Genomic DNA, 56,729 nt, shown 5'->3' with positions numbered 1-56,729 from the left:
GGCTCGTTCTCCCGGCCCTCCTTGACGGTGAGCACATTGGCGTAGGCGGTGCCCGCCTCGCCGTCGGCAGCCTCAACGGCCAGGGCGTCGGACACCTTCAGCCCGGCGTCGATGGCGTAGTTGCCGTTGATGACGGCCATATCCACGTCCGCCAGACGCACAGGCAGCTGGCTGGCCTCCAGCTCCACGATGTCCAGGTTCTTGGGGTTCTCGGCGATATCCGCCTTGGTGGCGGTAAGGCCGGCGCCCTCCTTGAGGGTGATCAGCCCCTCCTGCTGCAGCAGGAGCAGGGCACGGGCCTCATTGGTGGTATCGTTGGGCACGGCGATCTGGGCGCCGTCCGCCAGCGCGTCCAGGCTGTCGGTCTTTCCGGCATACAGGCCGAAGGGCTCGTAGTGGATGGCGGCGGCGCTGACCAGGTGGGTGCCGTTGCTGGCGTTGAACTCGTCCATGTAGGTGATATGCTGGAAGTAGTTGGCGTCCAGGTCGCCGTTCTCCACCGCGGTGTTGGGCTGAATGTAGTCGTTGAAGACGGTGATCTCCAGGGTGATGCCCTGCTCGGCCAGCAGCTGCTTGACCACCTCCAGGATCTCGGCGTGGGGCGCGGGCGTGGCTCCTACCTTAAGAACGGTACCTTCCAGGCTGCCGGTCTCGGGCGTGCCGGTCTCAGGCGCGGCCGTCTCAGGGGCGGGGGAAGCGGCGGTGCCGCTGTTGCCGCAGCCGGCCAGCAGGCCGAACGCCAGCACGCCGGTGAGGAGCAGAGAGACAAATTTTTTCATGTTGCATTCTCCTTTTTCAAAAAATGTTATACCACGGAAGCGGCAGGGCCATCGCCGGCCGGGGACAATCTCCGATAAAAAAACGCCCTCGATGCCATGCATCAAGGACGAGAGCATTCCGCTTCGTGGTACCACCTTGCTTCGCCCACACCTCGCGGCGGGGGCCTTTGCGCGTACGGGACGGACCGATACGCCTGCGCTATGACGGGCGCCCCCGTCGCAGCCTAATGCGTCATGCACTCGGTGCGCGGCTCCAAGACCATGTTCCCCGCGCCCTTCCGTGCCCGTTCCCACCTGTCCGGGCTCTCTGCGACGTATCTGCGCGCGTACTCTTCTTTTCATTGCCTTTGTCGGCGATATTCCATTGTCTCCGGGTTGCACTTAGTTTAACCTGACAAAGCCCATCTGTCAACCGGGCATTTTTCACAAAAACAGGGGCGGACAGAATCCGCTTTCTGCCCGCCCCGCCGATTTTTACTGGAGACCGGCCTTTTCCGCTTTGCGTTTCCGGGCGGCCTTCCTCCGGGCCTTGTCGCCCACGCGGCGGTCCAGGCGCACGGCCGCGCGGGTCCCGGCGGACTGGAAAATCTGCACCAGGATAACCAGCACCACCACAGACACCCAGAGGATGATCTTCATCTGGCGCTGATAGCCCAGGTTCAGCGCCATGGAGCCCAAACCGCCGCCGCCGATGGCGCCCGCCATGGCGCCGTAGCTGAGGATGGTGATAAAGGCGGTGGTGAAGCCGGAGATCAGAGAAGGACGGGATTCCGGCAGCATGACCTTCCAGATGATCTGGAAGGGAGAGCAGCCCATGGACTGGGCCGCTTCGATGACGCCCTTGTCCACCTCGCGGATGGATGCCTCCACCAGCCGGGCCACGAAGGGAAACGCCGCCACGATCAGGGGGATGATGGTGGCCACGGTCCCAATACTGGTACCGATGATGAGCCGGGACAGCGGGATAACGATGACCATCAGGATCAGGAAGGGTACCGAGCGCAGGATATTGATGACAAAGTTGATCACGGCCATGACGGGCCGGGGTAGGGGCAGCACGCCGCCCTCCTCTCCCGCCACCGCCAGCACGCCCAGGGGCAGGCCGATGACATAGGCGAACAGCGTGGCGACCACGGTGACATAAAGCGTCTCCCAGACGGCGAAGAGCAGGCCGTTCTTGGACAGCTCCAGCAGCCGCAGGATCTCCGGATTGTTCAGCAGCTCAGGCATGGTAGTTTTCCACCTCCTCCACCGTCACGTCCCGTTGGGCGCTGAGGTAGGCCATGGCGCGTCCGGCCTCGTCCGCGTCGTCGGGCAGGCCCAGCAGGATATACCCATAGGCCCGGCCATCCACATTGCGGGTCTCCGCCCCCAGGATATTGGCCTTGACGCCGCAGTCGATGGCAAGGCAGGCGATGAGGGGCTGATAGGCCGTGCCGCCGTTGAAGACCAGCCGCACGATGTGGCTGCCCGGCAGCTGACGGGTGACCTGCACCCCCTCCGGGTAGACCAGCCTGCGCCCCGCCTCGGTCTTGGGGTTTGCGAAGACCTCCTCTACCGTTCCGGTCTCCACCATATGGCCGTGATCCAGGATCGCCACATGGGTGCAGATCTCCTCCACAACCGTCATCTCATGGGTGATAACGATGACGGTGATGCCCAGGCGCTTGTTGATGTCCTGGATCAGCCGCAGGATGGAGCGGGTGGTGGTGGGGTCCAGCGCGCTGGTGGCCTCGTCGCACAAAAGCACCTTGGGATCGGAGGCCAGGGCCCGGGCGATGGCGATGCGCTGCTTCTGGCCGCCGGAGAGCTGGGCCGGATAGGCATCGGCCTTGTCGGGCAGCCCCACGATCTCCAGCAGCTCCAGGGCCCTGCGTTTGGCCTGGGCCGCGCCAGCTCCGGCGATCTCCAGGGGGAAGCAGATATTTTTCAGGCAGGTGCGCTGCATCAGCAGATTAAACTGCTGGAAGATCATGCTGATACAGCGGCGCTTCTGCCGCAGCTGTCCGGCGCTGAGGGCGGTCATATCCGCCCCGTCGATGATCACCTGCCCGGCGCTGGGCCGTTCCAGCAGGTTGATGCACCGCACCAGCGTGGACTTGCCCGCGCCGGACATACCCACCACGCCGAAAATGTCTCCGTCCGAAATGGTCAGGTTGATGTCCTCCAAGGCGGTAAACGTTCCGTCCGCCGTGGGGAAGGTCTTTGACACATGCTTCAGTTCAATCACGGACCCGTACTCCTCTTAACGACAAAATTCCGTTCCAACGCCCCGTTTTCTCCAAAAGCGGGGATATTTCCGTATCACGTATAGGCTATTCTATGCCAACCACGCCCCCCTGTCAAGCCAAAAAGCCCCGGAACCAGCCGGGTTCCGGGGCTTGGGACGGTGCGCCGTTTCTCAGCGGCAGGCGCAGCAGCTGTGCTCGTCGCCGTCGCAGGGGAGCTTCAGCTCCTCGGGTACCGCGTTCCCCTGCCGGCGGTAATAGTCGGCCAAGGCGGCCTTGATGGCCTCCTCCGCCAGAACGGAACAGTGCATCTTATAGCCGGGCAGCCCGTCCAGCGCCTCCGCCACGGCGGCGTTGGTCAGTCCCATGGCCTCGTCGATGGTCTTTCCGCGGATCATCTCCGTGGCCATGGAGGAGGTGGCGATGGCGGAGCCGCAGCCGAAGGTCTTGAACTTTACGTCGGTGATCACGCCCTTATCGTCGATCTTGAGGTACATTTTCATAATATCGCCGCACTTGGGGTTGCCGACCTGGCCCACCCCGTCGGCATCCGCAATCTCGCCCACATTCCGTGGATGCTCAAAATGGTCCATGACCTTATCAGAATACAGCATGGAATATCTCCTTTCAATATTACGGCATTACAGTTCCCAGGTGGGCTTCCCCGCCGCTTTGTCCCACACAGGGGACATCTCCCGCAGATACTGGACCACCCGGGGCACTTCCTGCAGCAGATACGCTACGTCCTCCTCGGTGTTCTCCGCTCCCAAAGTAAGGCGCAGGGAGCCGTGGGCGATCGCATGGGGCAGGCCGATGGCCAGCAGCACGTGGGACGGGTCCAGGGAGGCCGAGGAACAGGCGGAGCCGGAAGAGGCGCAGATCCCTCGGGCGTCCAGCAGCAGCAGCAGGGCCTCGCCCTCCACGCCCTCGAAGACGAAGGACGCGGTTCCCGGCAGACGGTTGACCGGATCGCCCGTCAGGCGGGAATAGGGGATACGCCCCAGTCCGGCGGCGAGCTTATCCCGCAGGGCGGACAGACGGGCGGACTCGGCGGCCAGACCATCCGTCGCCTCCCGCAGCGCGGCGGCCAGGCCCACAGCCCCGGCCACATTCTCGGTGCCCGCCCGGCGGCCTTTCTCCTGACCGCCGCCGAACATCAGCGGCGGCAGGCGCACCCCCTTGCGGACATAGAGCGCCCCCATCCCCCGGGGGCCCCGGAACTTGTGCCCGGACAGAGACAGCAGATCCACCTTCCATGCCTGAACATCCACCGGGATATGGCCCACAGCCTGTACCGCATCGGTGTGGAAGAGTACGCCCGCTTCCCGGGCGATCGCCCCGATCTCCGCGATTGGCTCGATGGTGCCGATCTCGTTGTTGGCGGTCATAATGGAGATGAGGATCGTATCCGGGCGGAGGGCCGCCTTCACGGCGGCGGGGTCCACCCGTCCCTGGCCGTCCACCGGCAGATAGGTGACCTCAAAGCCCTGCTTCTCCAGATACCGGGCGGTATGGAGGATCGCGTGGTGCTCGATGGCGGAGGTAATGATGTGCCTCCCCTTGTCCTTCTTCTGCTCAGCCACGCCCCGCAGCGCCCAGTTGTCGGACTCGCTGCCGCAGGAGGTGAAATAAATCTCCTCCGGTTGGGCGTTCAGGCAGGCGGCCACCTGGGCCCGGGCCGCCTCCAGGTCGGATTTGGCCTGCTGGGCAAACGAATAGAGACTGGAGGGGTTTCCATAGCTCTGGTTAAAATAAGGGAGCATGGCCTTCAGGGCCGTATCGGACAGGGCCGTGGTGGCCGCATGGTCGGCATAAACAATTCGCGACATGGCGATGTCTCCTTTCCTGGATCGTCTTGCTTAAAATACATAATTCCTATATGTTTACTATGATTATACGAGTCTTATCGCGTTTTGTCAAGCAAATTTTAGAAATTGCCGCCAACCATTAATCTTTCCTTAAAAATCTGTTCCTTCGATTGACGGCACCGGCCTGCCGATGCTATAGTGTGCTCAGGCGTTTCAAGAATTATATTAAGGAGGAGCCATGGATAGAAAGCTCTTCAAAAGCATTCTGCTGATCATCACCTATGCGGTGGTGCTGGTCATGGCGCTGGCCCGTCTGGACGTGGTGAGCGGCGGCCTCTGGCGCCTGCTGGGACTGTTCAAGCCTCTTTTCATCGGCTTTGGCATTGCTTTTGTGCTCAACCGGCCCTGTCACTTTTTCTGCCGCCTGTATGGCCGCGGCCTCGGCAGGACCCGGGCGTCCGGATGGGCGCGCCCCCTGGCGGTGGTCACCTCCTATCTGGTGCTGGTGATCGTCATCAGCGCCATCTTCTCTTTCGTGGTGCCCAAGCTGGCACAGAGCATCCAGATCTTCGTGGGCAGCTTGAGCGGGTACCTCAACAATCTGCAAACCTGGACCAACGAGCTTTTGGCCTACCTCAAGCTGGACACCCTGGACCTGTCCAGTCTGAAGGCCCCCCTCCAGAACCTGTTCGACCAGGTGCTGGCCTTCCTCTCCGACCTGGGCCCCCACCTGCTGGAGTTTACCAGCGGACTGGTGTCCATGGTAGTCACCGGAGTGCTGGCTCTGGTGTTCTCGATCTACATGCTCTCCGGCAAGGAACGCCTGCTCTCCCAGTGCCGCCGGCTGCTCCGGGCCTACGTCCCTCCAAAATTTGCCGACCCAATCCTGGACGTGGTACACCTCACAGGGGATACCTTCACCCACTTCGTCACCGGCCAGCTTATCGAGGCCTGCATTCTGGGCGGATTGTGCTCCATCGGCATGCTCTTCATTCAGCCGGACTATGCCCCTCTCATCGGGGTCATCATCGGCTCCTCCGCGCTCATCCCCGTGGCCGGGGCCTACATCGGGGCGATTCTTTCCGCTCTGCTGCTGTTGATGGTCTCCCCGCTCAAGGCGGTCACCTTCCTGATCTTCCTGGTGATCCTCCAGCAGATCGAAGGCAATGTGATCTATCCCAAGGTGGTGGGCACCTCCATCGGCCTGCCGGGCATTTGGGTACTGGCCGCCGTCACAGTCGGCGGCGGGCTGATGGGTCTGGTAGGCGTCCTGCTCAGCGTCCCCATTGCGTCGGTCCTCTATACCCTGCTCCGGCGGGATGTACACTGGCGCCTGGACCGGGCCTCCTGATCTGCCCTGCACATCCAAACAGCCTGACGGCGCCTCGGTCCCTGACCGAAGCGCCGTTTTTAATGGAAGATCACACGCACGGCCCAGGCGGCGGCCATGAAGCCTGCCAGGTCGGCGCAAAGGGCGGCAGGGACGGCATAACGGGTCTTTACGATCCCCGCCGCGCCGAAATAGACCGCGATGGTATAAAACGTAGTCTCCGTGGAGCCCAGCATCACCGCCGCCGTGCGCCCGATCTGCGAGTCCGGCCCATAGGTGGAGATCAGCTCCGCTCCGACGCCCAGCGCCGCGCTGCCGCTGACCGGCCGCACCAGCATCAGCGCCACCGTCTCCGGCGGGATGCCCAGCCGGGTGAGCACCGGCGCAAGGGCCTGGGCCGCCAGCTCCAGCGCGCCGGATGCGCGCAGCATATACACCGCCGTCAGCAGCCCCACCAGCGGCGGCACGATCTTGATGAGCACTCCCAGGCCCTCGCCGGCCCCCTGGACGACCGCGTCGTACACGTCCACCCGCCGCGCCATTCCATACAGGGCCACGGCGGCGATGATCAGGGGCACCAGCATGGTAAAAAACAGTTCCATCCCTACTTCCTCCACAGCCTTGCAAACACCTTCGCCGCCAGGATGCCCACGCACACTGAGATGGCCGAGGCCAGCCAGACGGCGGGCAGGATGTCAAACGGCGCGGCACTTCCGGCAGCCAGGCGGACGCTGGCCACGGTGGTGGGGATGAGCTGGATGGAGGCGGTGTTGCACACCACCAGCATGCATAACGGATCGGAGGCCACCCCCGGCGTCTTCCGGCTCATCTGCCGGGCGGCCTGGATCCCCAGCGGCGTAGCGGCGTTGCCCAACCCCAGCAGGTTGGCGGAAACATTGGCCGAGATACTGTCCATGACGTCCCGATCCCGCGCAAATTCCGGGTAGAGCCGCCGCAGGATGGGCCGCAGCAGCCGGGACAGGCCGTCGGACAGGCCGGAGCGGCGCATCACCTCCATAACGCCCATCCACAGGCAGAGGATACCGGCCATGGACAGGCACAGCTCCACGGCGGCCGCCGCGCCTTCCATTGCCGCCGCCGCAACGGCCGGTCCGTTTCCCGTGGCCAGGCCGCACAGAACGGCCGCTACCACCATCCCCGTCCAGATCACCGCCATCGCCATCGCCACACGCCTCCTTTTCCCTCCCCCTATCTATATGGCCCGTCCCACGGTTCCATTCCTGTTTTTCCAACTTTGCCCTTTTGCAGAGCGCGCCTCCTTATTTTCCATTTTTAGATAGAAACATACATATATAGTCAAAATTTTTCCAAATTTGAATTGACATTGAAATACCATGTGTTATAATGAAATATATCAGCTTCTTCTTGACGGGAAGCTAGGGCAGTTCATGGGGAAAGGAAGTAGTAATCTATGAAATCCACCGGTATTGTGCGGAAGGTCGATGAACTTGGGCGCATCGTTCTTCCGATCGAACTGAGGCGCACCCTGGATATTGCGGAGAAGGACTCTCTTGAAATCTATGTGGACGGTACCTCCATCGTCTTGAAGAAGTACCAGCCCGCTTGCATTTTCTGTGACGACGCAAAGGGTGTCATCAATTTTAAGGGCAAGAACGTCTGCCCCAACTGCATCAAGGAACTTCAGGCGAAGTAAGCCCTTTTACCGGGACGCCGCGCCCCCTGCCCAACCTGGGCAGGGGGCGTTTCCATGCATTTCCACCTCGTTTACAAAACTTTAAATTATACTCATCGTAATATTTTTAGCTGTGAAATATATCCAAAACAGGAAGCCGCACCATAGGTGGGCATCCATAAGAAAGTATTGCGCCAAAATTGAAGAAGCGGCACGAAACCGTATGGAGTTGATCGTGCCGGATCTCGCGAAGCGAAACGGCGTGACCGAACAACTCAAAGCCGTTAATCAAATAGAATGGGTACGGCAGATGAACGCTTGCAAGGTACAGGCAGAAACGATTGTAAAGTTTGAGCTGATTTATGATTGATACCGAGGATGCCCGGACGAAAAATATTCGGGCGTTTCTTGTGCATATAATCGAATTTTTTACATCTTTCTGATATACTTTATTCAGCGAAAGAGCGAGATGAATTCTGGTTTGTGAGGATGAAAGTATGCTGAGACTGGAGAAAGTTAATGGGAAAAATGTGTGGGACATTCTTAAGTTGAGAGTAGCCAAAGAGCAAGAAAATTTTGTTGCGCATAATGATATAAGTATTATTGAAGCATATACAGCAATAACAGGAAATGGTTATGCCTTCCCTTTCGGAATATATGAGAACGATACGCCGATAGGTTTTTTGATGATTGGATTTGACACAGACGATTATTGGGACGATGCCCCACCAGTGGCCATAGGCAATTACAATCTCTGGCGATTGATGATAGATAGAAAGTATCAAAATAAAGGATATGGAAAGGAAGCACTTGGTCTAGCATTAGATTTCATAAAATCATTACCATGTGGTAAAGCAGAGTACTGTTGGCTATCATATGAACCAGAGAATGATATTGCCCGTTACCTGTACCGCTCATTTGGGTTTGTTGAGACAGGGGAAATGGACGGGGAGGAATTGATTGCTACGCTGAAGTTATAAACGTCAAATTCCAATTTGTTGAACTGTTGAAAAATCCCTTTAGGAACTAAAGAGCGCACTTCTATACTCTCCTATCGGGAGTATCGTGCGTTCTGCGGAGCTTCATTCTCTGTCAGCAGAAAGAAACTGCTTGACCGAGAATGTTGCGTTACTTCGTTCCGTCAAGGTGGCTACACCCCCTTGCGCCGCTAAAGCGGCTATCCCCTGTAGACTTGCCGTCCGCAAACGGGTTTGACAAACCGTTCGCCGCCAGCAAGTTTGAAGAATAGAAATAATAGGAACCCCCCGGCATAGCCGGGGGTTCTCCATATGCGGGCAAAGCCCTATGTTACTAGCAGCGCCTGCTGGCGCTTGTTACGGTCTGCCAGCTGCGAGGGGCTTGTTACTTGCTACCCTTAAAAGGGTCTACAAATTCTTTCATCGTAATTTGATCCTGTATCTTGTCTTCGTCCAACTGGTGCTTGATATACTCTGCTATTGCTTTTGCGTTCTTTCCGGCTGTATCCACATAATATCCTCTGCACCAAAATTGTCGATTCCCGTATTTATATTTCAGATTTGCATGTCTCTCATAAATAAGCAGCATACTTTTCCCTTTTAGAAATCCTACAAATCCAGATACGCTAATCTTTGGCGGTATACTTACCAACATATGAATATGGTCTGGGCATACTTCTGCTTCTATAATCTCAACTTGTTTCCACTCACATAATCTCCTAAGTATTTCTCCTATTTCTTGCTTCTTCTCCTGATAAAATAGCTTCCTCCGGTACTTTGGGGCAAACACTATGTGATATTTACAGTTCCATCTTGTATGTGATAAACTATTTGCGTCATTCATTTGGATGACCTCCCTTTGCTTCCTTTTGTGCAGTTACCAGACCGCACATCAAGTATAGCAAAGGGAGTTTTTATTGCCTACTCTCCGCTAAAGCTTTTACGGAACTCCCCGGCACAGCCGGGGGTTTTCAGACTACAAAAATAATCCTCCGTATGATCTCAATCATACGGAGGATTAACTGCTTTATGAACACCCGCCTATTCCGTGCGGCTTCCTGTTTTGCTCTTTTGGATGCTGTACGCGGCTATGTTCCGATCGCACGCTCATAAAGTTCGTTCTTGGGCAGCCCCGTCTGCTGCGCCGCCTGCCGTACCGCGTCCCGCAGGGAAAGCCCGGAGGCGCGCAGGGCGCACACCAGGGCAACGCCCTGCTCCATGGGCACCTCAACCGCCCGGCAGGGCTGCGCCCCCTCCAGCACCAGCACGAATTCTCCCCGGGGCGGGTTGGTTTCGTAGAATTCCGCCGCCGCGCCCAGGGTGGTGCGGCGCACCTCCTCATGGAGCTTGGTCAGCTCCCGGCACAGGGTGAGGCGCCGCTCCGGCCCGAACTGCTCCAGCAGGTCGGCCAGGGTGGCACGGAGCTTATGGGGCGCCTCGTAGAAGATCATGGTGCGCTCCTCGTCCCGCAGGGCGGCCAGATGGGCGCGGCGGTTCTTTTTGTTCATGGCCAGAAACCCCTCAAAGGTAAAGCGTCCGGTGGGCAAACCGGACACTGCCAGGGCCGTGATGAGCGCGCAGGGACCCGGAAGGGCCACCACCTCCACCCCTGCCCGGGCGCAGAGGGCCACCAGCTCCTCTCCGGGATCGGATACCGCGGGGGTGCCCGCGTCGGTCACCAGAGCGCAGCTCTCCCCCGCCAGCAGCCGCTCCAGCACGGCCTGTCCCCCCGCCTGCGTATTGTGGCGGTAATAGGATACCATAGGCTTTTTGAGCCCCAGGTGGTTGAGCAGCTTCCGGCTCACCCGGGTATCCTCGGCGGCGATAAAGTCGGCCTGGGCCAGGGTCTCGGCGCAGCGGGGCGAAATATCCCCCAGGTTGCCGATGGGCGTTGGGACCAGATAAAGCATTCCGGCCATAGGGCTCACCTCTCGTTCAAAATCAGCGTGGGCAGCACGGACAGGCCCGGCCTGCCCTGGCGCACCGCCTCCACCAGCACAGCGGCGGGCGGCTTGTCCCGGTCATGCTGGACCATCTGCAGGCGCTTTGGTTCCAGGCCGCTCTGCCCCAGGGCCTCCATCAACCCAGCCAGGCGCTCCGGCCGATGGACCAGGGCAAACCGCCCGCCGTTTTTCAGCAGGAAGGCCGCGGCGGCGCACACCTGCGTCAGGGTACAGCACAGCTCCATCCGGGCGCTGCCGCCGCTTTCTCCGCTGCCTGCGGGGAAGTAGGGCGGATTGGAGACCACCAGATCGAAGCACCCCGCCGGAAACTGCTCCCGGACCCGGCGCAAATCGCCGGTCCGGATGACGCCGGACAGGCCGTTTTCCGCCAGATTGCGCCGGGCCAGCGCGGCGGCTTCCCCGTCCAGCTCCACGCCGGACAGGTCCAGGGAGCTCTCCCGCGCCAGCAGCAGCAGGGGCAGCGCCCCCGCGCCGCAGCCCAGGTCGCACACCCGCCCGCCCCGCCGGAGGGTGGCGAAGCGCCCCAGCAGCAGGGTATCCTGCCCCAGCGGAAAGCCTCCCTGCCGATACGTAAAGGGCCCCAGGCGCTCCATGCCGCTCACGTGCGCTCCATTCCTTCCAGCAGCCCCCGGACGATGCGCCCGGTCATACCCCAGATGGCCCGCCCCTGCCACAGATAGATGGGCACATCCATACGTCCCCGGTGCCAGCCGTAGCGCTTCTGCGCCCCCACCAGCGCATAGGGGAAGTCGTCGCCCACCTGGGGCACCAGTTCATAGGAATACACCCGGGGCGGGTGGTCCCGAAAAAAATCCACAGGCACCAGAAAGGTCTCCTTCACCTCCGCGGGGCTGGGACGCATGGCGTCTACGGCGGCTGGGTCCACCCGGCCCAGCAGGGGGTAGAGCACAAAGCTGCCCTGTCCCGTCTGGTAATCCAGGGGGGCGATCAGTTGCACCGCACTCCGGGGGATCCCCAGCTCCTCCTCCGTCTCCCGCAGGGCACAGCCGGCCGGCTCCTCCTCCGGCTCCATATGTCCTCCCGGGAAGCACACCTCCCCCGGCTGCCGCCCCAGAGTCTCGGCGCGCACCTCAAAGAGCAGACAGGCCTCTCCCGCCCGCTCCACCAGCGGCACCAGCACCGCGTATTTCTTCCGTACCCCCTGGGGACGCGGGGCATGTCCCCGCCAGCGTTCCTCAAACTCCCGAATGGTCATGGCTTCCCTCCCGGCCCGGCAAGCCGTCTGCGTCCGCGGCAGCGCCAGCGGCCGGTGCCCTCCGCATAGCCGCAGATCCGTGGATCGGCCGGCGCTGCATTCCGAAAGCGCGGCGGCCGGGGCGGCCCAAACACCCCCCGTCATTTCCACCGGCGCTTTTCCCGTTTTCCGGCACAGCGCCTTCCGGGGCTGCGCCGGGCCGGGTAAAATAACTTCCATATCTGTCTTCCCTCTTGGCCCTCAACCGTAATTTGTACACGGCTCCAGGGGAAGGGGCGGACGCCTTCGCCGCCGGGCGCTTAGGATTCCGGTACGGTAAAGTGAGACAGCGTGTCCCGCCGCGTCCACGCGACTGCCCGGCCTGCGGCGCGGCTTTTGGGCACGTCGATCAGCCGCTGGTTGCGGCTGCCCCGAAACAGCGCGTCATAGGACTTCTCCGCCAGCCAAAACGGCCCGTCTACCAGCACGTCGGTGGCCGCCAGCAGCTCCAGCCTGGCCGGGTCTCCTTCCGCCAGAAGCTTTTCATAAGTATAACCCGTATAGGTCCATACATTCAAGCCCTTTTCCCGGGCAATTCGGGCCAATGCGGCGCACTCCGCCGCCTGAAGAAAGGGTTCTCCCCCGGAAAGCGTCACCCCGTCGGTCAGGGGATTCGCCAGCATCCGTTCGGCCAGCTCCTCCAGGGAAGCCTCCCGCCCGCCCGCAGGGTCGTGGGTCTCCGGATTGTGGCAGCCGGGACAGCCGTGGGGACAGCCCTGCGTAAAGACGGTAAAACGCAGGCCGGGCCCGTCCACGATGGAGTCGGATACCGTATTGGCAATGCGCATGCACTCACCTCCGCATTGGTTTGGGGCGGGCCCTTCGGCCCGCCCCCCGTTCTTTATACGCTGTGCTTGACCCGGTCGTGTTCCTCGGCCCGCTTGGCGTTGTTGAAGCGGTCCAGGGTGCCTACCAGATAACCGGTGATGCGCCGGATGCGCTCGAAGGGCACGCCGTCGGCCTCCGTGCGGCCGCAGCCGGGGCACTGATCCCCAATGATACCGGAAAATCCGCATACCGGGTCCCGGTCCACCGGGTGATTGACGCTTCCGTAACCGATGCCGTTTTCCTTCATGCAGCGGATGACCTTCTCAAAGGCCTCCAGGTTTTCCGTGGGATCGCCGTCCATCTCGATATAGCTGATGTGCCCGGCGTTGGTAAGCGCGTGATAGGGCGCCTCGATCCGGATCTTATCGTAGGCGGAGATAGGGAAATACACCGGCACATGGAAGGAGTTGGTGTAATAGTCCCGGTCGGTGACGCCCGGGATCGTTCCGAAGCGGGCCTTGTCCAGTTTGACGAAGCGGCCGGAGAGGCCCTCCGCCGGGGTTGCCAGCAGGGAAAAGTTGAGCCCCCGCTCCGCGCTCTCTTCATCCATCCGGGAGCGCATATGGGAGATGATCTCCAAGCCCAATACCCGGGCCTTCTCGCTCTGGCCATGGTGCTCGCCGGTCAGGCTCTTAAGGGTCTCGGCCAGGCCGATGAAGCCCACGGACAGCGTGCCGTGCCTGAGCACCTGGCGCACCTCGTCGTCCCAGTCCAGCTGGTCGGAATCCAGCCAAACGCCCTGCCCCATGAGGAAGGGGTAGTTGCGCACGTGCTTGCGGCACTGGATCTCAAAACGCTCCAGCAGCTGAGCCACACACAGGTCCAGCATCCGGTCCAGCCCCTCGAAGAACAGGGAAAGATCCCCCTTGGCCTTGATGGCCAGACGCGGCAGGTTGATGGTGGTGAAGCTCAGGTTGCCCCGGCCGTTGCAGATCTCCCGGCTGGGATCGTACACGTTGCCGATGACCCGGGTACGGCAGCCCATGTAGGCGATCTCCGTCTCCGGGCGGCCGGGCTTATAATACTGCAGGTTGAAGGGGGCGTCCAGGAAGGAGAAGTTTGGAAACAGGCGCCTGGCGGAGCAGCGGATGGCCAGCTGGAACAGGTCGTAGTTGGGCTCGCCGGGGTTGTAATTGACCCCTTCCTTCACCCGGAAGATCTGAATGGGGAAAATGGGGGTCTCCCCGCCGCCCAGCCCGGCCTCGGTGGCCAGCATGATATTTTTCATCACCATGCGCCCCTCCGGGGAGGTATCCATGCCGTAATTGATGGAAGAGAAGGGGGTCTGGGCCCCGGCCCGGGAGTGCATGGTGTTCAGGTTGTGGATCAGGGCCTCCATGGCCTGATAGGTGGCCCGGTCGGTCTCCTTCACCGCCCGGTAGTGGGCAAACTCCTGGGCCTTTTGGATCTCCGCTTCCTCCCCGAACCGGGGCGCCAGCGCCAGACGCTCGGCCGCAAAATAGTCCCCGCAGCCCTCCAGCGTGGGCTGGAGGTCCTGCTTTTCCCCGATGCCCGCGATCACGCCCTTGAGTTCGCTCTCCGGATCCTCCAGCCCGGAGAGCAGCATCAGCGCCCGGGCCAGGTTCTGCCGGTAAAGGCGCACGAAGGTCTTTTTCACCCCGTCGGCCATGCCGTAATCGAAGTTGACCACGCTCTGTCCGCCGTGCTGGTCGTTCTGGTTGGACTGGATGGCGATGCAGCATAGGGCGGCATAGGAGGAGATGTCGTTGGGCTCCCGCAGGGTGCCGTGGCCGGTGGAAAAGCCGCCTTTGAACAGCTTCCGGATGTCGATCTGGCAGCAGGTGGTGGTCAGGGTAAGGAAGTCCAGGTCGTGGATATGGATGTCTCCCTCCCGGTGCGCCCGGGCATGATCCGGGTTGAGCACGAACATATCGTAGAACTGCTTGGCTCCTTCCGAGCCGAACTTGAGCATGCTGCCCATGGCGGTATCCCCGTCGATGTTGGCGTTCTCCCGCTTCAGGTCGGATTCCCTTGCGGCGGAGAACGTGATGTCCTCATAGGTCTTCATCAGGCGGGTGTTCATCTCCCGGGCCCGGCTGCGCTGGTCCCGATACAGGATGTAGGCTTTGGCGGTCTGTACGTAGCCGTTGTCCATCAGCACCCGCTCCACCAGATCCTGGATGTGCTCCACGTCGGGCTGCTGGCACCCCTCCACATCCAGGATGGAGAGCACCTCTTCCGCCAGGCGCTGGGCAGTCTCCTCCTGTCCCGGCTTGTAGGTGGCGTTGAAGGCCTTGGTGATGGCCTGGGCGATCTTTCCCTCATTAAAGTCGGCCAGCCGCCCGTCCCGCTTCCGGATCTTTGTCACTGTCATTTGCAAGCGCATCCTTTCTCCAAGCGTAAAAAACGCCCTTTTTCAGAGCGAAAAGTCCCTTTTCTGCGCAGCACTATATCTTGTGGTCTTTTTTCGATAAGCCGTTTTTATAATACCTTATCTTGCATGTTCCGTCAAGGCAGAAAACAAAAAGCACGTTCCAAAAACCGAACGTGCTTTTTGTTGGTTTCACCCATTTCGGCGTCTGTTCCAATCCCCGCGAAAGGACGAACGGGCGGCGTTTGCGCCGTTTTCAGACCGGGCACTAAAGCAGGACCAATCCATACCGGACGCGCATCTCCTCCAGAAACGCCTCGTCCAGATCACCGGTCCCGTCCCAGAAGGCCCGGCCCTGGTAGAGCCGCAGCGCCTTCTCCAGCAGCTCCGGCACGTCGGAGAACAGGCACAGGGCATCCTTGACCGCATACTGGTTCTCTGCAAAGATATCCAGGTCGTCCTCCTCCAGGATGGCGATCTTCAGCGCTCCCTGCGGGGCCTCCTCCTCCGCCTCCAGGATGTCCTCCATCAGGTCGCTGGTGCATGCGATCGTCTCCCCCACGTCCACATCGGGGGTAATGAAGCGCGCCTCCTTCTCGCTGGCGCAGGGGATCACGTCGGGGTCGTGCCCGACTGCGGGAAACGCTGCAAAATCGATCTCCGCCAGCGCCTCCCGCAAAGCGGCGATGTGTGCGGGCGTGGTGCCGCAGCAGCCGCCGAAGATGCGCACCCCCGCCGCTGCAAACGCGCGGGCATAGGCAGCAAATTCCTCCGGCGGACAGTGGTAGACGACGCCCCCATCCACCCTCTCGGGCAGGCCCGCGTTGGGCTTTGCGATCAGAGGCACTGCGGCGTATGGGGTCAGCCGGCGGATCTGCTCCAGCATCCCCTCCGGCCCGGAGGAGCAGTTGAGGCCGAAGGCGGCCGCCCCCATGCCCTGCAGGATGATCAAAGCCGCCAGCACATCGCTGCCCGAGAGGGTACGCCCGTTCTCATCGCAGGTGAAGGTGACCCACACCGGCTTGTCCGACACGCTTTTACAGGCCAGCACCGCCGCCCGCGCCTCCGGCACGGTCATAGTGGTCTCGATCAGGAACAGATCCACCCCGGCCGCCGCCAGAGCGCGGGCCTGCTGGGCATAGACGTCCACCAGCTCTTCAAAGCTGCTCGCTCCGAACGGCGCCAGCAGCAGGCCCGTCGGAGCCAGATCGCCCGCCACCAGGACGCGGCCGTCCGCGGCCGTCCGGGTCAGTTCCACCAGGCGGCGGTTGTACTCCTCTACCCGGTCCTGGGCGCCGTGCCGCGCCAGGCTCACCCGATTCGCCCCGAAGGTGGGGGCGATCAGCACTTGGCTGCCCGCCTCCACATAGGCCCGCTGGATCTCCAAAAGGGCCTGGGGGTGCTCCAGCACCCACTGCTCCGTACAGACGCCGTTGGGCATGCCGCGCCGGTAAAGCTCGGTACCCGTGGCGCCGTCCATCAGGACCGGCAGGGATAAGGGGATGGTGTCCATAATGATCGCGTTCCTCCATCGTTTCACAAACTGTCCGCCCCAGGCAGGCCTGAGTCAGCTGCAGGAGGCCGGTGCGCGCAGCCTCCCGCTCCGTTTTCCTACATCTTCTCCGGCGCGGCCACGCCAAGCAGCTCCAGGCAGTTGGCAATGACGCTGCGCACGGTATCCGCCAGCTTCAGCCGGGCGCGGAGCACCGCGGGGGCCTCTCCTTTGATATAGCAGGCATTGTAGAAGCGGTGGAACTCCCCCGCCAGCGTAATGAGATAGCGGTTGACATGCACGGGATCATAGTCCCGTGCGGCGAGCCGGATGGTCTCCGGCAGCTGGGAGAGGGTCTTGATGAGCGCGCGCTCCTCCGCTGTGGCAAAGACTGCCGGGTCCACATCGGCCGCGTCGGGCACCGCCGCGCCCTCCTCCTCCAGCCGGGCGATCAGGGAGCAGATACGGGCGTGGGCGTACTGTACGTAGTACACCGGGTTCTCGCTGTCTTCCCGCACCGCCAGGTCCAGGTCAAAGTCCAGGGCGCTGGAGGAGGAGCGGGAGCTGAAGAAAAACCGGGCGGCATCCACGCTGACCTCGTCCAACAGGTCCCGCAGGGCGATGGCCTTGCCGGAGCGCTTGGACATGCGGACAGGCTGGCCGTCCTGGAGCAGATTGACCAGCTGCATCAGCACCACCACCAGCCGGTGCGAACCGTCCAGTCCCAGGCCGTCCAGCGCGGCCTGCAGGCGGGCAACATGGCCGTGGTGATCCGCGCCCCAGATGTTGATGGCCTTGGAGAAGCCGCGCTGCTCCAGCTTATTGCGGTGATAGGCGATGTCGGCGGCGAAATAGGTATAGAAGCCGTTGGCCCGGCGCAGCACGTCGTCCTTCAGGTCCAGCTTGTCCACCTGCTCCCGGCTCTTCCCCTCGGCCAGGTACTTCTGCCTGAGCAGGCCGCTGGTGTCCAGCCAGAGGGCCCCGTCCTTCTCGTAGGTCCAGCCCTTGTCCCGCAGCAGGCCCACCGTCTCCTCCACATAGCCGCTGTTGTGGAGGCTGGACTCCAGGAACCACTCGTCGTACTCGATGTGATAGCGGCGCAGATCCTCCTGCATGCGGGGGATGTTGACAGACAGGCCGTATTCGGCCATGGCCGCCTGGCGCTCCTCCTCGCTCTTGTCCTTCCAGTCCGCACCGTGGGCGTCATAAAAGGCCTGGGCCAGCTCCTTGATATCCTCGCCGCGGTAGCCGTCCTCCGGGAAGGGCACGTTCTCCTCCCCCTGGATCCGCTGCAGATAGCGTGCGTCGATGGACAGGGCGAACTTGTGGATCTGGTTGCCCGCGTCGTTCACGTAAAACTCCCGCCACACGTCGTAGCCCGCCCGCTCCAGCACACTGGCCAGCGCGTCGCCCAGCACGCCGCCCCGGGCGTTGCCGATGTGCATGGGGCCCGTGGGGTTGGCGGAGACGAACTCCACCATGACCGTTTCGCCCTTCCCCTCGTCGATGGCGCCGTACCGCTTTCCCTCCGCCTGAATGTCGCAGAGCACGTCCGCATACCACTTGCTGCCCAGGGTAAAGTTCAGGAAGCCCGGTCCCGCGATCTCCACCTTGTCAAAATAACTGCCGGCCAGATCCAGATGCTCCACGATGGCCTGGGCGATCTGCCGGGGCGCCCTGTGCAGCGCCTTGGCCCCCGCCATGGCAAAGGAGGAGGCGTAATCCCCGTTTTTCACGTCCTTGGGGATCTCGATGGTAGCCTTCACCTGCGCGCCTGCGGGCAGGACGCCCGCCGCCGCCGCTTTTTCGTAGGCGCTCTGGGTCAGGGCATGCACCTGTTCCCGCGCCGCCTGGATCATGTTTGACATCGTCTTCACCTTTTCTTTTATAATACGGCCCGTATCGGGAAACCGGCCCCGGCGCTTGCGCTGCACGCGGCAACTGAATGGCCGCGGCAGCAACGGTTTTGCCCTGCAAAACCGTTGGTTCGAGACCGCCCACGCAAAAATCACTGCTGCAAAATCGGCCGTTTCTCCCTTACGTTGATCTGGAATAAGTTCTGCCCCGCCACCGCGTGGTCGATCTCGATGGCGTAATCGATCTCGATGCTGCCGCCGGACAGGCCGAGCTCCGCATGCATCTTCCGGGTGCTCACCCCCACGGACAGGGACCCGTAGGGCGTGTCGTACAGGGACAGGTGACGCCGTCCCTGCTCAAAGACCATCTGAGAGTTGACCTCCCCGATGCGCAGCAGGGTGATCCGCTCGGGCTCGATCTGGAAGGTGGTCAGGGTACCCTCCAGCCCGGTGAGTTCGCTCTCCTGATAGCTCAGGGTATAGCCCTCCGTTCCATCCGGATCCAGCCGCCCCTCGGTGACCAGCTCGATGGTCTCGTCCTCCATATCCTCATAGGATTGCTTGCCCTTAATGGAAATAATCACGTTGTTTTCCATACGCCGGAGTACCTCAAATCCTCTGGATTGCAAATTGCAAATTATTATACACAAATCCTTTGAAAATGTAAAGAGACGCCCCTCAATCGGCTGGTCAAAAAAGCGGCAAAGCGGCTTTGGGGGCCGTCTCCTCAATAGCGGCCGATCTCCACCTGACCGACGGAATCAGCCACATCCCAGCCCAGGAAGATGGAGGCCAGGCGGGAAAAATCCTCCACCCGGTCGCTGACAAAGTAACGGCAGGCGCCCCTGCCGCGCCCCCCGGCCAGGGCGGAGCGCTCCCGCAGGGTCTCCGCCACGGCCCGCGCCCCCTCGGCCCCTGCGCTGACCAGCGTTACGCCGGGTCCCATATAGTTGCCGATGACGCTCTCCAGAAGCGGGTAATGGGTGCACCCCAAAACCAGCGTATCCACGCCCGCCTGCTTCAGGGGCGCCAAGTACTCCGCGGCCACCGTTTCGATGACGACGTCCCCAGGGGCGAAGCGGCCGTTCTCCACCAGCGGCACAAACAAAGGGCAGGGCTGCGGCAGCACCTGCGTGCCCGGCCGGGCCTGTTCGATGCAGCGCTCATAGGCCCCGCTGCGGATGGACGCCTGGGTGCCGATGAGTCCGATCCTTCCATTTCGTGTGGCCCGGGCCGCCGCCTGGGCGGCCGGAGCCACCACCCCCAGCACCGGCAGCTCATTTTCCGCCGCGAGCACGTCCAGGGCGGTGGTGGATACGGTGCCGCAGGCAATGACGACGGCTTTCAGATCAAACGTGCGCAGAAAGGCCACGTCCTGCCGGGCATATTTGATAATGGTCTCCCGGGACCGGCTGCCGTAGGGCACCCGCCCGGTATCCCCGAAGTACACGATATCTTCCTCCGGCAGCAGGCGGCACAGCTCCCGCACGGTGGTGAGCCCCCCCAGACCGGAATCAAAAACGCCGATTGGCCGTTCGTCCAAGGCGCTCCCTCCCATTCTATGTATCATAAGCAGACACTATCATATGCGAAAACGCGCCGGAAGACAAGGGGCATTTTCACAGTTTCCCAGCCGCTCCTGTTTGACATTTCCCCCAGCGTGATTATAATATAAATTAGGGATGGCCCGCTTCCATCCGCAAGCGCGCTTTGCGCGAAATGTTGCGCCAGGATCAGGCATGGTTTTTCAGGAAAACCGGATGCATTCCAAAAAAGCGCGTCAAACGGATGGCGCCTGCTTTCCGCAAAGCGCCGCAGGCGCATGGAATCAGCGTTTCCCCAGGGCAACCCCATACCGTCATTGCAGCGAGGAGGTTACGTGCATCATGAAGCTGGAACTGACGACCAAGCAATTCCGCCGCCTGCTGGATATGGTCTATATCGGCAACTGGATCTTAAACTCCACCCGCGGTGAGGACCGCTTTCAGGATTACGACAAAGTGGAAAGCCTGCTCTTTTCCAAAGCCCGCGCGGAGGGCATGGGTGCGCTGGCCGAGGTCTGGAACGGCGAGGTGATCCCCTCCCGCGCCTTTGCCGAGGGCGGCATCCATGAGGCCATCATGGAATATGAAAACAATGTGTTCTTCGACATCCTGGCGGAGGACCTGGCCCGCCGGGATATGGACGACGCCCCCATCGACGAGAGCAATTACGACGAGCTCAACCGCCGTATCGACGCCTATATCGCGGAATTTGAGGAACACGGCACCGATAATATCCTGGTGGACAGCGACAGCCTGTAAACGCGCCGCGCCCCCGGGGGCCGCTTTGCGGTCCCCGGGGGCGCGGTCCTTTCCCGGCGGCTTATGCCTGCTCCACCAGTTCTTCCCGCCGGCGTTCCAGCTCCTGTACCTGCCGCTCCAGGTCGCCGCGCAGCTGCCGCAGGCCGTCCAGCGCCTGCTCCACCCGGTCTGCGGCGTCTTCCACGTTGGCCTGGGCGTCGTGGATGCCGGACTGCACCGCCCAGTCGGCAAACAGGCCGTCGAAGAAATAGTCGGCGAAGGTGGCGAATTCCCCGATCTGTATCTGGGGCACATCTTCCACGCGCACGTCGGCCAGCTCCGCGCGGAACCGGCACAGCGCCTGCTGCGCCTGGTCGATCCCGGCGCGGGCCTCGTCGATATGCTCATGCTTGGCCATGGTCACAAACAATCCTCCGCCCAGCATATCCCAGGTGCCCAGGCCCTCGGCATCGTCCAGCTCCGCGCGCACGAAGGACAGGGCGCTGCCTGCCTGCTGCCCTGCGGAAAGGGCCTCGTCCACCTCCCGCAGCCGGCGGAGCAGGGGCGCAAGCTGCCCGTCCAGTCCGGACAGCTGTGCGCCCACAGCGCCTCCCATACCGCGCAGCAGGGCCTCCTTCTCCTTACGCAGCCGCTCCAGCTCCCCCGCCGGGTCCTCCAGCGTCTCCCGCTGCCCCAGCAGGGCGCGGAGCTGATCGTCGATGTACTCCAGATCCCGGCGGGCCTGGTCATAGCGCACAGCGGCCTCCAGCTCCTCCCGCCGCTCCCGGGAGAGCCGCTCCTCCTTCTCCCCGGAGAGGGCTGCCAAAAAGGATTTAAGCCCGCGTTTTTCCAGCGCCTCCACGTCGGCGCGCTCCTTTGCCAGGATGCCGGCGCACTCCTGCTCCTTCTCCTTGCGCTCCCGGCGCTGGGCGCGCAGATCGTCGATCCGGCGGTCCAGCCGCTCCCGGCGCTCCCGCGCCTCCTCCAGACGCTTCCACTCCTCGTTGATCTGCTGTAAACGCGCTTGCATACTCATTTCTCCTTTCGCCATCGGTTGACGATCTCTATTTTACAGGCCGGCCGGCAAATGTGCAACGGATTTACTGGACTTCGCCGCCGGTTTATCGTAAAATATGGATTACGATCAAGCAAAAGGAGCATCCCAATGGAAACTATCGTATCGATTCTGGCCCGGGAACTGGGCCGGAGCGAGACGCACGTGCAAAACGTCGTCGCCCTCATCGACGAGGGCAATACCATCCCCTTTATCGCCCGCTACCGCAAGGAACTTCACGGCGCCATGGACGACACCGCCCTGCGCGCCCTGGCCGACCGGCTGCATTATCTGCGCAATCTGGACGCACGGCGCAGCGAGGTCAAAAACGCCATTGAGGGGCAGGGCAGGCTGACCGCGGAGCTGTCCGCCGCCATCGACGCCGCCGCCACCCTGGCGGAGGTGGAGGACCTGTACCGCCCCTACAAGCCCAAGCGGCGCACCCGGGCCGCCATCGCAAGGGAAAAGGGGCTGGAGCCGCTGGCCGAGCTGCTGTTCGCCCAGGCGCGGGACTGCCCTCCGCCGGAACAAGCCGCCGCAGGCTTCCTGGATGCCGAAAAAGGCGTAACCACCGTGGAGGAGGCGCTCCAGGGGGCCGGCGATATCATTGCCGAGCGCATCTCCGACGACGCGGGCCTGCGCAAGACGCTGCGGGAGCTCTGGCAGCGCAAGGCTTGTCTGGTCTCCTCCGCCGCGGAGCCGGATCCGGAGGACACGGTCTACCGGCTGTACTACGACTTCAAGGCGCCCGTGGAGCGCGTCCTGGGCCATCAGGTGCTGGCCGTCAACCGGGGCGAACGGGAGGCGGTCCTGAAGGTCTCGGTGGATATGGACCGGGAGGCCGCCCTCATCGCCGTGCGCCGGGCCGTGCTGGTACCCGGCGCGCCCTCCATGGCGTTTGTCCGCGCCGCCGCGGAGGACGCCTACGACCGGCTCATCGCCCCCAGTGTGGAGCGGGAGGTGCGCGGCAGGCTCACCGACGCGGCCAACGAGGGCGCCATCCGCAACTTTGCCCTGAACCTGAAGCCCCTGCTCATGCAGCCCCCCGTCCGCGGCCGGGTGACCATGGGGCTGGATCCCGGCTACCGCAACGGCTGCAAGGTGGCGGTGGTGGACAAGACCGGTAAGGTACTGGACACGGCGGTCGTCTACCCCACCTTTAACGAGCGGAAAAAGCAGGAGGCCATCGACGTGCTCTCCCGCCTGATCCGCAAACACGGCGTGGAGCATATCGCCATCGGCAACGGCACCGCCAGCCGGGAGACCGAGCAGATGACGGTAGAGCTGATCCGCCAGGTGGGCGGCGGGGTCAGCTACATGATCGTCAATGAGGCGGGCGCCAGTGTGTATTCCGCCTCCAAGCTGGCCGCAGAGGAGTTTCCGGAATACGACGTAAATCTGAGAAGCGCCGTCTCCATCGCCCGCCGTCTTCAGGACCCGCTGGCGGAACTGGTGAAGATCGACCCCAAGTCCATCGGTGTGGGGCAGTATCAGCACGACATGCCCCAGGCCAGGCTGGATGAGGCCCTCTCCGGCGTGGTGGAGGACTGCGTCAACGCCGTGGGCGTGGATCTCAACACTGCCTCCGCCCCCCTGCTGACCCGGGTGGCCGGTCTGAATGCCGCCACGGCCAAAAACATTGTCAGGTACCGGGAAGAAAACGGGAGCTTCACCACCCGGAAGCAGGTCCTGAAGGTACCCAAGCTGGGCCCCAAGGCGTTCGAGCAGTGCGCGGGTTTTCTGCGGGTACCGGAGTCCAAGTCCGTTCTGGACCATACCGGCGTCCATCCGGAGAGCTGCGACGCCGCCCAAAAGCTGCTGGCACTGTGCGGCTATACCCTGGCCGACGTGCAGGCGGGCCGTCTGCTCCAGCTGCGGGAGCGGCTGAAGGAATATGGAGAAGCCGCCGCCGCCGCGGAGTGCGGCGTGGGGCTGCCCACCCTGCGGGACATCGTGGGCGAGCTGCTCAAGCCCGGCCGGGACCCCCGGGACGAGCTCCCCAAGCCCATCCTGCGCACCGACGTACTGGAACTGAAGGACCTGAAGCCCGGCATGGAGCTCACCGGCACCGTGCGCAATGTCATCGACTTCGGCGTGTTCGTGGACATCGGCGTCCATCAGGACGGGCTGGTCCACATCAGCCAGCTGTCCGGACGGCGGGTGCGCCACCCCTCCGAGCTTCTTTGCGTGGGCGATATCGTAACGGTCTGGGTGCTGGAGGCAGACGAGAAGAAGAAGCGCATCTCCCTGACGATGAAACCGCCGGCGGGCGGGCCGGAGGTCTCCGGCGCGGCCTCGTCGGACGGCCGGGCGGTATGAGCCGGGAGCGCACGGCCGGGCAGCGCAGACGCGCAGCGGACGCTTGAGGAGGGGGCCCTATGCTTTTGAGTTTTGATCTGGTCGGCGAGATCCTGGATGAACTGGCGGAGGCTTTCCCGCCGGAATTCTACCAGGATCTGAACGGGGGCATTTCGCTGCTGCCCGAGTGCAAGGAGGATCCGGAGGCCCCTCCGGGGGAGCTGTATGTTCTGGGCGAGTACTGCAGCGATCAGATGGGGCGGTATATCAACCTCTATTACGGCTCCTTCGCCGCCCTGGCCCGCCGGGAGGGCTGGACGGAGGAAGACTGGGAGGAGGAGCTCTACGCCACCTTGGCCCATGAGTTTACCCACCACATCGAGGGCCTGGCCGGAGAGCGCGGCCTGGAACTCAAGGATGCGCAATTTATGGAGGATTTCCGGGCGCGGAATGGGGAATAGCGGGCGTGTTCACCCCGCTCCTTCCAGGGCGGCACAGCGTTCGAACGCTATGCCGCCCTATTTGTAAGCGAAAACCACCGGCTGTGCCGGTGGTTTTCGCTTACAAATAGGGGATGGAGCGCCGTGCGCGGCGCTCCATCCCCTTTTGCGATCCCTTTTGCTCCCGGTCAATGGCTCGAACCTCGATGCTGCCGCAGTCCCTGCGGCTTTTTTTACGTTCCCTGCGCCGCTTCCACAGCGTTTTGGATGGTGCGCCCCTCGGCCTGCCTGGCGTGGCGCTCCACGTCTCCCTGGTTGCGGGGACTGCGGATCAGCTGGGCGGGCCCCTGGACGCAGCCGCCCTCACAGCCCATGCCCTCGATAAAGTTGAAGTCTCCCACACCCTTCGCCGCTTTCAGGAACGCCAGCTTGCAGGCCTCAAACCCGCTGCATGGGTTGGCCTTCAGGGCAAAATCGCTGCCCTGTTCCTTCAGCGCTTCCGCCACGGCGGCGGCCACGCCGCCGCTGCGGGCGAAGGTACGTCCGTACCCGCTGGCCTGGTCCAGTTCGGTGTCTTCCAGCTGGGCTACGTCGAGCCCCCTGGACTCAAACAGGGCATAGAGTTCCTCAAAGGTCAGCACGCAGTCCACCGCGCCCATGGTCTTGCCCAGACGGAACTCCTTCTTCTTGGCCACGCAGGGACCGATGAAGACCACTTTTCCGCCGGGGTCCCTCTGCTTGATGTAACGGGCCGCCATCACCATAGGCGACGGGGTCTCGGAGATCAGATGCGCCTGCTCGGGGAAGTTCTTCTCCACATAGTCCACAAAAGCCGGACAGCAGGAGGAGGCCAGCATCCCCTTTTCCGTCAGCTCCTGCGCCTCGCGCCTGGCGGTCATATCCGCCCCCAGCGCCACCTCCACCACATCGTGGAAGCCCAGCAGCTTCAGTCCCGTGACCACCTGACTCAGGTCGGCGGGCGCAAACTGCCCGGCGATGGAAGGCGCGACGGCGGCGTATACCCGGTAATTCCACTTATCCGCACCCTTGAGCATCTCCACTGCGTCCACGAGGAAGGATTTATCCATAATGGCGCCAAAGGGGCACTGGTACACACAGGCGCCGCAGGAGGTGCACTTTGCCGGGTCCACGAACGCCTTTTTGTCCTCGCCCATGGAAATCGCCCCGGCTTTGCAGCCGCGTTCACAGGGGCGCTGGTTCTTCTCAATGGCGCCGTAGGGGCAGGCGGTCAGGCACTTGCCGCAGGTGATGCATTTGCTGTGGTCGATCACCGCCCGGTGATTGACGATGGAGATGGCGTCCTTCGGGCAGGTGTGGACGCAGCGGGTGGCGATGCACCCCCGGCAGGCGGGTCCCACGGCGATTTGGGTGACCGGGCATTCGTCACAGGCGATGGGCAGCACCTCCACCAGGTTGGGATTGCCCTTGTCGCCCCCCATGGCCAGCTTGACCCGCTGGGAGATGATGGCCCGCTCTTTATAAATACAGCAGCGCATCTTGGCCTCCGGGCCGGGGATGATCTGCTCCGGGATATCCAGGATGCCCGTCTGGAGATCGTCCTCCCAGGCCAGCTTGGCAACCGACCGAAGCACATCGTTCTTCAATTCCTGTACGCTGGTTTCAAACACCCGCATGACGATTCCCTCTTTCCAAAACGCGGAATTATTTCGTTAATTTTTTCACATTCTTATCATACCCGCTGGACCCACATCCTGTCAATCCGTAATCCTTCCCTGTGTTTGCAGGATTTTGCAGTCCCTTTTCGAAAACGCGCGGGTTTATACCGGGCGGTTCTCTATCCGGCGCCAGCGCTCCGCACCCCTGCCTGCCCCCCCGCATACCTTGGAGTGAGAAATTGATAACTTGGAGGTCATCTTATGCAGGCCCAACCTCAGGTCCGGTTCTTTTTGGGTGCAAATTCCCCTGGCGGCTTTTATTCTTTGTACGATCAGCTCATCGACCCCGCCCAGGCGGAGGAGATCTACATACTCAAGGGAGGGCCCGGCTGCGGCAAATCCTCCCTGATGCACCGGGTCGCGGAAGCCGTTGAAGCGCATGGCCTTTCCGTGGAGTATATCGACTGCTCCGGCGACCCCGATTCTCTGGACGCCATCGTGATCCCACAGCTGAAAACCGCCCTGGTGGACGGCACCGCCCCCCATGTGGTAGAGCCCAGATTTCCCGGCGCGGTAGAATGTTATGTCAATCTCGGGGACTATTACGATCATGACGCGCTGCGGCAGGTCAAGGGTGAGATCATCTCCTGTATGAAAGGCTATAAGGGATGCTACCAGCGGGCCTACCGCTGCCTCACCGCCGCCGCACAGATCGGGGAAGACATGCGTTCCCTGCTCTGCACGCAGGCGCTGGAGGAAAAAATGGCAAAGCGGGCCCGCGGCATTCTCAGCCGCGAGGTCCGAAAGGCCGGCAGCGACTCCGGCCGGCCGGTGCAGCGGTTCCTCGGCGGCGTCACCTGGAAGGGAGAACTGTGTCAGTTCAGCACAGCCGATTTGTTATGTAAACGAATCTACGAGCTTTCCGATCCCTATGGCCTGGCCCACGGCATGCTTACGCACCTGGCCCACGGGGCCATGGCCGCAGGGCACGATGTGATCGTCTGCCCATCCCCCATGTTCCCCGACCGGATGGAGCATCTGCTCATTCCCTCTCTTTCCCTCGGTTTCGTCTCCTCCACCCCTGCGCTGCCCTACGAAAAGCGGCCCTACCGCCGCCTGCGGCTGGACGCCATGGCCGACTCCGAACTGCTGCGCCGGAACAAGCCCCGGCTGAAATTCTCCCGCAAAGTGTCCGCCGCCCTGCTGGAAGAGGCGGTGGAATCCCTGGCGCAGGCCAAAGCCATGCACGACGACCTGGAGGCCGTCTACAACCCCCGCGTGGACTTTGAAGGAGTCTACCGCACCGCCGATCAGATCGCCGGAACGCTGCTCGCCCGCCTGTAAAAAACGTCCCGCCCGGAGCGAATGCTCCGGGCGGGACGCGTGGCGGTCGAAAACCCTCCTGAGGAAGGGCCTCGCAGAGCTCCGTCGTCCGCAGACGACGGAAGGAAAGGAAGCTCCGTCATTTCCGGCGACACGTGCGTCGGAAATGACACCCCTCATGACGGACAGGGCGACTTTTCTGCCAGAATCGAGCCCTGTCCGTCATGCATCCCTCTGTCGGAAAAGGCCTTTGGCCTTTTTCGACAAGCTGACGTCCCGCCCGGAGCGAATGCTCCGGGCGGGACGCGCGGCTGGCCAACAATCGGCAAGCCGGTTCTATTCCGCAGGCTGGTCCTTTCGGCGCGCAAGCGCGTCATAGGTCACCTGCCAGGCCTTCTCCTCATAGAGGTACTCTCTCGGCTCCGGCGTCCGCCCCAGCAGGCGGGAAAGCAGCCAGTAGTGGAAGTGGGGATTTTTCACCAGGACGGGCCCGATCAGGTGGGTGCCCAGAAAGTTGTTTTTCCGGAAGCCCTCCCCGCTGTCCCCTTCCCGGTTTCCCCGGCCCATGACCACCTGGAGCAGGGGCTCCACGTCCCCCTCCCAGTCCTCACAGTGGTTGAAAAATCCCACCAGGGGGCGCTCCAGCTCCGGGTGGCGGGCGATGGCGTCGCCGGTGTAGCGCGTATCGCGCCGCTCCCGCACGGCAACGTCCAGCAGCCCCAGGCCCTGCCAGACCTGCCCGGCTGCGTCGGTGATCTCCCGGCCCAACAGGGCGGCGGCATTGCCGGTAAAGAGCGCATGCTTCCCGGCGTCCATCGCCTCCCGCAGCGCTCCGGCGCAGGGCCGCAGGTGCTCCAGCGCCGCCTTCTGGCTGCGCTCGGTGCCCGCGCCCATGTAGATCCAATCGTACGCTGCGATCTCCAGCGCCTCCCCCGGCGCTTTCCGGTCCACGCTCACGTCCTCCCCCTGGTCCGCCAGGCGGCGCTCCAGGGCGCAAAGGTTCCCGCTCTCCCCGTAGAGGTTCATCAGGTCGGGGTACAGATAGAGGATTTTCATGCCCGTCCCTCCTGTTCCACCTGCACGCGGGTCAGCAGCTTGTCCTTGTCGGAGAAGCAGGTGATGAAATAGATATAGCCCTCGCCGTGCTCCTTCACCCAGTCCACCGCCGCGCCGATGTCCCCGATCACGCGGACGCGCTCCGGCGGGATGGGGCAGTAGGAGAAGCGGACGGCCAGATCGTTGCTGTACCGTCCGGCCAGGACGATCTGCTTCACCTGAGGGGCGTTCAGGCGCTCGAAGTCGATGTCCCACAGCCAGGAGGTCTCGCTGGTGAAGTATTTGCGGCTGATGGCGTCCACCAGCACCAGCACCGTCACGTCCCGCCCGTCCTGGACGGCCAGGCGGATGGACTGGTCGTAGGAGATGGAGTTTTCGTGTTTGGAGGTCAGCAGCGTGCCCGCCCGCTCGCCCGCCCGGAAGGAGACGATGCGTCCGTTTTGCAGGGCGTAGCCGCTCAGCGCCCGGGCGATCGGCTCCTCCGCCAGCCCAAGCGCCCGGCAGGCGGAGAAGGCCGCCAGGGTGTTGTACATGTGATAGATGCCGGAAACGGCCATGTCCACGCGGTACTTGCCGTTGAGGATCAGATGCTTCTCCTCCAGGCTGGCCTGCGTGACGGCGTCCTCCGGCGTATGCCGGTGGTGCCCGCAGCCGGGGCAGCGGTAGGCGCCGATGTGGTTGTAATGGTAGTATTCATACTCCATGGGATGCTTGCAGTGGGGGCAGTACGCCCCGTCCCGGTAGCGGCCGGAGGGCTGCGTCTCGGAGAAGGGCAGCCGTTCCACCCCGAACCAGGTGACCGGGTTGTCCCGCCCCAGAGCGAAGCAGGACACCAGCGGATCGTCTGCGTTGAGGATGAGCCTGGTCCCGGGGTGGATGCTGTCCTGGAGGATGTCGAAGATCCACTCCGGGTGTCCGTTGCGGGTGAGCTGGTCCCGATAGAGGTTGGTAATGACGTAATGCGTGGGGGTAAAGTGCCGGAAGGTGTGGCGGGCAAAGCGCTCGTCGCTCTCCAGCAGGATCACGTCGCTGCGGCAGGTCCCCCCCAGCGTGCAGTCGGAGAGCAGGAAGGTGGTCACGCCCTCGATCTGGTTGGAGCCCTCCCGGTTGTAGGCCACCTTCCAGCCGTTCTGCCGCAGCACGTGGGCGATCATCTCGACGGTGGAGGTCTTTCCGTTGCTGCCGGTGACGGCGATGACCCGGTCAGGCAGCTTGATCTTTTGCAGGATATCGGGGTCCAGCTTCAGGGCCACGCTGCCGGGCAGGCTGCTGCCCTTGCCCAGCAGCTTGCCCGCAAAGCGCAGCAGCTTGCAGGCCAGGATGGCGATGGTTTTCATCTTTCAGGCTCCTTTGGAGCGGAAATCGGGCTCCTTTTGATGCTATCTAAGATACCACATTTTCCCCCCCGTTGCAACGGCCATCATTCCGTCAGATGCGTCTGCGCCGGTCCCTCCAGCAGGCGGCCCCGGTGGTCGAAGCGGGAGCCGTGACAGGGGCATTCCCAGCTTTTTTCATCCGGGTTCCACTCCAGCTGGCAGCCCAGATGGGGGCAGCGGGTGGAGACCAGGAACAGCTCGCCCGTCTCGTCCCGGTAGGCACCCACCTTTTCCCCGTCCAGCTCCACCACGCCGCCGTGGCCGCTGGGCAGGGCCTCCAGCTCCGCGCGGCCGGAGGTGAAAAGCTGGCGCGAGAGGCCTTTTACCGTCTGCTTGCCGTCCTCCAGCAGGTTGGCCCCGGCGGCGGGCAGCTTGAAGCGCCGGGGCGAGAAAACGGCCCCGTCCGGGTCTTCCCGCCCGGTGATACGGGCGCTGATGAGCATGGCGGCGGCCATGGAGGAGGTCATCCCCCACTTCTGAAACCCGGTGGCCACATACCAATTGGGGACGGAGGGCGCGTACACGCCGATATAGGGCACCCCGTCCAGTGTGATGCAGTCCTGCGCGGACCAATGCGCCGCCTCCCGGCTGTCCGGATAGCAGCGCCGGGCTGCCTGGCGCAGCAGCTCATAGCGTCCTCCGGCGGAGTTCTCCCCCGTCCGGTGGTTGCCGCCGCCCAGCAGCAGGTATTCCCCCGCGTTTCGGAAGGAGAGCCCTTCCGGGTCCACGCCGTAGTACATGCCGTCCAGCTGCGGGGCGTTTTTCAGCGCCAGCACGTAGCTGCGCTCCTGGTGCATCCGCGCGAAATAGTAGCCGGGGGCGTTGACGAAGGGGAAATGGCAGGCGAACACGACGTGCCGCGCCCGCACGGTCCCCCGGTCGGTCTCCACCCGCCCTCCGTCCACCCGCAGCACCAGGGTCTGCTCATATACCGTCACCTGCTCCGCTACCGCCGCCAAAAAGCGCAGGGGATGGAACTGGGCCTGCTCCTCAAAGCGCACCGCACCCTTCACCGGGAAGGGCAGGGCGGTCTGGGCGGTAAACTGCGCGTTCAGGCCCAGGGCCCGGGCGGCGTGGGCTTCCGCGCGCAGCGCGTCCTCGTCCAGCGTGGAGTAGAGATAGGCCGCCCGCTCCTCCAGCGCGCAGTCGATGGCAAGCTCCCGGACGATACGCCGGTACTCCGCAATGGCGCGCTGGTTGACCCGGGCATACTGCCCGGCCTGCTCCGCGCCGAACCGGCGCGTCAGCTTGTCGTAGATCAGCCCGTGCTGACTGGTGATCTTGGCGGTGGTGTTCCGGGTCTGCCCGCTTCCCAGCCGCTGCGCCTCCAGCACCACGGACTCTACCCCCGCCTCCTTCAGCAGCCAGGCGGTGAGCACCCCCGCCATGCCGCCGCCGATCACGGCCGTATCGGTCTCCAGGTCGCCCGGCAGCGGAGGCCGGGGGGCTATTTGGGTCGTTTCGCTCCAAATCGATGGCATTTGCCTCACCTCCGCAACAGCTTTTGCAATCGGAAGGAAATTATTCCCGCAAACGCCAGCGAAATACGCCGTTGCCCACGCATACCGGCTCAAAGGCGCGCAGCCAGGTACACAGGGCGCAGAGCTGCCTGCGCGTCCGGTTGGGCGTGCCGTCCACGTAAAAGGTCATATAGGCCAGCTCTTCCGGGCGGTGGACCCGGGCCTGCCAGAGGGCGCGGGAGACGCTCTGTTTGACCGACGCGGCGGAGACCCGGTATGTGACACCCAGCCGGATGAACACTTCCCGGTCCGGTTCCCACCCCGCCAGGGCCCACTCCAGCGCGGTTTTGATGTACCGCCACCCCTGATAGCGGCGAGCGATCCCAAGGCAGGCTAGAACTACCTCGGCCTGGCGGTTTTTTTCAATTTCACAAGTTACGTCCATATCTATTTCACCTCTTGTTTTTTTAATTTATAGCTAGTTCAAATTTATACTCCATCTTAAATATAGTGTATAAAACCATAATTTTCAACAAACATCTAGTACAATTATAGAAAAGCTTTTTTGGGGGGTGGATATTGTGTTTGAAGAGCAATTGGCCCGCCGCCTCACTGCACTGCGGGAACAAAAGCAGGTATCCGCCCGCGAGATGAGCCTTGACATCGGCCTGAGCGAATCTTACGTCAACAACATCGAAAATCAAAAGATGCTACCCTCCATGCGTAATTTTTTCTACATTTGTGACTATTTCGGTATCACGCCCCGGGAGTTTTTCGATGATGAAACTCCCTGTCCCCAGCAGCTGCACCGGCTGATGGACGCTTTAAAGGCGTTGGACGCCAAGCAGCTGGATGCGCTCGTCAACCTCGCGGAACAAATGAAGCGCTAGAGCCGGCGGCCGGAACGGGCCCCGGCTCTGTTGTTTTCTGGGGGCGCCCGGCGGAAACGCGACCCCCCATTGACAGAATCGTCCAAAGGCTTCTATAATACTCTCTGTTGAATCAACCGCGCTGGGGTCGAACGGCCCTTTGGAACCGTCCGGATCGGATTCGGCCACGGCCGCAATGCGTATTTCCGCCGGCATGGCGCGCCATGCCGGCGAACGGCGCAGGATTTCCTGCGCGATGGAGGTGCATTTTTTGAAAAAGCTCCTGGCCCCCCTGGTGGGGGACGCGTCCCCGGTAACGGTGATCGGGCTGTGCAAGAACGCGGGGAAGACCACCGCCATGCGCCGCCTGATGGCGGAGCTGGAGGAGGAGTGCCTGGGCCTGACCTCGGTGGGCCGGGACGGCGAAGGCACCGACCTGGTGACGGGCACGGAAAAGCCCGACCTGTACATCAAAGCCGGCGACCTGTTCGCCACGGCCCGGGGCATGCTGCCGCTGTGCGACGTGACGGTGGAAGTGGCCCGCCTGACCGACGTGATGACCCCGCTGGGCGAGGTGGGCGTCTTCCGCGCCCTGTCCGACGGGTATATCCAGCTGGCCGGACCCTCCGCCGCCGGGCAGCTGCCGCCACTGTGCGAGGTATTTGCATCCCTGGGGGCGGACCGGGTGCTCATCGACGGGGCCGCCGGGCGCAAGTCGCTGGCCGGGGCCGGGATCGAGGGCGCCGCGCTTTTGTGTACCGGCGCTTCGCTGGACCGGGACATGGACCTTGTGGTGGCCGAGACCGCCCACACCTGCGCCCTGTTTGCCAGCCGCCGCCCGGAGCACCCCGCCCTCTGCGCCGCGCTGGACGCCTGCGCGTCCCGCTTTGCCCTGTTCACGCCCGAGGGCGCGCCGCTGGAGCTGCCTCTGGACGAGGCCGGCGCCCCCCGCTGGAACAAGCTGCCCCGCCGGCGCTGCGTGCTGTGGGCGGCGGGCGGGATCACCGACCCGCTGCTCAAGACCCTGGCCCGCCGGGGCGCGCCCCTGACCCTGGTGGCGGCCGACGCCACCCACGTGCTGGCCGGACGGGCGGCCTGGGATCTGTTCCTCCGCTCCGGCGGCGCCCTGGCGGTGCGGCGGGAGCTGACCATCGCCGCCGTGGCGGCCAATCCCTGGTCGGCCTACGGCTGGCATTTCGATCCCGATCAATTCGTCTCCGCCCTCCGGCGGGTCCTGGACCTGCCGGTGGTGAACGTGAAGGAGGAGTAACCATGGAACTGACTCACGAGCTGCGCGAACATTCCGGCCTGCAATGGGTGCTGGACCGGCTGGTCCCCCTGTCCCCCTTCGGCCGCGCCGCCGCCCGCGCCCCCCGGTGGTACGGCCCCGGGGAGGAAGCCGCCCTGGCCGACGAGCTGGACAATCTGGCCCTCTCCCTCTCGCTCTGGGACGCCAAGCAGCTCCCCGAGCCGGAGGAGCAGCCCTGCTGCTGCGACGCGCCCAAGGCCGTCCGGCCCAAGGAGCCCCCCCTGTGCGGCGTGACCCGCTGCCTGCCCCTGTTCCATGATATCCGCGGCAGCTTCGACCGGGACCCCGGCAACCCTTTTGACCTGGTGGAGCTGTTTGAGATCAAACATTTCCTGGTCACGCTGGAGCAGGTGCAGCAGGCCTACGCGGCCCTGCCCCCCTTTGCCGGGATCGCGTTCCCTCCCATGGACGCGGCCCTCGCCCTGGTGGACCCGGACGGCCGCCGCCTTCCCGCCTTTTCGGTGCTGAGCTCCTACCACCCCGGTCTCGGCCCCCTGCGCGAGCAGAAGGCCAGGCTGGAAAAGACCATCCGCGCCGCCTCGGAGGCGGAAAAGCCCGCCCTTCTGGAGCAGCGGCGGGAGCTGGCCGTGCGGGAGGACCAGCTGGAGCTGCTGGTGCGCCGGGACCTGACCTGCAAACTGATGGAATATAAGGCGGACTTTCTGGCCAACATGGACGCGCTGGGACGTCTGGACCTGATCTTCGCCAAGACCAAGCTGGCCCGGCGGTACGGCTGCCGCCGCCCCGTGTTCTCCCGGGACGGCTCCATCACCCTGCGCGGCCTGCGCCACCCCCAGGTGGCCGAAGACCTGCTTGCCCGCGGGGAAGCCTTTACCCCGCTGGATCTGGAACTGAACAAGGGCTGCACCGTGATCACCGGCGCCAATATGGGCGGCAAGACGGTCTCCCTGCGCTCCGTGGTGCTCTCCCTGCTCCTGTTTCAGTGCGGCTTTTTCGTCTTCGCGGAGGAGGCCCGCCTGCCCCTGTTCCACCATGTGTCCCTCATTCTGGCGGACAGCGGCCCCGGCGCGGGCGGCCTGTCCTCCTTCGGCAAGGAGGTCCACCTGCTGGACCGCCTGCTCCAGCACACCCGGGGCAGCTTCTTCTTTGTGGCGCTGGACGAGTTTGCCCGGGGCACCAACCCTCAGGAGGGGGCCGCCCTGGCCCGCGCCCTGGTGCGCCACCTGGGCACCCTGGACTGCGTGGCCCTGATGACCACCCACTACGACGGCGTGTCCGACGTGGCCACCGCCCACTATCAGGTGGCCGGGCTGGTACGGGAGATCGACGGGGACGAGCATGACGACCCCCGCCGCCGCATCGCCCGCCGGATGGATTACCGCCTGCTGCCCGCCCCTCCGGGAGCGCCCTGCCCCCGGGACGCCCTGCGGGTATGCCGCCTTTTGAAGCTGGACCCGGAGCTGATGGAGCTGTTCCAGGCCGACCTGTAGTTCGTTTTTTCTGTCAATTTTTTCAGCACAAATTTGTACAAAAAAAGTGTTGACAAATACCATGCTTTGGGATATATTGACTTCGTAAACAAGTAAATAACATGCATGGATAGAGGCGCGGAGCACAAGGTAACAGGCACGATGGCAAGGGCGGGCGAGCCCGATGCGGCCTGTGAATGTGTGCGCCGCCGAAGGGGGACGCGTACCGTACAACCCTCCCCCTGAGCCGTGGGCCCAGCGCTTACGGATTGTCATGAGTAACATGAAGCGCTATTTATGACGGACAGAGCCGAAGCACGGTCCTGTTGGTCATAAATAGCGTTTTTTGTTTTTGTGGAGCGCTGTCCCGTCGGTTTTTTTCCAGACGGGTCGGCGCGTACTTTTTTGGAGGAGGTATTTTATGGAAAAGCTCATCATTACAGCGGCCATCTGCGGCGCAGAGGTCACCAAGGAGCAGAATCCTGCCGTCCCCTATACCATCGAAGAGATGGTGCGTGAGGCCAAGAGCGCCTTCGATGCCGGCGCGGCCATCATCCACGTCCACGTCCGCTGGGACGACGGGACCCCCACGCAGGACAAGGAGCGCTTCCGCGTCATTATGGACGCCATCCGGGAAGCCTGCCCCGGCGTCATTCTGATTCCCTCCACCGGCGGTGCCACCGGCATGACCCCGGAGGAGCGCCTGCAGCCCACCGAGCTCTTCCCCGAGATGGCTACCCTGGACTGCGGCACCTGCAACTTCGGCGACGATATCTTTGTCAACGACATGCCCACCATGCGCGCGTTCGGCAAGCGGATGCTGGAAAACAACATCAAGCCCGAATACGAGTGCTTTGAGATCGGCCATCTGGACACCATCCTGACCATGGCCAAGAAGGGGCAGGTCCCCGGCGCGCCCATGCAGTTCAACTTCGTGCTGGGCGTTCCCGGCTGCACCCCCGCCACGCCGGGCCACCTGGATTATCTGGTCAAGATGATCCCCGCCGGCTCCACCTGGACCGCCACCGGCATCGGCCGCAACGCCTTTACGCTGGCCGCCGCCGCGATCGCCATGGGCGGCAACGTCCGGGTCGGCTTTGAGGACAACCTGAACCTTTCCCGCGGCGTTCCCGCCAAGAGCAACGGCCAGCTGGTGGAAAAGGTCGTGCGCCTGGCCAGGGAACTGGGCCGCGAGATCGCCACCCCCGACGAGGCCCGCGCGATCCTGTCGCTGAACAAGTAATCCACGGGAATTTCCCAACCGCACCCACAAAACACTCCCCAACCTGGAATCCCTTATTTCCCAAACTGGAACCCCAATCTCCCCAACCGAAAACCCGATTTCCCAAGCTGGAAACCCGATCTCCCCAACCAGGCAAAAACTCCCCAACCAAACGCAGCGCACAGACCCAATCTCCCCAACCAACGCACAGACCCAATTCTCCCCAACCCGAACTATCCCACAGACCGAACAATTGAAGCAGGAGGAATTTACTATGCAGAAAAAAGGCAACAAGTACGGCACCCACCGCGTCATTGAGCCCAAGGGCGTTCTGACCCAGGCGGCTTACAAAATCGACAACAACATGGACGAGATCTACTCCAATGAGATCCTGTGCAATGTGACCGCCCTGAACATCGACTCCGCCTCCTTCACTCAGATCTCCGACGCCTGCGGCGGGGACGAGCAGAAGATCGGCGAAATGATCATGGGCATCGTATCCGAGCGCGGCAAGCAGCAGAATCCCGTCACCGGTTCCGGCGGCATGTTCATGGGCAACGTGGCCAAGATCGGCGACGATCTGAAGGGCAAAATCGATCTGAAGGAGGGGGACAAGGTCGTCTCCCTGGTCTCCCTCTCCCTGACCCCCCTGAAGATCAACAAGATCAAGGCCATCCACAAGGAGATCGACCGTGTGGACGTGGACGCTCAGGCCATTCTGTTCGAGAGCGGCATCTACGCCAAGATGCCCGACGATATGAGCGAGCCTCTGGCCCTGGCCGCCCTGGACGTGGCCGGCGCTCCCGCGCAGGCCCGCAAGCTGCCCAAGGAGGGCGACGATGTGCTGATCCTGGGCGCCAACGGCAAGTCCGGCGTTCTGTGCGCTTACGAGGCGCTCAAGAAGGTCGGCCCCAACGGCAAGGTCGTCGGCGTTGTCCGCAATCCCAAGCAGGTCCAGGGTCTGATCGACCTGGGCGTCTACACCGACGTGATCGTGGCCGACTGCACCAAGCCCGTCGAGGTCATGGAGGCCGCTCTGGCCATCACCGGCGGCAAGGAGTACGATATCTCCATCTGCTGCGTGAACATTGAGAACTGCGAAATGGCCGCCATCCTGCCTGTCCGCGACGACGGTCTGGTCTACTTCTTCTCCATGGCCACCTCCTTCACCAAGGCCGCTCTGGGCGCCGAGGGCATCGGCAAGGACGTGACCATGATCGTGGGCAACGGCTACACCAAGAACCACGCCGAGATCACCCTGAACGTGCTGCGGGAGAATGCCAAGATCCGCAAGCTGTTCGAGGAGAAGTACATCTAATCAACAAGATACGGGGGAGCGGGCCGCGGCCCGCTCCCTTCCAAGCGGGAGGTGGACCCATGCAGAAAAAAGGCAATCGGTACGGCTCTCACCGGGTCATCGAGCCCAAGGGCGTCCTGACCCAGGCGGCCTACCGTATCGATAACAATATGGACGAGATCTACTCCAACGAGATCCTGGTGAACGTCTCCGCCCTGAACATCGACTCGGCTTCCTTTACCCAGATCGCCAACGAGGCCGGACACGACGATGAGAAAATCGGAGCCAAGATCCTGGAGATCGTGGCGGAGCGCGGCAAGCAGCAAAACCCCGTTACCGGCTCCGGCGGCATGTTTATGGGTACGGTCGCCCAGCTGGGCGACGATCTGAAGGGGAAGATCGACCTGAAGGAGGGCGACCGCATCGCCTCTCTGGTCTCCCTGTCCATGACCCCCCTGAAGATTAACAAGATCCTCGCGATCCACCAGGATATTGACCGGGTGGAGGTGGATGCCCAGGCCATCCTGTTCGAGTCCGGCCTGTACGCCAAGCTTCCCGACGACATGAGCGAGGAACTGGCTCTGGCCGCCCTGGACGTGGCCGGCGCCCCCGCCCAGACCCGCAAGCTGGTCAACCGGGGCGACAGCGTTCTCATCCTGGGCGGCGCGGGCAAGAGCGGCATGCTCTGCTGCTATGAGGCCATGAAGCGCTGCGGCGCTACCGGCCGCGTAGTCGCGCTGGTCATCAGCAACGAGGACGCACGCCTGCTCAAACGTCTGCGCCTGTGCCATGAGGCCATCGTGGTCAGCGCCACCGAGCCGGTGGCGGTACTGGAAGCCGCGCTGGAGGCCAACGGCGGGCAGGAATACGACGTGTCCATCTGCGTGGTCAACGTGAAGAACTGCGAGATGAGCTGCATCCTCCCCGTGCGGGACGGCGGCACCGTCTACTTCTTCTCCATGGCCACGTCCTTCACCAAGGCCGCTCTGGGCGCCGAGGGCGTAGGCAAAGACGTGACCATGATCGTGGGCAACGGCTACACCAAGGGCCACGCGGAGATCACCCTGAGCGAACTGCGTGAGAACGAGAAGCTGCGCTCCTATTTCCAGGCCAAATACGTCTGAGGGGGCGCGATCCCCCGCCCGCCGCAAAACGGCGGAACCTCTGTAAGGCGCCGGGGACCCGGCCCCGGTCCATCAAAATTATGTAGAAGGCGGTGCTCTTATTATGATCGAATCCCGTCGCCATATCCTGTTCCCCAACGTTTCTGATGAAGAGTGGAACGACTGGCACTGGCAAGTCAAAAACCGTATCGAGACCCTGGAGGACCTGAAGAAGTACGTGGAGCTCACCCCCGAAGAGGAAGAGGGCGTCAAGGCCTGCCTGGGCACCCTGCGCATGGCCATCACCCCCTACTATCTGTCTCTGATCCAGCCCGGTGATCCCCGCGATCCCGTCCGGCTGCAGGCCATTCCTACCGCCAAGGAGCTGCACCAGGCCGACTCCGACCTGCTGGACCCCCTGCACGAGGATGAGGACTCCCCGGCGCCCGGTCTGACCCACCGTTATCCGGACCGCTGCCTGCTGCTGATCACCGACCAGTGCTCCATGTACTGCCGTCACTGCACCCGCCGCCGCTTCGCCGGCCAGCATGACGCGGGCATGCCCGTGGATCAGGTGGATCAGGCCATCGAGTACATCCGCAACACCCCTGTCATCCGGGACGTTCTGCTCTCCGGCGGCGATGCGCTGCTCTGCTCTGACGAGCGCCTGGAGTACATCATCGCCAAGCTGCGCGAGATCCCCCACGTGGAGATCGTCCGCATCGGCTCCCGTACCCCGGTGGTCCTGCCCCAGCGCATCACGCCCGAGCTGTGCAACATGCTGAAGAAGTATCACCCCATCTGGCTGAACACACACTTCAACCACCCCAACGAGATCACCCCCGAGGCCGCCAAGGCCTGCGCCATGCTGGCCGATGCCGGCATCCCCCTGGGCAACCAGAGCGTGCTGCTGGCCGGCATCAACGACTGCGTGCACGTGATGAAGAAGCTGGTCAACGAGCTGGTCAAGATCCGTGTGCGTCCCTACTACATCTACCAGTGCGACCTGTCCATGGGTCTGGAGCACTTCCGCACCCCCGTCAGCAAGGGCATTGAGATCATCGAGGCTCTGCGCGGCCATACCTCCGGCTTCTGTGTGCCCACCTTCGTGGTGGACGCCCCCGGCGGCGGCGGCAAGACCCCGGTCATGCCGCAGTACGTCATCTCCCAGACGCCGCACAAGGTCATCCTGCGCAACTACGAGGGCGTCATCACCACCTACACCGAGCCCGAGCATTACGAGGAGACCTGCCAGTGCGAGTACTGCAAGGCCGAGCGCGAGGGCAAACGCAAGGTGGAGCTGATGGGTGTGGCCGGTCTGGAGCGCGGCCAGGCTCTGTCCATGGAGCCGGCCAATCTGGAGCGTCATAAGCGCTCCCACCACGAATAAGTACCTCCTCTCTCCTCCTGCGGGCGGGCCGCTGCTGCGGCGGCGGTCCGCTCCCCCCTTTTGACTGACACACAGAATGGAAGTGAGTGCATTTGGAATCCAAGCTGAATCTTGATTTTGATCTGGTGGCGCAGGCCCGCCAGCACGCCTCCCGGGTAGCGGACGATACCCAGCGTTTTATCGACGGCTATACTACGGTGGCCGTGGAGCGTACCATTTGCCGCCTGTTGGGCATCGACGGAGTGGACGAATCCGACGTTCCCCTGCCCAACGTGGTGGTGGAGCACCTGATGGACAAGGGTGCTCTGGCCCAGGGCGCGGCCTTCTGGCTGGGCAACGCCATGCTGGAGACCGGCAAGGACCCCCAGGCGATCGCCGAGGACATCGCCGGGGGCAAGCTGGATCTGACCGCTCTGAGCGCTCATGACGAGGCCGCCATCCACGACGTGATCGCCCCCATCGTTACGGATGCTCTGGCGCGCATCAAGGCCCGCCGTCAGCGCCGTGAGGACTTCATTGCCGCCCACGGAGGCGAAAAGCAGGGCCCGTGGATCTATCTGATCGTGGCCACCGGCAACATCTATGAGGATATTACGCAGGCGACCGCCGCCGCCCGCCAGGGCGCCGACGTCATCGCCGTCATCCGTACCACCGGCCAGTCCCTGCTGGACTACGTGCCCTACGGCGCCACCACCGAGGGCTTCGGCGGCACCTACGCCACCCAGGAGAACTTCCGCCTGATGCGCGAGGCCCTGGACAAGGTCGGCGAGGAGATGGGCCGCTACATCCGCCTGTGCAACTACTGCTCCGGCCTGTGCATGCCCGAGATCGCCGCCATGGGCGCCTTCGAAGGGCTGGACGTGATGCTCAACGACGCGTTGTACGGCATCCTCTTCCGCGACATCAACATGCAGCGCACCCTGGTGGACCAGAACTTCTCCCGCGCCATCAACGCCTACGCGGGCGTGGTCATCAACACCGGCGAGGACAACTACCTGACCACCGCCGACGCGGTGGAGGAGGCCCACACCGTTCTGGCTTCCCAGTTCCTCAACGAGCAGTTCGCCCTGCGGGCGGGCCTGCCGGAGGAGCAGATGGGTCTGGGTCATGCCTTTGAGATCGATCCCGATGTGGAGAACGGCTTCCTTTACGAGCTGGCTCAGGCGGAAATGGCCCGCGAGATCTTCCCCAACGCTCCGCTGAAGTACATGCCTCCCACGAAGTTCATGACCGGCAACATTTTCCGCGGCCATGTGCAGGACGCTCTGTTCAACATGGTCACCATCCTCACTGGCCAGAAGATCCATCTGTTGGGCATGATGACCGAGGCCATCCACACCCCCTTCCTGTCCGACCGCTTCCTGGCCATCCAGAATGCTCAGTACATTTTCCGCACCATGCAGGACTTGGGCAATGAGCTGGTCTTCAAGGACGGCGGCATCATGCAGAACCGCGCCAATGAAGTGCTGCACAAGGCTACCGACCTGCTGGCCCAGATCGAGCAGCTGGGTATCTTCGAGACCCTGGAGCGGGGCATCTTTGCCGACATCAAGCGCCCCCGCGACGGCGGCAAGGGCTTGGACGGCGTCGTGAGCAAGGCGCCGGGGTACTTCAACCCCTTCCTTGCGCCCATGATGAAAGGGGGTGCCGGCAAATGAGTTCCGGACTGTATCAAATCCGCGACAAGGACCTGGACACCACTCTGGACCTGACCCGGCTGAAACCCTACGGCGACACCATGAACGACGGCAAGGTGCAGACCTCCTTCACCCTGCCCGTTAAGGATGACGACAAGGGCGCGGCCGCCGCCGTGCTTGTCGCCCAGAAGATGGGCCTGGCCGACCCCAACGTGGCGCTGCGGCAGAAACTGGACGAGAACTTTACCTTCTACGTGGTCTACGGCTCCCTGACGCATACCATCAACTACAATGAGATCGTGGTCCAGACCGTTACCGACGAGGTCATGGACATGCATGAGACCGACAACTTCCTCAAAGAGCGGCTGGGCCGCAAAATGGTGGTCATCGGCGCCTCCACCGGCACCGACGCCCACACCGTGGGCATTGACGCCATCATGAACCGCAAGGGCTTTGCCGGGCACTACGGCCTGGAGCGCTACGAGATGATCGAAGCCTACAACCTGGGCAGCCAGATCCCCAACGAGGACTTCCTCCGTAAGGCCGCCGAGGTCAACGCCGATGTGCTGCTGGTCTCCCAGACGGTTACGCAAAAGGACGTGCACATCCAGAACCTGACCGAGCTCATCGAGCTGGCGGAGGCCGAGGGCGTGCGCGAGAAGTACATCTTCTGCTGCGGCGGCGCCCGTATTACCCACGCTCTGGCAAAAGAGCTGGGCTATGATGCCGGCTTCGGCGCGGGCACCTACGCCGACGACGTGGCCACCTTCTGCTCCAAGGAACTGGTCCGCCGCCTGGATAAATAGAGACCCACCTTTAAAAACGTGCGCTTCCTTTGGAAGCGCACGTTTTTTGCAAAGATGTTCCAAAAGACATGGCAAATTACCATACACAGCGGCCCCTCCTGTGGTAACCTGATCGTATCATACGATACAGTCAGGAGGCCGATCATGAAACGCAACATGTATGAATGGGTGGACTCGCTCAAGACGACCGCCCCCAAAAAGACGACTCCCGTGCTCTCCTTTCCCGCCGTGCAGCTCATGGGCGTCACCGTACGGGACCTGATCTCCAGCAGTGCGCTCCAGGCCCGCGGCATGGAGCTGGTGGCCCAGCGGGTCCCCTCCGGCGCCTCCGTGAGTCTGATGGATCTGTCGGTGGAGGCCGAATGCTTCGGCTCCCAGATCCGCTTCACGGACGACGAGGTGCCCACCGTAGTGGGGAGCATCCTCTCCGATGAGGCGGCGGCGGAAGCTCTGACCATCCCGCCCATCGGCGCGGGCCGCACCCGTATCTACATCGAGGCCATTGAGAAGGCCTGTACGTGCATCACCGACCGTCCCGTCCTGGCCGGAGTCATCGGCCCCTTTTCCCTGGCGGGCCGCCTGCTGGATGTGACCGAGGCTATGGTCTACTGCTACTCTGAGCCGGATATGGTCCACACCGTTCTGGAAAAGGCCACCTCCTTTCTGATCGACTATATCAAGGCCTACAAGGCCGTGGGCGCTCACGGCGTGGTCATTGCCGAGCCCTTGGCCGGCCTGCTCTCTCCCGCTCTGGCGCAGGCGTTCTCAGCGGATTACTGCAAGCGCATCGTGGATGCGGTGCAGGACGAGCATTTCATCGTGGTTTACCATAACTGCGGCAACACCACCATCCTCACCATCGATTCCATTCTTTCCGTAGGCGCCAAGATCCTCCACTTCGGCAACGCGATCGACATGGCTGAAATGATGCCCCACATCCCCTCCGACATCGTGGCCATGGGCAATGTGGACCCTGCGGGCGAGTTCCGCAACGGTACGCCGCAATCCATCCGTACCGCCACGCTGGCCGTTATGGAAAAATGCTGCAAATACCCCAACTTCGTCATCTCCTCCGGCTGCGATATCCCCCCCATGTCCAAGTGGGAGAATATTGACGCCTATTTTGCCGCCGTGGCGGAGTTCTACGCCCAATAAAACAGCTGGGCGCGGTCCTTTCGGACCGCGCCCAGCTGCAGTTCAATTCCCAAACAGCGCCAGAATGGCGGGCTTGAACTTTTCCCAATACCCCATAACGAAGATGATCAGTACAATAAAAGGCAGGACCCAGGTCATGTAAAAATGTACCCGGCTCGGGAATCGGATCCCTTTCCCGGTATCGCACTCCGCCAGGAAATTCTCCCAGCCCCAGCCCTTCCGGGACACGCAGAAGAGCAGATACACCAGCGAGCCCAGCGGCAGCAGGTTGTTGGACAAAATGAAATCCTCCAGATCCAGCACACTGGACCCCGCGCCGAACGGCTGAAAGCCGGACCACAGATTAAAGCCCAGCAGGCAGGGCAGCGAGAGCAGGAAGATCGCTACAAGGTTCACTAAAACCGCTTTTCTTCGACTCCAGCCGTATTTATCCATTGGAAACGTTATAATATTTTGGAACACGGCGATGACTGTGGACAGTGCCGCAAAGGACATAAACACAAAAAACAGCGCGCCCCACAGACGTCCGCCGGGCATGGAGTTGAACACATTGGGCAGGGTGATGAAAATCAGATTCGGACCCGCATCCGGCGTCACGCCAAAGGCAAACGCCGAAGGAAAAATGACCAAGCCCACCACAAAGGCCACAAACGTATCCAAGATGCCCACATTGATGGCCTCGCCGAACAGGCGCTGCTCCTTACCAATATAGCTTCCAAAAATGGCCATCGCCCCGATCCCCAGGGAAAGGGTAAAAAAGGCCTGCCCCATGGCGGCAAAGATGGCCTCTCCCAGTCGGAGGCTGCCGTCGGAGGCGTACATCAGGTGCCGGAAGTCGGGTTTGAGGTAGAACTCCAATCCTGCCGCCGCGCCGGGCAGCGTCACGGCGCGGACCACCAGCACGACCAGAATGACCAGCAGGCAGACCATCATAACTTTCGTGATCTTTTCCACACCGTTCTGCAGCCCAAGGGCACACACACCCATGCCCAGCAGCACCACGATCCCCATAAAGGCCAGCATTACGCCCGGCTGACCCATCAAAGTCCCAAACTGCTCCGCCACACCGGCCGTATCCAGCCCCACAAAGTCCCCCCGGGCCATCTTGACAAAATAGAGGATCATCCAGCCGGCCACGGTGGTATAGAACATCATCAGCATATAATTGCCCGCCATACCAAACCAACTGTACCAGTGCCATTTGCTCCCCTTAGGTTCCAGCACATGAAAGGACCCGGCGATGCTCCTCCGGCTGGCACGGCCCACTGCAAACTCCATAGCCATGATGGGCAGCCCCATGATCACCAGAAACACCAGATAGATCAGCACAAACGCTGCGCCCCCGTACTGCCCCACAATATAGGGAAAGCGCCACACATTCCCCAATCCGATGGCGCATCCGGCAGAAATCAGCACAAAGCCCAGCCGGGATGCAAACGTCTCTCTCTCGTTCAAGCATACCCCTCCTTGGATTGTTTGCAAGACACACTGCATCCAGCATAGCCGATTTTTCCCTTCCTGGCAACACAAAGGACCGTGCGGCTCAGCCGCACGGTCCTTTGTGTCCTCTCGTTTCAAAGCCAGTCGTCCACGACATCCCGCAGGGTGGCCGGTGTGACGGTATTGCGCCGGAGCAGCTCCATCAATGCGTCGATCCGAGTCACACTGACGGTGATGTGGGGGACGCAGGCCGTCTCCCCTTCTTCCCCCACCACCTTGACGCCGTAGCTTTCACAGGCGAAGCCGTCGCCCAATTCCATTTGGTCCACCAGGATATAATACGCGAAGGTATGGTTTGCTCCCGCCTCATCCTCCGTACGGCAGGTATCGACAAGCAGTTCCCTCATTTTGTGTACCTCCTCCCAGCGCTTCGGTTCGTAACTACATTATATAGTAATTTCCAGAATTTGCAAAGTGAATTCTATCGCATTCTTCGACACAATGGTCTTCATAATTTCTCAAATTTTGTTTTCTGTAAACCCATCTTTCAGATCTTGAAGTTTTTGGTCGAATCCAGTCGCTAACATTTTGATTTTTTGCCTATAATTTTGTATTGTTTTGTTTCTCTTCGCCTGCTATCATAGGCGCATACTGTAACACGAAGGAGGGTACGATGCGCTTTTTCCAACGGCTGGCCTCCATGCACCCGATCCCCCGCTATGTACTCACCCGCTGCGTGCTGCTGACCTGTGCGCTGCTCGCTTCCGCTCTGGTGCTTTTGGTATGGGCCGGCGGCTATACATATGAGACCGTATTGCTCTACGACTACGCAGAGCATTTGCAAACGATGGCTCTGATCGTGCTGGGTACCGGCCTGATCGGGGCAGTGCTTTTAGAGGACGTGCTGATCCGATAGTCTGAGGATATAAAACGGCGGCCCCCATACGGGGGCCGCCGTTTTATATCCGTTTTTACTTGCTTGCCTTGAGGGTGCGGATGGCTTCGATGAGCATGGGCGCGACCTTATAGAGGTCGCCGACAATGCCGTAGGAGGCCACTTCGAAGATGGGAGCGGACTCGTTCTTGTTCACCGCGATGATGCACTCGGAGTCCTGCATGCCCGCTTTGTGCTGGATGGCGCCCGAAATGCCCAGCGCCACGTAGATGCGGGGATGTACCGTCTTGCCCGTCTGCCCCACCTGATGGTCCGCGCTGATCCAGCCCGCGTCCACGCAGGCGCGGGACGCGCCCACGACGCCGCCCAGCACCCCCGCCAGCTCCTCCGCCAGCGCCAGGCCCTTCTCCACGTCCTTGCTGATGCCGCGTCCCACAGACACCACTACGTCCGCTCCGATCAGGTCCACCAGCTTCTTGGCCGCCTTCTTGACCTCCAGCACGTCCACATGGATATCCTCCCTGGACAGCTGCACGGCCACCTTCTCCACCACCGTCCTGGCGGCGCCCGCCTCGTCGTACGCCTGCGTCTGCATCACGCCGGGACGCACCGTGGACATCTGCGGACGGAACCGCGGGCAGATGATGGTGGCCATCAGGTGTCCGCCGAAGGCCGGACGGGTCATCTTCAGGTTGGTGTTCTCCTCGAACACCGTGTTGTCCACGTCGATGGTGGAGGTGGTCTTCAAAAACTCCTTGTACTTGGCCACGTCCACATCCAGGTGCGTGCAGTCGGCCGTCAGGCCCGTGTGCAGCCGGGCCGCGCACCGCGGGCCCAGGTCACGGCCGATGTTGGTGGCGCCGATCAGGAAGATCTCCGGCTTCTTCTCTTCCACCAGGTCGCAGATGACCTTGGTGTACGCGTCCGTCGTATAGACGTTCAGCAGCTCGTGGTCGCAGTAGTACACCTTGTCCGCGCCGTACCCGCCCAGCGCCTTCAGGTACTCCTCCTTCACGTTGTGCCCCAGCACAACCCCAGCCAGCTCCACGCCGAGGTCGTTGGCCAGCTTCCGCCCCTCGCTCAGCAGCTGGTAGCTCGTGCTCATGATCACGCCCTCGCGCTGCTCACAGAATACCCATACGCCCTTGAACGCCCCGGTGTCCTTGCTATTGAATTCAGCCATTTCCTGTCTCTCCTCTCTCTTAGATGATGTGCTTCTCGTCCAGCAGGCCCACCAGCTTGTCGACGGCGGCCTTGTCGGCCCCTTCGAGCATCATGCCGGCGCCTTTCACCGGGGGAGAGAAGGACTTATACACATTGGTCGGAGAGCCCTTCAGGCCGATGGTGTCCACGTCGATCAGCGGATCGTCCTTCAGCGTCTCGTAGTTGTAGACCTCCAGCGGCTTCTGATAGCACTCCATGATCCCGCCCACGCTCATATAACGGGCCGGGTTCAGCTCCTTCACGCACGTCAGCAGGCACGGCGTGGCCACCTTGATGGTCATGTACCCGTCCTCCAGCAGCCGCTTTACCGTCACCGACTTGCCTTCCACCGTGATCTCCGCCACGTAGGACACCTGCGGCACATGCAGCTTTTCCGCGATCTGGGGGCCGACCTGCGCCGTGTCCCCGTCGATCGCCTGCCGGCCGCAGAAGATGACGTCGTCCTCTTCCACCCCGATCTTCTTGATCGCCGCCGCCAGGATCTGGGAGGTCGCGTAGGTATCGCTGCCCCCGAACTCTCGCGCGGAGACCAGCACCGCCTCGTCGCACCCCATCGCCAGCAGCTCACGCAGCATCCCTTCCGCCGGAGGAGGTCCCATGGACACCACAACCACCTTGCAGCCCGTGGCGTCCTTGATCCGCAGCGCCGCCTCTACCGCGGCCAGATCGTCATGGTTGGTAATGGTCGCCATTGCCGCACGGTCCATGGTGCCGTCTTCCTTTACCGCCACCACCCCCGAGGTATCCGGGACCTGCTTGACACAAACGATTGCTTTCATATCGTATTTCTCCCTCCAGTTCCTTCTTAGTTCACGCCCAGGTTGGCAGAGATGACCATCCGCTGCACTTCGCTGGTGCCCTCGTAGATCTCCGTGATCTTCGCGTCGCGCATCATGCGCTCCACAGGGTACTCGCGGGTGTAGCCGTAGCCGCCGAACAGCTGCACGCACCGCCGGGTCACGTCGCTGGCCGTCTCCGCCGCCACCAGCTTCGCCATCGCCGCGTCCATGCTGTAGGGCTCGTGGTTCTGCTTCTTCATCGCCGCAGAGTATACCAGCCACTTGGCGGCCTCGGTCTTGGCATACATGTCGGCCAACTGGAACTGGGTGTTCTGGAACTGGGAAATGCGGCGGCCGAACTGGACGCGCTCCTTCGTGTACTTGATGGTCTCCTCAATGGCGCCCTCGGCCAGGCCCAGCGCCTGGGAGGCGATGCCGATCCGTCCGCCGTCCAGCGTCTTCATCGCGATGCTGAAGCCCTTGCCCTGCTTGCCCAGCAGGCGGTCGCCGGGGATCACGCAGTCCTCCATGATCAGCTCGCAGGTCGAGGAGCCCCGGATGCCCATCTTCTTCTCGTGCTTGCCCACCGAGAATCCCTTGTCCGTCCGCTCCACGATGAAGGAGGAGATCTCCTTCTTCTTGCGCCCCTTCTTATCCGTGGACACTCCGGTGATGGCGATGATGATAAACACGTTGGCATAGCCCGCGTTGGTGATGAAGATCTTCGAGCCGTTGAGCACCCAGTCCCCGTTCTCGTTCTTCACCGCGGTGGTCTGCTGCCCCTGGGCGTCCGTGCCGGCCCCCGGCTCGGTCAGCCCGAAGGCGCCGATCCACTCGCCGGAGCACAGCTTGGGCAGATATTTCTTCTTCTGCTCCTCCGTGCCGTTTTCAAAAATGGGCGCCGCGCACAGGGAGGTGTGGGCCGAGATGATAACCCCGGTAGTCCCGCAGACCTTGCTCATCTCTTCCACCGCCATGACGTAGCTCAGCACATCGGCCCCGGCTCCGCCGTATTCCTTTGGAAAATAAATGCCCATCATCCCAAGCTTGGCCATCTTCTTCACCGTCTCCTCGGGGAACGCCTCGTTCTCGTCCACCCACTCGGCCAGCGGCTTGACTTCGTTCTCCGCGAAGTCCCGATACATCTTGCGGAGCATTTCATGCTCTTTGGACAGGTGCAGATCCATTTGTTGCCTTCCTCCTAGATATGTATTTCAGAACGGGCGGGCGGGAGCGAACTCCCGCCCGTCGTAATGCGTGCGGTCAGGGAACTGCGTCGTTCCCGGTCTTACTTGGAGTAATCGAAGAAGCCCTTGCCGGTCTTGCGGCCCAGCTGGCCGGCGCGGACCATCTTGCGGATGAGCAGGGAGCAGCGGTACTTGGGATCGCCGGTCTCCTTGTACAGCGTGTCCATGATGGCCTGGCACACATCCAGGCCGATCAAGTCGCCCAGAGCCAGCGGACCCATGGGGTGGTTGGCGCCCAGCTTCATGGCCGTGTCGATGCCCTCTGCGCTGGCCACGCCGGTGTACAGCAGGTCGGCGGCCTCGTTGATCATGGGGATGAGGATCTTATTCACCACGAAGCCGGGGGCCTCGTTGACCTCCACGGGCTCCTTGCCGATCTCCACGGACAGCTCCCGAATGGCGGCGAAGGTCGCGTCAGAGGTCTTGGCCCCGCGGATCACTTCCACCAGCTTCATCACGGTGGCGGGGTTGAAGAAGTGCATCCCGATGAACCGGTCCTCCCGCTTGGTCGCCGCGGCGATGGCGGTGATCGAGATGGAGGAGGTGTTGGAGGCCAGGATGGTCTCGCTCTTGCAGATCTTGTCCAGCTCGGCAAAGATGCTCTTCTTGATGTCCAGATTCTCGATGGCGGCTTCCACCACCAGGTCCGCGTCCGCAGCCAGGTTCAGATCGGTCGTGAAGCTGATCTTTCCGGTGATGGCGGCCTTGCCCGCCTCGTCCAGCTTGCCCTTGGCCACCAGCTTGTCCAGCCCCTTGTTCAGACGGGCCTCGGATGCCTGAATGATCTCGTCCTTGATATCCCGGACCACCACGTCGAATCCCTTGCGGGCGAAGACCTGGGCAATATCCAGGCCCATCGTGCCGCCGCCGATCACTACGACTTTCTTCATATTATGTAACCTCCTTGTGTTTTGGGTGCGAAATTACTTGTTCTGGAAGTGCTTCTCCGCCCGCTTCTCCAAAAACGCGCCCATCCCCTCGTCCTTGTCCTGGGTGCCGCAGGTGACGCCGAAGGCCTCGGCCTCAAAGGAAGAGCCGGTATAGATATCGGTCTGCATGCCCTTGCGGATACACCGCTTGGACTCGCACACCGCGATCTGGGCGTTGGCGCAGATCGCTTCGGCCATCTCCATGGCCTTGCCCATCAGCTCCTCGGGCGGATAGACCTCGCTCACCAGCCCGATGGCCTTGGCCTCTGCCGCTCCGATGACCTTGGCGGTGAGAATCAGTTCCATCGCCTTGGAAATGCCCACGATACGGGGCAGACGCTGGGTCCCGCCAAAGCCGGGCGTGATGCCCAGGCCCACCTCGGGCTGGCCGAACTTGGCCTTCTCGCTGGCCAGGCGGATATCGCACGCCATGGACAGCTCGCAGCCCCCGCCCAAAGCGAAGCCGTTCACCGCCGCGATGACGGGCTTGCTCATATTCTCCAGCTTCAGGAACACATTGCCCCCGTGCACGCCGAACTTCTTTCCGTCGATGGAGGAAAACTCCTTCATCTCACCGATGTCCGCCCCCGCCACGAACGAGCGCCCCGCGCCGGTCAAAATCACTACGTAGATCTCGCTGTCCTGCTCCGCCTGATCGATGGCCGCGTCCAGGTCGGTCAGTACCGCGCTGTTCAGCGCGTTCAGCGCCTCCTGCCGGTCAATGGTCATTATGCCCACATGACCCTGCTTCTCCAGCTTCACAAATCCCATCTGTGCTGCCTCCTTACTTTCTGTACGGATTCCACAATATCTCGGCCCGTCGACCTATTATATCATGGGCAAAACGGCATGAAAAGCATTGTTTTTTTCCTGACGAACCGCTCGTTCGCTTTGTTATTTTTTTAACATTCCATACCTAAAATAGTATACCGCTTCTCTGTCAAACAGGCAAGGGGGCGTGCCGGAGAAATCCGTTAATTTTTTATCAATGATTATAGCAAAAATGCACAAAGCCCCTAAAAAAGGGCCCTGTGCATACCGGAAATATAGGCAAACTCTTCCGTTCGCTTTTTCATTCTAACGCAGCAAAGCGTTCTGCCCAGGCAGCTTGCGCGCCGGACTCCGGGCGCGTATCTCCGCTTTCCCGGTCCGCAGGCGAATCCGCCCTATCCTATCAGCCCGGACAGCCACTGGGCCGCCGGTAAGTACACCAGCGGCAGGAAGATCGCCGGGAGCATATTGCCTACGCGGATCTTTTCCTTGGGCAAGCCCAGCATATTGATCCCGATGCCCACGATGATCGTCCCGCCCACAGCACTCATCTCGGTGACGATTTCCGGCGCGATCCCCTGTCCCACCAGGGAAAAAATCAGGGTCAGCCCGCCCTGATACGCCAGGATGGGCAGGGCGGAAAACGCCACGCCGACGCCCATGGCGGCGGCAAAGGTAATGGATGTAACGCCGTCAATGACCGCCTTGGAGATGATAATATCATAATTGTGGTTCATGCCCGCCTCCATGGAGCCATTGATGGCCATGGCGCCCACGCAGAAGAGCACCGAGGCGTTGACGAAGCCCTCCACAAAGCGGTTGTTGCCCTCTCCCCGGATCAGCTTGCGCCGCAGCACCCCGCCCAGGCCGTCCATGCGCTTTTCAATATTCAGGCCCTCGCCGAGCAGGGTGCCAAGGACCATACAGATAATGACGCAGAGAGTATCGTTGGTTCTGATCATGTTGGAGATGCCGATGCCCAGGACGCATAAGCCCAGCGCGAACATCAGGCCAGAGGAAAAACGGGCGCTGATCCGGTTTTTAAAGATCAGCCCCAGAGCACTGCCCAGCAGCACCAAGATCACATTGATAACCGTTGCCAGCATACGTCTCTCCTCCACTTTTACACAGCAATGTATGAACGGCAGTATGATACGCTTTTTCTGCCTGTTTGTCAAACCGGCATTCCGGACAGCCCCTGCGAATAAGCTTGTAGAGTAAAGGGGGGCGCGTCTTGAAACTCGACCGCACATCCATGCTCTACGCTACCCTGGTGCTGACCGGCACCAGCCTTGCTTCCCAACTGCTGGGGTTTCTTTACCGTATCCTGCTCTCCCGGCTGATTGGGGCGGAGATCATGGGGCTTTATCAGCTCATCATGCCGGTCTATTCCGTGGTCATGTCCATCACTGCCGTCGGTTTGACGGTAGCGATGTCCAACCTGTCCTCGGAGTACCATGCCCTCGGCAACCGCCTGGCCATCGCCCAGGTGCTGCGCCGGTGCCTGGCGGCTTTTTTGATCCTGTTCTCTCTGGTGGCGGCGGTAACCGCTTTGCTCTATGACCCCATCTCCGTCTATCTGCTGGGAGACGCCCGCACGCAGCTGGGCCTGCTCCTGCTGCTGCCCTGCATCCTGCTTACCGGAGTGGAAAATCTGCACAAGCACTTTTTCTACGGCACCGGCAACATCCGCCCCCCCGCCGCTGTGGAGCTGTGCGAGCAGCTGATCCGCACCGGGGCGGTGCTGGGCCTGCTGGTGGTCTTTCTGCCCCAGAACCCGGAACGCACGGTGGGTCTGATCGTGCTGGGCATGATCTGCTGCGAGGTTTTTTCCGCAGCCGTGCTCTTCCTGCTGGCCCGGCGGCAGCTGAACCGGGCAGGCGGGCTTCCCGGCACGCCCCTGCGCCCACGGGCGCTGGACCGGCGCATTGCCGCCATCGCCCTGCCAATCGGCATGACCGCTCTGCTGGGCAATCTGATGGGCTCGGCCAACGCGGTGCTCATTCCCCAGCGTCTGGTTGCCGCGGGCGCCCAGGTCTCCGAAGCCATGAGCGCCTTCGGCGTGCTCTGCGGCATGACGATCCCCATGCTCTATCTGCCCACCGCCTTCATCGGGGCGCTTGGCCTGGTGCTGGTGCCCAAGCTGGCCGAAAGTACCGCCCTGGGCCGCTCGGGGCAGGTCCAGCGGCGGGTGGACCGCTCGATGCTGGCCACCTCAGTGCTCATCCTGCCCTGCATGGCCATTTTGGTGGTGCTGGGACCCATGATCGGGGTCTACCTCTTCCGGGAGCCCACGGTGGGTGAGTACATCCTTCCGCTGTCCGTAGGGGTGCTGTGTTCCTGCTATCAGTCGGTGCTCTCCGGAGCGCTCAACGGCGTGGGCCGGCAGAGCGCCGCCGCCCGCAACTCGATCCTGTGCGGCGTGGTGCAGTTGGGCTGTACCTTCTTTCTGATGGGCCTGCCGGGCGTTGGCCTGCGGGGATACGTGGCCGGGTTCGTGGCCAGCGCGGTACTGGGTATGCTTCTCAACTGGCTTCAGGTGCGAAAGGCAACGGGCCTAAGGCTGCAGATCTTCCAGTGGTGCACCGCGCCCGCCCTCTCCGCCGTATTGATGGCCCTGGTCGTCAATCTGCTCTTTCACGTCCTGCTGGACGCGGGCCTGGACGGCCGCTGGGCCGTGGCGGCCTGTATCGCCTTCGGAGCAGTGCTCTACCTGGCCGCTCTCCAGGCCCAGGGCGTGCACCTGCGCCGGCTCTTCCGGCTGCACGGGTAGGCAGAGGCATAGTTTACGGCGGCCGCTCCCCTTTGCAGGCGTCCGCCGGAGCACCGTATATAAAGAGGAGGGCCGCGGCAGACGCCGCGGCCCTCCTCCTGCTTTTCCGGCCCGCCGCTCCAGTACATCAGGCGCTTCCGGCCCGCATGACTTGTTCAGAAAGCCTCCCGGTCCTACGCTTCCATCAGCTCCCGCAGCAGCGGTTCGAATTGTACCCCCTCCAGCACCGGGGTCCCCAGCGCCAGGGTGTGCCGGGCACAGCGCTGGACGAATTCCACCGCCTTCCGGACGCCGGAGCACAGCGCTTCTCCCCGGAGCAGGCTGCCCAGCACCACGCTGGCAAACAGATCGCCCGTCCCCGGGAAGTGGGCCGGCTCCTGCCGGGCCATGGCAAACCCGGTCCGGCCATCCGCGGCGTCGAAGTATCCCGCGCCGATCTCTCCCCCGGTAAAGCTCAATCCGGTGAGCACCACCGACCGCCTTCCGTCCCGGCTCAGCCGTTCCAGCCAGGCCCGCGCCGCCGTCTCGCTCCCTGGTGCGTCGGCATACTCCTCCCCCAGCAGCAGGGCGGCCTCGGTCAGGTTTGGGGTAATCACATCGGCCAGGGCGGCCAGTTCCCCCATCGCGCGGCACATATCGGGGGTGTAAGTGCGGTAAGGTCTTCCGCCGTCTCCCATCACCGGGTCGCACAGCACCACGGTATCCGCGCCCCGAAAGCGCTCATAAAACCGGCGGATGGCGGCGATTTGTCCCGCCGAACCGATAAAGCCGCTGTAGACGGCGTCCAGCGCTACGCCCAGCGCGGCCCAGTGCTCCTGCGTCTGCTCCAGTTCCCGCGTCAGGTCCAAAAACGCCGCTTTCCCCAGCTCAGGAAACGCTGTGTGCGCGGAGAGATAGGCGGTGGGCAGCGGGCAGCACTGGGCCCCCATGGCCGAAAGCACCGGCAGCGCCACGGTCATGGAACAGCGGCCAAATCCTGAAATATCCTGAACGGCGGCCACCCGTGGGGCTCGTTTCATGGCGGCTCCTCCTTTTTCGTCGTCTGATCGCCTCTCATTATAGCCGTTTCCTCGCCGGAGCGCAATTGACTTTTTCCCGTCGGGATGATAAACTGAATATTAATCTGCGCAGGTATGGCGGAATTGGCAGACGCGCGGGATTTAGGTGCTGTCCCCTTAGTGAAAGATTTCATCACCTGCGCAATACCTGCTCATCCGAAACAATGGAATATGCGCCTGTGATGGAATTGGTAGACATGCGAGATTTAGGTGCTGTCACCTCAGTGTAAGAATTTCCAATCAACCAAGCAAAAGCGGGCGTGGCCTGTTTTTATAGACGCGGATCAAGCGCAACGCTCCGCCTCGGGCATCCCCTCCCCGAGTAAAAGTAGAGGGCAAAACTGAATATGCGGGTATGATGAAATTGGTAAACATGCTGGATTTAGGTTCCAGTGCCGCAAGGCTTGTGGGTTCGAGTCCCACTACCCGTACCAAGCGCTGCTGGCATCCCAGCAGCGCTTTTCTATAATCTCATTGTCAAATTATAGGGCATAGTGTAAGATAACTATGATCAGAGAGAAGGTGTTATTTGATGGAAAAAAACTTGGACCATTTGACCTCCGAGGAAATTGAGACTTTAATGCAACGATATTATGCTGGTGAGTCTGTTTCCAAATTAACAAAAGAATATGGCATCTCTGTACGTAGTTCAAACCTATACAAGTTATTTCCACCGGAAGTTTTCCCTAATTACATTTGTGAGTATTGCGACGAGCCTTTAGTAATTAATCGTCCATCAAAAACCATGAAGAATCTCCCAAAATATGAGCGAGACTTATACTGTCCAGTCTGTGGGCACAAGCCGTTTCAAACTCATTGTAATTGCGAAAATTGCCAGGAAGAAGAAAGAAATCTTCAAATGGAGCGGCTGCAGCAGATTGAAGAAGTATATTCCAAGCCACGGACACCAGTCGATTTCGCATCTCTTTCTTTTGAAAACAAAGTGTTTTTAGGCGCTATTTGTAGAGCTTTACTCAAAGAAAACCTTTATGAAATTGCACCATTTTCTAATTCGGAAGTAATTTTGACGCCTACGGACATTTTACGCAAGAAGCTATACTCAAGCTTAATTCACAACCAAGTCATAGCGGTGAGTCCGCAATCTCCGTTGGATGCGTTTGATATCGATAGTGAAGATTTTCCAAATACCTTCTATACCTATAGAGTCACCTATTTCTTAAATCTAATTTTCCCAGCAAATAAGCAGGATCTATTTACCGAAATATTAGACCCTAGTTACTATTGCCCGGAGAATGCAGACGAAGCAGTTATACTGTGGAAGGAGATTGCAGTTGCTGAATGTATAGAGTATTTACAGTATCAATTAGACAAAGTAAACTTTGAATTTACCCCAGGTGAGAAGACTTATAAAACATTTGATATCATTCTAAATGACTTTTCTGTATCACAAATTTATGGAATTATTTGGCGTGCGGTGGCTGATGCATCGAAACTGTATCTTGAGAAAGGAATTAGTAAAAAGCATGCGGCAAACAGTGTTATTGGAGCCTGTGAGCGATATGCCGAGCGTGCAAAAATTAATGGGTGGGATTTAACGCAGTACAATCGCATTAAGGATCTACCCCAAAGCGTACTCTCATTATTCTATTTTAATCGTGTACTTGGCATTGGTGAAATGGGATTTAGGGTTCCTCCAACAATTGTTTAAGCCTACCAATTTCCTTTTAAGTATTCCATGGAAATATCATCGATTTCTTGCTCTAACTTTTAAAATTTTTCCTGTAACGCAAAAATATGGGCGTCGAGTATTGGTTTCCTCGGCGCCCATATTTCAGTTTTCCGCCATATAATTACTATTCCTCGGAGGAATACTCTTCTACCAGATTGATAAGGTAAAATAAGTTGCGCAAATATAAAAGAGGATAAAAAGAGACATGGTTTGCAGAACTCTGGTAGAATGAAGTTGCGACACACCATTCTGAAAGGAGTCTGTAAACCATGTCCG

The 56,729-nt window shown here is 61.7% G+C and carries 52 protein-coding genes, 1 tRNA gene, 1 pseudogene and 1 riboswitch (1 of these 55 running past the window's edge); of the genes and pseudogenes, 22 read left to right on the top strand and 32 right to left on the bottom strand.

Going from position 1 to position 56,729, the window contains the following annotated elements:
* From H8S57_RS10880 to nifS, 5 genes are all read right to left on the bottom strand, one after another.
* Window positions 1–779, bottom strand: partial view of a MetQ/NlpA family ABC transporter substrate-binding protein gene (locus H8S57_RS10880; protein ID WP_186908112.1) — the 5' portion only. 94 nt of this gene lie to the left of the window's left edge; the window shows 779 of its 873 coding nt (coding positions 1–779); it begins with the start codon at window positions 777–779; its stop codon lies off the left edge, out of view.
* 474 nt (window positions 780–1,253) lie between these two features.
* Window positions 1,254–2,009 (bottom strand): methionine ABC transporter permease, encoded by a 756-nt coding sequence (locus H8S57_RS10875; RefSeq protein WP_186908111.1) that lies wholly within the window; start codon window positions 2,007–2,009, stop codon window positions 1,254–1,256.
* The gene (locus tag H8S57_RS10870; protein WP_186908110.1) at window positions 2,002–3,009 is read right to left on the bottom strand and encodes a methionine ABC transporter ATP-binding protein; all 1,008 of its coding nucleotides are present in this window, start codon (window positions 3,007–3,009) and stop codon (window positions 2,002–2,004) included. Before H8S57_RS10870 ends, H8S57_RS10875 begins: the two co-directional genes overlap by 8 nt.
* A gap of 171 nt (window positions 3,010–3,180) precedes the next feature.
* A complete protein-coding gene (nifU, locus tag H8S57_RS10865) occupies window positions 3,181–3,621 on the bottom strand; it encodes a Fe-S cluster assembly scaffold protein NifU (protein WP_186908109.1) in 441 nt (146 codons plus the stop codon).
* A gap of 27 nt (window positions 3,622–3,648) precedes the next feature.
* Window positions 3,649–4,836 carry a cysteine desulfurase NifS gene (gene nifS / locus H8S57_RS10860; RefSeq protein WP_186908108.1) on the bottom strand — a complete coding sequence of 396 codons (1,188 nt, stop codon included), beginning with the start codon at window positions 4,834–4,836 and terminating at the stop codon, window positions 3,649–3,651.
* Between the two features lie 217 nt (window positions 4,837–5,053).
* Between nifS and H8S57_RS10855 the strand changes: the two genes are divergently transcribed.
* The gene (locus tag H8S57_RS10855) at window positions 5,054–6,166 is read left to right on the top strand and encodes an AI-2E family transporter (RefSeq protein ID WP_186908107.1); all 1,113 of its coding nucleotides are present in this window, start codon (window positions 5,054–5,056) and stop codon (window positions 6,164–6,166) included.
* A 59-nt stretch (window positions 6,167–6,225) separates the two neighbouring features.
* Here the strand turns inward: H8S57_RS10855 and H8S57_RS10850 are convergent, their stop codons facing one another.
* Both H8S57_RS10850 and H8S57_RS10845 read right to left on the bottom strand, forming a co-directional pair.
* On the bottom strand, window positions 6,226–6,747 hold the full coding sequence (locus H8S57_RS10850) for a spore maturation protein (RefSeq protein ID WP_186908106.1): 522 nt from the start codon (window positions 6,745–6,747) through the stop codon (window positions 6,226–6,228).
* Between the two features lie 2 nt (window positions 6,748–6,749).
* The gene (locus tag H8S57_RS10845; RefSeq protein ID WP_186908105.1) at window positions 6,750–7,328 is read right to left on the bottom strand and encodes a spore maturation protein A; all 579 of its coding nucleotides are present in this window, start codon (window positions 7,326–7,328) and stop codon (window positions 6,750–6,752) included.
* 249 nt (window positions 7,329–7,577) lie between these two features.
* Between H8S57_RS10845 and H8S57_RS10840 the strand changes: the two genes are divergently transcribed.
* The 3 genes and pseudogenes from H8S57_RS10840 (at window position 7,578) to H8S57_RS10830 (ending at window position 8,779) form a co-directional block, all read left to right on the top strand.
* Complete coding sequence (locus tag H8S57_RS10840; RefSeq protein ID WP_186908104.1) at window positions 7,578–7,820, top strand: AbrB/MazE/SpoVT family DNA-binding domain-containing protein; 243 nt, start codon at window positions 7,578–7,580, stop codon at window positions 7,818–7,820.
* Window positions 7,821–7,983: 163 nt separating this feature from the next.
* A pseudogene (locus tag H8S57_RS17110) lies at window positions 7,984–8,169 on the top strand (TnpV protein); the annotation flags it as partial.
* 127 nt (window positions 8,170–8,296) lie between these two features.
* A complete protein-coding gene (locus H8S57_RS10830; protein WP_186908103.1) occupies window positions 8,297–8,779 on the top strand; it encodes a GNAT family N-acetyltransferase in 483 nt (160 codons plus the stop codon).
* A 382-nt stretch (window positions 8,780–9,161) separates the two neighbouring features.
* On the opposite strand, the gene tnpA is transcribed toward H8S57_RS10830, so the two are convergent.
* The 10 genes from tnpA to murI all read right to left on the bottom strand — a co-directional run bounded on the left by tnpA (window position 9,162) and on the right by murI (window position 20,046).
* On the bottom strand, window positions 9,162–9,620 hold the full coding sequence (tnpA, locus tag H8S57_RS10825; protein ID WP_186908102.1) for an IS200/IS605 family transposase: 459 nt from the start codon (window positions 9,618–9,620) through the stop codon (window positions 9,162–9,164).
* 244 nt (window positions 9,621–9,864) lie between these two features.
* The gene (rsmI, locus tag H8S57_RS10820; protein ID WP_186908101.1) at window positions 9,865–10,695 is read right to left on the bottom strand and encodes a 16S rRNA (cytidine(1402)-2'-O)-methyltransferase; all 831 of its coding nucleotides are present in this window, start codon (window positions 10,693–10,695) and stop codon (window positions 9,865–9,867) included.
* Between the two features lie 5 nt (window positions 10,696–10,700).
* Window positions 10,701–11,333, bottom strand: coding sequence for a tRNA1(Val) (adenine(37)-N6)-methyltransferase (locus H8S57_RS10815; RefSeq protein ID WP_207723772.1), 633 nt, complete (start codon window positions 11,331–11,333; stop codon window positions 10,701–10,703).
* Between the two features lie 5 nt (window positions 11,334–11,338).
* The gene (locus H8S57_RS10810; RefSeq protein WP_186908099.1) at window positions 11,339–11,956 is read right to left on the bottom strand and encodes an NUDIX hydrolase; all 618 of its coding nucleotides are present in this window, start codon (window positions 11,954–11,956) and stop codon (window positions 11,339–11,341) included.
* A gap of 299 nt (window positions 11,957–12,255) precedes the next feature.
* Window positions 12,256–12,783 carry an anaerobic ribonucleoside-triphosphate reductase activating protein gene (nrdG, locus tag H8S57_RS10805; RefSeq protein ID WP_186908098.1) on the bottom strand — a complete coding sequence of 176 codons (528 nt, stop codon included), beginning with the start codon at window positions 12,781–12,783 and terminating at the stop codon, window positions 12,256–12,258.
* A gap of 53 nt (window positions 12,784–12,836) precedes the next feature.
* Window positions 12,837–15,158: an anaerobic ribonucleoside triphosphate reductase gene (locus H8S57_RS10800; protein WP_186908097.1), complete on the bottom strand. Its 2,322-nt coding sequence runs from the start codon at window positions 15,156–15,158 to the stop codon at window positions 12,837–12,839.
* A 265-nt stretch (window positions 15,159–15,423) separates the two neighbouring features.
* Window positions 15,424–16,695, bottom strand: coding sequence for a homocysteine S-methyltransferase family protein (locus H8S57_RS10795; protein WP_256176225.1), 1,272 nt, complete (start codon window positions 16,693–16,695; stop codon window positions 15,424–15,426).
* Between the two features lie 71 nt (window positions 16,696–16,766).
* On the bottom strand, window positions 16,767–18,515 hold the full coding sequence (gene argS / locus H8S57_RS10790) for an arginine--tRNA ligase (RefSeq protein ID WP_186908096.1): 1,749 nt from the start codon (window positions 18,513–18,515) through the stop codon (window positions 16,767–16,769).
* 140 nt (window positions 18,516–18,655) lie between these two features.
* Window positions 18,656–19,087 carry a YwiB family protein gene (locus H8S57_RS10785; protein ID WP_369807615.1) on the bottom strand — a complete coding sequence of 144 codons (432 nt, stop codon included), beginning with the start codon at window positions 19,085–19,087 and terminating at the stop codon, window positions 18,656–18,658.
* A gap of 143 nt (window positions 19,088–19,230) precedes the next feature.
* Window positions 19,231–20,046, bottom strand: a complete 816-nt coding sequence (gene murI, locus H8S57_RS10780; RefSeq protein WP_186908094.1) for a glutamate racemase — start codon at window positions 20,044–20,046, stop codon at window positions 19,231–19,233.
* 343 nt (window positions 20,047–20,389) lie between these two features.
* Between murI and H8S57_RS10775 the strand changes: the two genes are divergently transcribed.
* Window positions 20,390–20,806: a hypothetical protein gene (locus tag H8S57_RS10775; protein ID WP_186908093.1), complete on the top strand. Its 417-nt coding sequence runs from the start codon at window positions 20,390–20,392 to the stop codon at window positions 20,804–20,806.
* Window positions 20,807–20,867: 61 nt separating this feature from the next.
* Here the strand turns inward: H8S57_RS10775 and H8S57_RS10770 are convergent, their stop codons facing one another.
* Window positions 20,868–21,815, bottom strand: a complete 948-nt coding sequence (locus tag H8S57_RS10770) for a phytochrome family protein (RefSeq protein WP_186908092.1) — start codon at window positions 21,813–21,815, stop codon at window positions 20,868–20,870.
* A 135-nt stretch (window positions 21,816–21,950) separates the two neighbouring features.
* On the opposite strand from H8S57_RS10770, the gene H8S57_RS10765 reads away from it, so the two are divergent.
* Both H8S57_RS10765 and H8S57_RS10760 read left to right on the top strand, forming a co-directional pair.
* On the top strand, window positions 21,951–24,158 hold the full coding sequence (locus tag H8S57_RS10765; RefSeq protein ID WP_186908091.1) for a Tex family protein: 2,208 nt from the start codon (window positions 21,951–21,953) through the stop codon (window positions 24,156–24,158).
* Between the two features lie 59 nt (window positions 24,159–24,217).
* Window positions 24,218–24,598, top strand: a complete 381-nt coding sequence (locus H8S57_RS10760; protein ID WP_186908090.1) for a metallopeptidase family protein — start codon at window positions 24,218–24,220, stop codon at window positions 24,596–24,598.
* A 212-nt stretch (window positions 24,599–24,810) separates the two neighbouring features.
* Here the strand turns inward: H8S57_RS10760 and H8S57_RS10755 are convergent, their stop codons facing one another.
* Window positions 24,811–26,232, bottom strand: a complete 1,422-nt coding sequence (locus H8S57_RS10755) for a 4Fe-4S dicluster domain-containing protein (RefSeq protein WP_186908089.1) — start codon at window positions 26,230–26,232, stop codon at window positions 24,811–24,813.
* Window positions 26,233–26,475: 243 nt separating this feature from the next.
* On the opposite strand from H8S57_RS10755, the gene H8S57_RS10750 reads away from it, so the two are divergent.
* Window positions 26,476–27,558, top strand: a complete 1,083-nt coding sequence (locus tag H8S57_RS10750) for a hypothetical protein (protein ID WP_243204789.1) — start codon at window positions 26,476–26,478, stop codon at window positions 27,556–27,558.
* 315 nt (window positions 27,559–27,873) lie between these two features.
* Here H8S57_RS10750 and H8S57_RS10745 read toward each other — a convergent pair whose 3' ends face one another.
* The 4 genes from H8S57_RS10745 to H8S57_RS10730 all read right to left on the bottom strand — a co-directional run bounded on the left by H8S57_RS10745 (window position 27,874) and on the right by H8S57_RS10730 (window position 31,874).
* Complete coding sequence (locus H8S57_RS10745; protein WP_186908088.1) at window positions 27,874–28,593, bottom strand: type 1 glutamine amidotransferase; 720 nt, start codon at window positions 28,591–28,593, stop codon at window positions 27,874–27,876.
* Entirely contained in the window at window positions 28,590–29,930 is a 1,341-nt protein-coding gene (locus H8S57_RS10740) for a MurT ligase domain-containing protein (protein ID WP_186908087.1), read from the bottom strand. The genes H8S57_RS10745 and H8S57_RS10740 overlap by 4 nt, the downstream gene beginning before the upstream one ends.
* An 83-nt stretch (window positions 29,931–30,013) precedes the next feature.
* Window positions 30,014–31,450 carry an FAD-dependent oxidoreductase gene (locus H8S57_RS10735; RefSeq protein WP_186908086.1) on the bottom strand — a complete coding sequence of 479 codons (1,437 nt, stop codon included), beginning with the start codon at window positions 31,448–31,450 and terminating at the stop codon, window positions 30,014–30,016.
* Between the two features lie 40 nt (window positions 31,451–31,490).
* Entirely contained in the window at window positions 31,491–31,874 is a 384-nt protein-coding gene (locus H8S57_RS10730; protein WP_186908085.1) for a hypothetical protein, read from the bottom strand.
* A 127-nt stretch (window positions 31,875–32,001) separates the two neighbouring features.
* Here H8S57_RS10730 and H8S57_RS10725 point away from each other — a divergent pair, with 127 nt between their 5' ends.
* The 10 genes from H8S57_RS10725 (at window position 32,002) to H8S57_RS10680 (ending at window position 43,647) form a co-directional block, all read left to right on the top strand.
* Window positions 32,002–32,319, top strand: coding sequence for a helix-turn-helix domain-containing protein (locus tag H8S57_RS10725; protein WP_369807614.1), 318 nt, complete (start codon window positions 32,002–32,004; stop codon window positions 32,317–32,319).
* A gap of 250 nt (window positions 32,320–32,569) precedes the next feature.
* Window positions 32,570–33,568 (top strand): lysine 5,6-aminomutase reactivase subunit KamB, encoded by a 999-nt coding sequence (kamB, locus tag H8S57_RS10720; protein WP_186908084.1) that lies wholly within the window; start codon window positions 32,570–32,572, stop codon window positions 33,566–33,568.
* A gap of 2 nt (window positions 33,569–33,570) precedes the next feature.
* A complete protein-coding gene (gene kamC, locus H8S57_RS10715) occupies window positions 33,571–35,058 on the top strand; it encodes a lysine 5,6-aminomutase reactivase ATPase KamC (RefSeq protein ID WP_186908083.1) in 1,488 nt (495 codons plus the stop codon).
* A 102-nt stretch (window positions 35,059–35,160) separates the two neighbouring features.
* Window positions 35,161–35,339: riboswitch (Lysine riboswitch) on the top strand.
* Window positions 35,340–35,458: 119 nt separating this feature from the next.
* Entirely contained in the window at window positions 35,459–36,280 is an 822-nt protein-coding gene (gene kce / locus H8S57_RS10710; RefSeq protein ID WP_186908082.1) for a 3-keto-5-aminohexanoate cleavage enzyme, read from the top strand.
* 253 nt (window positions 36,281–36,533) lie between these two features.
* A complete protein-coding gene (gene kdd / locus H8S57_RS10705) occupies window positions 36,534–37,577 on the top strand; it encodes an L-erythro-3,5-diaminohexanoate dehydrogenase (RefSeq protein ID WP_186908081.1) in 1,044 nt (347 codons plus the stop codon).
* A gap of 59 nt (window positions 37,578–37,636) precedes the next feature.
* Window positions 37,637–38,680, top strand: coding sequence for an L-erythro-3,5-diaminohexanoate dehydrogenase (kdd, locus tag H8S57_RS10700; protein ID WP_186908080.1), 1,044 nt, complete (start codon window positions 37,637–37,639; stop codon window positions 38,678–38,680).
* Between the two features lie 103 nt (window positions 38,681–38,783).
* Window positions 38,784–40,049 (top strand): lysine 2,3-aminomutase, encoded by a 1,266-nt coding sequence (gene kamA, locus H8S57_RS10695; RefSeq protein ID WP_186908079.1) that lies wholly within the window; start codon window positions 38,784–38,786, stop codon window positions 40,047–40,049.
* Between the two features lie 92 nt (window positions 40,050–40,141).
* The gene (gene kamD / locus H8S57_RS10690) at window positions 40,142–41,707 is read left to right on the top strand and encodes a lysine 5,6-aminomutase subunit alpha (protein WP_186908078.1); all 1,566 of its coding nucleotides are present in this window, start codon (window positions 40,142–40,144) and stop codon (window positions 41,705–41,707) included.
* A complete protein-coding gene (gene kamE / locus H8S57_RS10685) occupies window positions 41,704–42,492 on the top strand; it encodes a lysine 5,6-aminomutase subunit beta (RefSeq protein ID WP_186908077.1) in 789 nt (262 codons plus the stop codon). The genes kamD and kamE overlap by 4 nt, the downstream gene beginning before the upstream one ends.
* A gap of 144 nt (window positions 42,493–42,636) precedes the next feature.
* A complete protein-coding gene (locus H8S57_RS10680; protein ID WP_186908076.1) occupies window positions 42,637–43,647 on the top strand; it encodes a uroporphyrinogen decarboxylase family protein in 1,011 nt (336 codons plus the stop codon).
* Window positions 43,648–43,689: 42 nt separating this feature from the next.
* On the opposite strand, the gene H8S57_RS10675 is transcribed toward H8S57_RS10680, so the two are convergent.
* Together H8S57_RS10675 and H8S57_RS10670 are read right to left on the bottom strand one after the other, a co-directional pair.
* On the bottom strand, window positions 43,690–45,102 hold the full coding sequence (locus H8S57_RS10675) for a sodium-dependent transporter (RefSeq protein ID WP_243204788.1): 1,413 nt from the start codon (window positions 45,100–45,102) through the stop codon (window positions 43,690–43,692).
* A gap of 119 nt (window positions 45,103–45,221) precedes the next feature.
* Window positions 45,222–45,494: a DUF6514 family protein gene (locus H8S57_RS10670; protein WP_186908074.1), complete on the bottom strand. Its 273-nt coding sequence runs from the start codon at window positions 45,492–45,494 to the stop codon at window positions 45,222–45,224.
* 266 nt (window positions 45,495–45,760) lie between these two features.
* Between H8S57_RS10670 and H8S57_RS10665 the strand changes: the two genes are divergently transcribed.
* Entirely contained in the window at window positions 45,761–46,003 is a 243-nt protein-coding gene (locus H8S57_RS10665; RefSeq protein WP_186908073.1) for a hypothetical protein, read from the top strand.
* A 55-nt stretch (window positions 46,004–46,058) separates the two neighbouring features.
* Here H8S57_RS10665 and acrA read toward each other — a convergent pair whose 3' ends face one another.
* The 6 genes from acrA to H8S57_RS10635 all read right to left on the bottom strand — a co-directional run bounded on the left by acrA (window position 46,059) and on the right by H8S57_RS10635 (window position 52,038).
* Entirely contained in the window at window positions 46,059–47,165 is a 1,107-nt protein-coding gene (gene acrA / locus H8S57_RS10660) for an acryloyl-CoA reductase electron transfer subunit beta (RefSeq protein ID WP_186908072.1), read from the bottom strand.
* Window positions 47,166–47,184: 19 nt separating this feature from the next.
* Window positions 47,185–47,985, bottom strand: a complete 801-nt coding sequence (gene acrB / locus H8S57_RS10655; protein WP_186908071.1) for an acryloyl-CoA reductase electron transfer subunit gamma — start codon at window positions 47,983–47,985, stop codon at window positions 47,185–47,187.
* A gap of 26 nt (window positions 47,986–48,011) precedes the next feature.
* Window positions 48,012–49,172, bottom strand: coding sequence for an acyl-CoA dehydrogenase (locus H8S57_RS10650; RefSeq protein WP_186908070.1), 1,161 nt, complete (start codon window positions 49,170–49,172; stop codon window positions 48,012–48,014).
* Window positions 49,173–49,273: 101 nt separating this feature from the next.
* Window positions 49,274–50,122: a 3-hydroxybutyryl-CoA dehydrogenase gene (locus H8S57_RS10645; RefSeq protein ID WP_186908069.1), complete on the bottom strand. Its 849-nt coding sequence runs from the start codon at window positions 50,120–50,122 to the stop codon at window positions 49,274–49,276.
* A gap of 33 nt (window positions 50,123–50,155) precedes the next feature.
* Window positions 50,156–50,932: an enoyl-CoA hydratase-related protein gene (locus tag H8S57_RS10640; protein ID WP_186908068.1), complete on the bottom strand. Its 777-nt coding sequence runs from the start codon at window positions 50,930–50,932 to the stop codon at window positions 50,156–50,158.
* Window positions 50,933–51,327: 395 nt separating this feature from the next.
* Window positions 51,328–52,038: a DUF554 domain-containing protein gene (locus H8S57_RS10635; protein WP_186908067.1), complete on the bottom strand. Its 711-nt coding sequence runs from the start codon at window positions 52,036–52,038 to the stop codon at window positions 51,328–51,330.
* 128 nt (window positions 52,039–52,166) lie between these two features.
* On the opposite strand from H8S57_RS10635, the gene H8S57_RS10630 reads away from it, so the two are divergent.
* Entirely contained in the window at window positions 52,167–53,705 is a 1,539-nt protein-coding gene (locus tag H8S57_RS10630; RefSeq protein WP_243204787.1) for a putative polysaccharide biosynthesis protein, read from the top strand.
* 173 nt (window positions 53,706–53,878) lie between these two features.
* On the opposite strand, the gene H8S57_RS10625 is transcribed toward H8S57_RS10630, so the two are convergent.
* A complete protein-coding gene (locus H8S57_RS10625) occupies window positions 53,879–54,724 on the bottom strand; it encodes a pyridoxamine kinase (RefSeq protein WP_186908066.1) in 846 nt (281 codons plus the stop codon).
* A gap of 388 nt (window positions 54,725–55,112) precedes the next feature.
* Here H8S57_RS10625 and H8S57_RS10620 point away from each other — a divergent pair.
* Window positions 55,113–55,197, top strand: a tRNA-Leu gene (locus H8S57_RS10620).
* A gap of 98 nt (window positions 55,198–55,295) precedes the next feature.
* Window positions 55,296–56,432 carry a helix-turn-helix domain-containing protein gene (locus H8S57_RS10615; RefSeq protein WP_186908065.1) on the top strand — a complete coding sequence of 379 codons (1,137 nt, stop codon included), beginning with the start codon at window positions 55,296–55,298 and terminating at the stop codon, window positions 56,430–56,432.
* The last annotated feature ends 297 nt before the right edge of the window (window positions 56,433–56,729 follow it).

The sequence above is a fragment of the Lawsonibacter hominis genome, assembly GCF_014287895.1.
GTDB lineage: Bacteria > Bacillota > Clostridia > Oscillospirales > Oscillospiraceae > Lawsonibacter_A > Lawsonibacter_A hominis.
The sequence above is the reverse complement of the archived record's forward strand: the minus strand, read 5'-3'. Positions and strand labels throughout refer to the sequence as shown.

Bases quoted from the DNA above. Each gene is read 5' to 3' on its own strand.
- H8S57_RS10750 (WP_243204789.1), top strand. From the start codon at position 26,476: ATGCAGGCCCAACCTCAGGTCCGGTTCTTTTTGGGTGCAAATTCCCCT.
- H8S57_RS10645 (WP_186908069.1), bottom strand. From the start codon at position 50,122: ATGAAGAAAGTCGTAGTGATCGGCGGCGGCACGATGGGCCTGGATATT.
- kamC (WP_186908083.1), top strand. From the start codon at position 33,571: ATGGAACTGACTCACGAGCTGCGCGAACATTCCGGCCTGCAATGGGTG.
- H8S57_RS10745 (WP_186908088.1), bottom strand. From the start codon at position 28,593: ATGAAAATCCTCTATCTGTACCCCGACCTGATGAACCTCTACGGGGAG.
- H8S57_RS10735 (WP_186908086.1), bottom strand. From the start codon at position 31,450: ATGCCATCGATTTGGAGCGAAACGACCCAAATAGCCCCCCGGCCTCCG.
- H8S57_RS10840 (WP_186908104.1), top strand. From the start codon at position 7,578: ATGAAATCCACCGGTATTGTGCGGAAGGTCGATGAACTTGGGCGCATC.
- H8S57_RS10740 (WP_186908087.1), bottom strand. From the start codon at position 29,930: ATGAAAACCATCGCCATCCTGGCCTGCAAGCTGCTGCGCTTTGCGGGC.
- kdd (WP_186908080.1), top strand. From the start codon at position 37,637: ATGCAGAAAAAAGGCAATCGGTACGGCTCTCACCGGGTCATCGAGCCC.
- tnpA (WP_186908102.1), bottom strand. From the start codon at position 9,620: ATGAATGACGCAAATAGTTTATCACATACAAGATGGAACTGTAAATAT.
- H8S57_RS10650 (WP_186908070.1), bottom strand. From the start codon at position 49,172: ATGGATCTGCACCTGTCCAAAGAGCATGAAATGCTCCGCAAGATGTAT.
- kce (WP_186908082.1), top strand. From the start codon at position 35,459: ATGGAAAAGCTCATCATTACAGCGGCCATCTGCGGCGCAGAGGTCACC.
- H8S57_RS10855 (WP_186908107.1), top strand. From the start codon at position 5,054: ATGGATAGAAAGCTCTTCAAAAGCATTCTGCTGATCATCACCTATGCG.
- kdd (WP_186908081.1), top strand. From the start codon at position 36,534: ATGCAGAAAAAAGGCAACAAGTACGGCACCCACCGCGTCATTGAGCCC.
- kamA (WP_186908079.1), top strand. From the start codon at position 38,784: ATGATCGAATCCCGTCGCCATATCCTGTTCCCCAACGTTTCTGATGAA.
- H8S57_RS10810 (WP_186908099.1), bottom strand. From the start codon at position 11,956: ATGACCATTCGGGAGTTTGAGGAACGCTGGCGGGGACATGCCCCGCGT.
- H8S57_RS10830 (WP_186908103.1), top strand. From the start codon at position 8,297: ATGCTGAGACTGGAGAAAGTTAATGGGAAAAATGTGTGGGACATTCTT.
- nifU (WP_186908109.1), bottom strand. From the start codon at position 3,621: ATGCTGTATTCTGATAAGGTCATGGACCATTTTGAGCATCCACGGAAT.
- H8S57_RS10730 (WP_186908085.1), bottom strand. From the start codon at position 31,874: ATGGACGTAACTTGTGAAATTGAAAAAAACCGCCAGGCCGAGGTAGTT.
- H8S57_RS10755 (WP_186908089.1), bottom strand. From the start codon at position 26,232: ATGCGGGTGTTTGAAACCAGCGTACAGGAATTGAAGAACGATGTGCTT.
- H8S57_RS10625 (WP_186908066.1), bottom strand. From the start codon at position 54,724: ATGAAACGAGCCCCACGGGTGGCCGCCGTTCAGGATATTTCAGGATTT.
- H8S57_RS10680 (WP_186908076.1), top strand. From the start codon at position 42,637: ATGAAACGCAACATGTATGAATGGGTGGACTCGCTCAAGACGACCGCC.
- argS (WP_186908096.1), bottom strand. From the start codon at position 18,515: ATGTCAAACATGATCCAGGCGGCGCGGGAACAGGTGCATGCCCTGACC.
- nifS (WP_186908108.1), bottom strand. From the start codon at position 4,836: ATGTCGCGAATTGTTTATGCCGACCATGCGGCCACCACGGCCCTGTCC.
- H8S57_RS10845 (WP_186908105.1), bottom strand. From the start codon at position 7,328: ATGGCGATGGCGGTGATCTGGACGGGGATGGTGGTAGCGGCCGTTCTG.
- H8S57_RS10875 (WP_186908111.1), bottom strand. From the start codon at position 2,009: ATGCCTGAGCTGCTGAACAATCCGGAGATCCTGCGGCTGCTGGAGCTG.
- rsmI (WP_186908101.1), bottom strand. From the start codon at position 10,695: ATGGCCGGAATGCTTTATCTGGTCCCAACGCCCATCGGCAACCTGGGG.
- nrdG (WP_186908098.1), bottom strand. From the start codon at position 12,783: ATGCGCATTGCCAATACGGTATCCGACTCCATCGTGGACGGGCCCGGC.
- H8S57_RS10765 (WP_186908091.1), top strand. From the start codon at position 21,951: ATGGAAACTATCGTATCGATTCTGGCCCGGGAACTGGGCCGGAGCGAG.
- kamE (WP_186908077.1), top strand. From the start codon at position 41,704: ATGAGTTCCGGACTGTATCAAATCCGCGACAAGGACCTGGACACCACT.
- H8S57_RS10615 (WP_186908065.1), top strand. From the start codon at position 55,296: ATGGAAAAAAACTTGGACCATTTGACCTCCGAGGAAATTGAGACTTTA.
- H8S57_RS10760 (WP_186908090.1), top strand. From the start codon at position 24,218: ATGCTTTTGAGTTTTGATCTGGTCGGCGAGATCCTGGATGAACTGGCG.
- H8S57_RS10850 (WP_186908106.1), bottom strand. From the start codon at position 6,747: ATGGAACTGTTTTTTACCATGCTGGTGCCCCTGATCATCGCCGCCGTG.
- H8S57_RS10635 (WP_186908067.1), bottom strand. From the start codon at position 52,038: ATGCTGGCAACGGTTATCAATGTGATCTTGGTGCTGCTGGGCAGTGCT.
- H8S57_RS10815 (WP_207723772.1), bottom strand. From the start codon at position 11,333: ATGGAGCGCCTGGGGCCCTTTACGTATCGGCAGGGAGGCTTTCCGCTG.
- H8S57_RS10665 (WP_186908073.1), top strand. From the start codon at position 45,761: ATGCGCTTTTTCCAACGGCTGGCCTCCATGCACCCGATCCCCCGCTAT.
- H8S57_RS10640 (WP_186908068.1), bottom strand. From the start codon at position 50,932: ATGGGATTTGTGAAGCTGGAGAAGCAGGGTCATGTGGGCATAATGACC.
- H8S57_RS10775 (WP_186908093.1), top strand. From the start codon at position 20,390: ATGAAGCTGGAACTGACGACCAAGCAATTCCGCCGCCTGCTGGATATG.
- acrA (WP_186908072.1), bottom strand. From the start codon at position 47,165: ATGGCTGAATTCAATAGCAAGGACACCGGGGCGTTCAAGGGCGTATGG.
- acrB (WP_186908071.1), bottom strand. From the start codon at position 47,985: ATGAAAGCAATCGTTTGTGTCAAGCAGGTCCCGGATACCTCGGGGGTG.
- H8S57_RS10670 (WP_186908074.1), bottom strand. From the start codon at position 45,494: ATGAGGGAACTGCTTGTCGATACCTGCCGTACGGAGGATGAGGCGGGA.
- H8S57_RS10770 (WP_186908092.1), bottom strand. From the start codon at position 21,815: ATGCAAGCGCGTTTACAGCAGATCAACGAGGAGTGGAAGCGTCTGGAG.
- H8S57_RS10800 (WP_186908097.1), bottom strand. From the start codon at position 15,158: ATGACAGTGACAAAGATCCGGAAGCGGGACGGGCGGCTGGCCGACTTT.